The sequence below is a fragment of the Streptomyces himalayensis subsp. himalayensis genome (assembly GCF_013778455.1).
Classification (GTDB): Bacteria; Actinomycetota; Actinomycetes; order Streptomycetales; family Streptomycetaceae; genus Streptomyces; species Streptomyces himalayensis.
The window spans coordinates 111522-168645 of the sequence record NZ_JACEHE010000011.1; the positions used below are offsets into that span (position 1 = coordinate 111522).

Annotated in this window: 52 protein-coding genes and 3 pseudogenes (2 of these 55 only partly in view); 23 read left to right on the plus strand and 32 right to left on the minus strand. The window is 68.3% G+C overall.

The window, feature by feature from the left end; genetic code table 11:
- Positions 1-586, plus strand: partial view of a metal-dependent hydrolase family protein gene (locus H1D24_RS19260; protein WP_181658851.1) — the 3' end only. 674 nt of this gene lie to the left of the window's left edge; the window shows 586 of its 1260 coding nt (coding positions 675-1260); its start codon lies beyond the left edge, outside the window; the stop codon is at positions 584-586.
- A gap of 100 nt (positions 587-686) precedes the next feature.
- Here the strand turns inward: H1D24_RS19260 and H1D24_RS19265 are convergent, their stop codons facing one another.
- The 10 genes from H1D24_RS19265 to H1D24_RS19310 all read right to left on the minus strand — a co-directional run bounded on the left by H1D24_RS19265 (position 687) and on the right by H1D24_RS19310 (position 12143).
- On the minus strand, positions 687-1658 hold the full coding sequence (locus tag H1D24_RS19265; protein ID WP_181658852.1) for an ABC transporter substrate-binding protein: 972 nt from the start codon (positions 1656-1658) through the stop codon (positions 687-689).
- 158 nt (positions 1659-1816) lie between these two features.
- The gene (locus H1D24_RS19270; RefSeq protein WP_508477695.1) at positions 1817-2707 is read right to left on the minus strand and encodes a formylglycine-generating enzyme family protein; all 891 of its coding nucleotides are present in this window, start codon (positions 2705-2707) and stop codon (positions 1817-1819) included.
- Complete coding sequence (locus tag H1D24_RS19275) at positions 2704-5064, minus strand: arylsulfatase (RefSeq protein WP_181658854.1); 2361 nt, start codon at positions 5062-5064, stop codon at positions 2704-2706. The genes H1D24_RS19270 and H1D24_RS19275 overlap by 4 nt, the downstream gene beginning before the upstream one ends.
- A 461-nt stretch (positions 5065-5525) precedes the next feature.
- Positions 5526-6440 (minus strand): LysR family transcriptional regulator, encoded by a 915-nt coding sequence (locus H1D24_RS19280; protein ID WP_309484388.1) that lies wholly within the window; start codon positions 6438-6440, stop codon positions 5526-5528.
- 191 nt (positions 6441-6631) lie between these two features.
- Positions 6632-7378, minus strand: a complete 747-nt coding sequence (locus H1D24_RS19285; RefSeq protein ID WP_181658855.1) for an SDR family NAD(P)-dependent oxidoreductase — start codon at positions 7376-7378, stop codon at positions 6632-6634.
- Positions 7379-7490: 112 nt separating this feature from the next.
- Positions 7491-8246 carry an SDR family NAD(P)-dependent oxidoreductase gene (locus H1D24_RS19290; RefSeq protein WP_181658856.1) on the minus strand — a complete coding sequence of 252 codons (756 nt, stop codon included), beginning with the start codon at positions 8244-8246 and terminating at the stop codon, positions 7491-7493.
- A gap of 101 nt (positions 8247-8347) precedes the next feature.
- Positions 8348-8722, minus strand: coding sequence for a hypothetical protein (locus tag H1D24_RS19295; protein ID WP_220136923.1), 375 nt, complete (start codon positions 8720-8722; stop codon positions 8348-8350).
- Positions 8719-10023, minus strand: a complete 1305-nt coding sequence (locus tag H1D24_RS19300; protein ID WP_181658857.1) for an aromatic ring-hydroxylating oxygenase subunit alpha — start codon at positions 10021-10023, stop codon at positions 8719-8721. Before H1D24_RS19300 ends, H1D24_RS19295 begins: the two co-directional genes overlap by 4 nt.
- Positions 10024-10089: 66 nt before the next feature.
- Positions 10090-11313, minus strand: coding sequence for a CaiB/BaiF CoA transferase family protein (locus H1D24_RS19305; RefSeq protein ID WP_220136924.1), 1224 nt, complete (start codon positions 11311-11313; stop codon positions 10090-10092).
- Positions 11286-12143 carry an enoyl-CoA hydratase/isomerase family protein gene (locus H1D24_RS19310; RefSeq protein ID WP_181658858.1) on the minus strand — a complete coding sequence of 286 codons (858 nt, stop codon included), beginning with the start codon at positions 12141-12143 and terminating at the stop codon, positions 11286-11288. Before H1D24_RS19310 ends, H1D24_RS19305 begins: the two co-directional genes overlap by 28 nt.
- A 115-nt stretch (positions 12144-12258) precedes the next feature.
- Between H1D24_RS19310 and H1D24_RS19315 the strand changes: the two genes are divergently transcribed.
- Complete coding sequence (locus H1D24_RS19315) at positions 12259-13233, plus strand: TIGR03621 family F420-dependent LLM class oxidoreductase (RefSeq protein ID WP_181658859.1); 975 nt, start codon at positions 12259-12261, stop codon at positions 13231-13233.
- Between the two features lie 50 nt (positions 13234-13283).
- On the opposite strand, the gene H1D24_RS19320 is transcribed toward H1D24_RS19315, so the two are convergent.
- The 4 genes and pseudogenes from H1D24_RS19320 to H1D24_RS19335 form a co-directional block, all read right to left on the minus strand.
- A complete protein-coding gene (locus H1D24_RS19320) occupies positions 13284-14153 on the minus strand; it encodes an SDR family NAD(P)-dependent oxidoreductase (protein ID WP_181658860.1) in 870 nt (289 codons plus the stop codon).
- Between the two features lie 23 nt (positions 14154-14176).
- Complete coding sequence (locus tag H1D24_RS19325) at positions 14177-15079, minus strand: LLM class F420-dependent oxidoreductase (protein WP_181658986.1); 903 nt, start codon at positions 15077-15079, stop codon at positions 14177-14179.
- Between the two features lie 145 nt (positions 15080-15224).
- Positions 15225-16003, minus strand: a pseudogene (locus H1D24_RS19330) (SDR family NAD(P)-dependent oxidoreductase).
- A 45-nt stretch (positions 16004-16048) separates the two neighbouring features.
- Positions 16049-16972: an HpcH/HpaI aldolase/citrate lyase family protein gene (locus H1D24_RS19335; RefSeq protein ID WP_181658861.1), complete on the minus strand. Its 924-nt coding sequence runs from the start codon at positions 16970-16972 to the stop codon at positions 16049-16051.
- Positions 16973-17465: 493 nt separating this feature from the next.
- On the opposite strand from H1D24_RS19335, the gene H1D24_RS19340 reads away from it, so the two are divergent.
- The 5 genes from H1D24_RS19340 (at position 17466) to H1D24_RS19360 (ending at position 23114) form a co-directional block, all read left to right on the plus strand.
- Complete coding sequence (locus tag H1D24_RS19340) at positions 17466-18419, plus strand: ABC transporter permease (RefSeq protein WP_181658862.1); 954 nt, start codon at positions 17466-17468, stop codon at positions 18417-18419.
- On the plus strand, positions 18416-19318 hold the full coding sequence (locus tag H1D24_RS19345) for an ABC transporter permease (protein WP_181658863.1): 903 nt from the start codon (positions 18416-18418) through the stop codon (positions 19316-19318). Before H1D24_RS19340 ends, H1D24_RS19345 begins: the two co-directional genes overlap by 4 nt.
- A 126-nt stretch (positions 19319-19444) precedes the next feature.
- On the plus strand, positions 19445-21025 hold the full coding sequence (locus H1D24_RS19350; RefSeq protein ID WP_181658864.1) for an ABC transporter substrate-binding protein: 1581 nt from the start codon (positions 19445-19447) through the stop codon (positions 21023-21025).
- An 87-nt stretch (positions 21026-21112) separates the two neighbouring features.
- Positions 21113-22135 carry an ABC transporter ATP-binding protein gene (locus H1D24_RS19355; RefSeq protein WP_181658865.1) on the plus strand — a complete coding sequence of 341 codons (1023 nt, stop codon included), beginning with the start codon at positions 21113-21115 and terminating at the stop codon, positions 22133-22135.
- The gene (locus H1D24_RS19360; protein ID WP_181658866.1) at positions 22125-23114 is read left to right on the plus strand and encodes an ABC transporter ATP-binding protein; all 990 of its coding nucleotides are present in this window, start codon (positions 22125-22127) and stop codon (positions 23112-23114) included. Before H1D24_RS19355 ends, H1D24_RS19360 begins: the two co-directional genes overlap by 11 nt.
- Positions 23115-23411: 297 nt before the next feature.
- Here H1D24_RS19360 and ilvY read toward each other — a convergent pair whose 3' ends face one another.
- Positions 23412-24296, minus strand: a complete 885-nt coding sequence (gene ilvY / locus H1D24_RS19365) for an HTH-type transcriptional activator IlvY (RefSeq protein WP_181658867.1) — start codon at positions 24294-24296, stop codon at positions 23412-23414.
- 74 nt (positions 24297-24370) lie between these two features.
- Between ilvY and H1D24_RS19370 the strand changes: the two genes are divergently transcribed.
- Positions 24371-25087, plus strand: coding sequence for a class I SAM-dependent methyltransferase (locus H1D24_RS19370; protein ID WP_181658868.1), 717 nt, complete (start codon positions 24371-24373; stop codon positions 25085-25087).
- Positions 25088-25389: 302 nt separating this feature from the next.
- Here H1D24_RS19370 and H1D24_RS19375 read toward each other — a convergent pair whose 3' ends face one another.
- Positions 25390-26286 (minus strand): AraC family transcriptional regulator, encoded by an 897-nt coding sequence (locus H1D24_RS19375; protein WP_181658869.1) that lies wholly within the window; start codon positions 26284-26286, stop codon positions 25390-25392.
- 86 nt (positions 26287-26372) lie between these two features.
- On the opposite strand from H1D24_RS19375, the gene H1D24_RS19380 reads away from it, so the two are divergent.
- Positions 26373-27383 (plus strand): aldo/keto reductase, encoded by a 1011-nt coding sequence (locus tag H1D24_RS19380; RefSeq protein ID WP_181658870.1) that lies wholly within the window; start codon positions 26373-26375, stop codon positions 27381-27383.
- 23 nt (positions 27384-27406) lie between these two features.
- Here H1D24_RS19380 and H1D24_RS19385 read toward each other — a convergent pair.
- From H1D24_RS19385 to H1D24_RS19405, 5 genes and pseudogenes are all read right to left on the minus strand, one after another.
- A pseudogene (locus tag H1D24_RS19385) lies at positions 27407-27658 on the minus strand (response regulator transcription factor); the annotation flags it as partial.
- Between the two features lie 385 nt (positions 27659-28043).
- Positions 28044-29123, minus strand: coding sequence for a sensor histidine kinase (locus H1D24_RS19390; RefSeq protein ID WP_181658871.1), 1080 nt, complete (start codon positions 29121-29123; stop codon positions 28044-28046).
- Positions 29116-29811, minus strand: a complete 696-nt coding sequence (locus H1D24_RS19395) for a response regulator transcription factor (protein ID WP_181658872.1) — start codon at positions 29809-29811, stop codon at positions 29116-29118. Before H1D24_RS19395 ends, H1D24_RS19390 begins: the two co-directional genes overlap by 8 nt.
- A gap of 80 nt (positions 29812-29891) precedes the next feature.
- Positions 29892-30596 carry a VanZ family protein gene (locus H1D24_RS19400; protein ID WP_181658873.1) on the minus strand — a complete coding sequence of 235 codons (705 nt, stop codon included), beginning with the start codon at positions 30594-30596 and terminating at the stop codon, positions 29892-29894.
- Between the two features lie 530 nt (positions 30597-31126).
- Complete coding sequence (locus tag H1D24_RS19405) at positions 31127-31531, minus strand: VOC family protein (protein WP_309484390.1); 405 nt, start codon at positions 31529-31531, stop codon at positions 31127-31129.
- Positions 31532-31830: 299 nt separating this feature from the next.
- Between H1D24_RS19405 and H1D24_RS19410 the strand changes: the two genes are divergently transcribed.
- Positions 31831-32829, plus strand: a complete 999-nt coding sequence (locus H1D24_RS19410) for a TauD/TfdA dioxygenase family protein (RefSeq protein WP_181658875.1) — start codon at positions 31831-31833, stop codon at positions 32827-32829.
- Between the two features lie 318 nt (positions 32830-33147).
- Here the strand turns inward: H1D24_RS19410 and H1D24_RS44085 are convergent, their stop codons facing one another.
- The 3 genes from H1D24_RS44085 to H1D24_RS19425 form a co-directional block, all read right to left on the minus strand.
- Positions 33148-33822: a lamin tail domain-containing protein gene (locus H1D24_RS44085; RefSeq protein WP_181658876.1), complete on the minus strand. Its 675-nt coding sequence runs from the start codon at positions 33820-33822 to the stop codon at positions 33148-33150.
- Between the two features lie 585 nt (positions 33823-34407).
- Positions 34408-36378, minus strand: a complete 1971-nt coding sequence (locus H1D24_RS19420; protein ID WP_181658877.1) for a tetratricopeptide repeat protein — start codon at positions 36376-36378, stop codon at positions 34408-34410.
- A 293-nt stretch (positions 36379-36671) separates the two neighbouring features.
- On the minus strand, positions 36672-37283 hold the full coding sequence (locus tag H1D24_RS19425; protein WP_181658878.1) for a GOLPH3/VPS74 family protein: 612 nt from the start codon (positions 37281-37283) through the stop codon (positions 36672-36674).
- 330 nt (positions 37284-37613) lie between these two features.
- Between H1D24_RS19425 and H1D24_RS19430 the strand changes: the two genes are divergently transcribed.
- Entirely contained in the window at positions 37614-38639 is a 1026-nt protein-coding gene (locus tag H1D24_RS19430; protein WP_181658879.1) for an alcohol dehydrogenase, read from the plus strand.
- Positions 38640-38690: 51 nt separating this feature from the next.
- Here the strand turns inward: H1D24_RS19430 and H1D24_RS19435 are convergent, their stop codons facing one another.
- Both H1D24_RS19435 and H1D24_RS19440 read right to left on the minus strand, forming a co-directional pair.
- The gene (locus tag H1D24_RS19435; protein WP_181658880.1) at positions 38691-39305 is read right to left on the minus strand and encodes a flavin reductase family protein; all 615 of its coding nucleotides are present in this window, start codon (positions 39303-39305) and stop codon (positions 38691-38693) included.
- 434 nt (positions 39306-39739) lie between these two features.
- Complete coding sequence (locus H1D24_RS19440; RefSeq protein WP_181658881.1) at positions 39740-40711, minus strand: LysR family transcriptional regulator; 972 nt, start codon at positions 40709-40711, stop codon at positions 39740-39742.
- A gap of 84 nt (positions 40712-40795) precedes the next feature.
- Between H1D24_RS19440 and H1D24_RS19445 the strand changes: the two genes are divergently transcribed.
- Positions 40796-41689, plus strand: coding sequence for a PhzF family phenazine biosynthesis isomerase (locus H1D24_RS19445; protein WP_181658882.1), 894 nt, complete (start codon positions 40796-40798; stop codon positions 41687-41689).
- Positions 41690-42013: 324 nt separating this feature from the next.
- Here the strand turns inward: H1D24_RS19445 and H1D24_RS19450 are convergent, their stop codons facing one another.
- On the minus strand, positions 42014-42598 hold the full coding sequence (locus tag H1D24_RS19450) for a TerD family protein (protein WP_181658883.1): 585 nt from the start codon (positions 42596-42598) through the stop codon (positions 42014-42016).
- A gap of 513 nt (positions 42599-43111) precedes the next feature.
- Here H1D24_RS19450 and H1D24_RS19455 point away from each other — a divergent pair.
- The 4 genes from H1D24_RS19455 to H1D24_RS19470 all read left to right on the plus strand — a co-directional run bounded on the left by H1D24_RS19455 (position 43112) and on the right by H1D24_RS19470 (position 46073).
- Positions 43112-43426: a helix-turn-helix domain-containing protein gene (locus tag H1D24_RS19455; RefSeq protein WP_181658884.1), complete on the plus strand. Its 315-nt coding sequence runs from the start codon at positions 43112-43114 to the stop codon at positions 43424-43426.
- Positions 43423-44904 carry a helix-turn-helix domain-containing protein gene (locus tag H1D24_RS19460; RefSeq protein ID WP_181658885.1) on the plus strand — a complete coding sequence of 494 codons (1482 nt, stop codon included), beginning with the start codon at positions 43423-43425 and terminating at the stop codon, positions 44902-44904. The genes H1D24_RS19455 and H1D24_RS19460 overlap by 4 nt, the downstream gene beginning before the upstream one ends.
- A gap of 59 nt (positions 44905-44963) precedes the next feature.
- The gene (locus H1D24_RS19465) at positions 44964-45536 is read left to right on the plus strand and encodes a transcriptional regulator (RefSeq protein ID WP_181658886.1); all 573 of its coding nucleotides are present in this window, start codon (positions 44964-44966) and stop codon (positions 45534-45536) included.
- Between the two features lie 207 nt (positions 45537-45743).
- Positions 45744-46073, plus strand: a complete 330-nt coding sequence (locus tag H1D24_RS19470; protein WP_181658887.1) for an antibiotic biosynthesis monooxygenase family protein — start codon at positions 45744-45746, stop codon at positions 46071-46073.
- A 419-nt stretch (positions 46074-46492) separates the two neighbouring features.
- Here H1D24_RS19470 and H1D24_RS19475 read toward each other — a convergent pair whose 3' ends face one another.
- Both H1D24_RS19475 and H1D24_RS19480 read right to left on the minus strand, forming a co-directional pair.
- Positions 46493-46945 carry a hypothetical protein gene (locus H1D24_RS19475; protein ID WP_181658888.1) on the minus strand — a complete coding sequence of 151 codons (453 nt, stop codon included), beginning with the start codon at positions 46943-46945 and terminating at the stop codon, positions 46493-46495.
- 75 nt (positions 46946-47020) lie between these two features.
- Entirely contained in the window at positions 47021-47950 is a 930-nt protein-coding gene (locus tag H1D24_RS19480) for a hypothetical protein (protein WP_181658889.1), read from the minus strand.
- 386 nt (positions 47951-48336) lie between these two features.
- On the opposite strand from H1D24_RS19480, the gene H1D24_RS19485 reads away from it, so the two are divergent.
- From H1D24_RS19485 to H1D24_RS19495, 3 genes are read left to right on the plus strand one after another with little or no spacing between them, the layout of a single operon-like run.
- The gene (locus H1D24_RS19485; RefSeq protein WP_181658890.1) at positions 48337-49485 is read left to right on the plus strand and encodes a sensor histidine kinase; all 1149 of its coding nucleotides are present in this window, start codon (positions 48337-48339) and stop codon (positions 49483-49485) included.
- Positions 49482-50603, plus strand: a complete 1122-nt coding sequence (locus H1D24_RS19490; RefSeq protein WP_181658891.1) for a hypothetical protein — start codon at positions 49482-49484, stop codon at positions 50601-50603. The genes H1D24_RS19485 and H1D24_RS19490 overlap by 4 nt, the downstream gene beginning before the upstream one ends.
- Entirely contained in the window at positions 50564-51253 is a 690-nt protein-coding gene (locus tag H1D24_RS19495; protein ID WP_220136929.1) for a response regulator transcription factor, read from the plus strand. Before H1D24_RS19490 ends, H1D24_RS19495 begins: the two co-directional genes overlap by 40 nt.
- 419 nt (positions 51254-51672) lie before the next feature.
- On the opposite strand, the gene H1D24_RS19500 is transcribed toward H1D24_RS19495, so the two are convergent.
- The 3 genes from H1D24_RS19500 to H1D24_RS19510 form a co-directional block, all read right to left on the minus strand.
- The gene (locus H1D24_RS19500; RefSeq protein ID WP_181658892.1) at positions 51673-52569 is read right to left on the minus strand and encodes an RNA polymerase sigma-70 factor; all 897 of its coding nucleotides are present in this window, start codon (positions 52567-52569) and stop codon (positions 51673-51675) included.
- A 282-nt stretch (positions 52570-52851) separates the two neighbouring features.
- Positions 52852-53580 (minus strand): SDR family oxidoreductase, encoded by a 729-nt coding sequence (locus tag H1D24_RS19505; RefSeq protein WP_181658893.1) that lies wholly within the window; start codon positions 53578-53580, stop codon positions 52852-52854.
- 327 nt (positions 53581-53907) lie between these two features.
- Positions 53908-54381, minus strand: a complete 474-nt coding sequence (locus H1D24_RS19510; protein ID WP_181658894.1) for a carboxymuconolactone decarboxylase family protein — start codon at positions 54379-54381, stop codon at positions 53908-53910.
- A gap of 140 nt (positions 54382-54521) precedes the next feature.
- Here H1D24_RS19510 and H1D24_RS19515 point away from each other — a divergent pair, with 140 nt between their 5' ends.
- The 4 genes and pseudogenes from H1D24_RS19515 to H1D24_RS19530 form a co-directional block, all read left to right on the plus strand.
- Positions 54522-54680 carry a hypothetical protein gene (locus H1D24_RS19515; RefSeq protein WP_181658895.1) on the plus strand — a complete coding sequence of 53 codons (159 nt, stop codon included), beginning with the start codon at positions 54522-54524 and terminating at the stop codon, positions 54678-54680.
- Between the two features lie 175 nt (positions 54681-54855).
- Positions 54856-55224: pseudogene (locus H1D24_RS19520) on the plus strand (cupin domain-containing protein).
- A gap of 207 nt (positions 55225-55431) precedes the next feature.
- Positions 55432-56085: a maleylpyruvate isomerase N-terminal domain-containing protein gene (locus H1D24_RS19525; RefSeq protein WP_181658896.1), complete on the plus strand. Its 654-nt coding sequence runs from the start codon at positions 55432-55434 to the stop codon at positions 56083-56085.
- A gap of 447 nt (positions 56086-56532) precedes the next feature.
- On the plus strand, positions 56533-57124 hold the 5' portion of the coding sequence (locus tag H1D24_RS19530) for an alpha/beta hydrolase (RefSeq protein WP_181658897.1). The gene runs 362 nt beyond the window's last position; only the first 592 of its 954 coding nucleotides appear in the window; it begins with the start codon at positions 56533-56535; the stop codon falls past the right edge of the window.

Genomic DNA, 57124 nt, shown 5'->3' on the forward strand with positions numbered 1-57124 from the left:
GCTGCGGGCGATCGTCGACGAGGCCCACCGCGCCGGACGCAAGGTGGCCGCCCACTGCATGGGCGACACGGCGATCCGTGCCGCGCTCGACGCGGGCATCGACTGCATCGAGCATGGTTCCCTCGCGAGCGACGAGACGCTCGACCTGATGGTCGAGCGAGGAACCTTCCTCGTCGCGACCACCTACCTGACCGAGGGAATGGACGTCTCACACGCGGCACCCGAGCTGCAGGCCAAGGCCGCAGACGTCTTCCCGCGCTCGCGGGCCACCATCGGCAAGGCCATCGAGCGCGGGGTCCGCATCGCCTGCGGCACCGACGCGCCCGCGGTCCCGCACGGCCGCGGAGCCAAGGAGCTGATCGCCCTCGTCGACCGGGGCATGGCGCCCCTGCAGGCGATCCGGGCGGCCACGACCGTCGCCGCCGAGCTCATCGACGCCGACGACCGGGGCCGCCTCGAGGCCGGCCTGCTCGCCGACGTCATCGCCGTTCCCGGTGACCCGCTGAAGGACATCGGCGTGACCGAGAACGTCCGGTTCGTGATGAAGGGCGGCCAGGTGTACCGCCACGAGGAACCCACCGGCTGAGCCGCGGCGCAGGCGGTGGAGGTGGCGGTGCGGTGGCCGACCACCGTGACCGCGGGGCACGCCGATGGGGGGCGCGTCCCGCGGATGGGCCTGTCGCGCCCTACCCGAGCCAGGCCTCGACCTTGTCGGGGTTCGCTTCGACCCACTTCTTCGCCGCCGCCTCCGGCGACATCTTGTCCAACGCGATGTACCTCGCCACGGTGTTCTGGTCGTCATTGGTCCACTTGAAGTTCTTCACCAGGTCATAGGCCGGGCTGCCGGACTTCGCGAACCTGGTGCTGACGATCTTGTCGAGGTCGAACACGGGGTAATCGCAGGCGACCTTCGCGGGATCGGCGTCACAGCCCGCCGTGTGCTTCGGCAGTTCGACTTTGACCAGCGGTACCTCCGCGAGGAACCACTGCGGCTCGTAGAAGTAACCGATCACCCATTTCTTGTTCTGCTCGGCGTCCCGGAAGGCCTGGATGAGCGCGGTCTCGCTGCCCGCGTACACCACCTTGAAGTTCAGCTTCAGGTTCTTCACCAGCGCCTCGTCGTTGGTCTGGTACGACGGATCGCCGTCCAGCAGCTGGCCCTTGCCACCCGACTCGGAGGTCTTGAACCGGGACGCGTACTTGTTGAGATTCTTCCAGCTCGTGGTGTCCGGATACTTCTTCGCGATCCACGGTGGGATGTACCACCCGATGATGCCCTTGTTGCCGGTCTGGCCAAGGCTGACGGCGGTCTTCTGCCGGGTGATGTACTTCTTCTTCAGATCCTCGTGCCCCCAGTTCTCCAGGATGGCGTCGATCTCGCCCGTCGCGAACCCCTGCCAGCCGATTTCCGCCTTCAGGTCCTTCTTGGTGACCTTGCACCCGAGTTCGTGTTCCGCGACATAGCCGATGACCGCCGCATCCGCCTCATAACCCACCCAGGGGTTGACCGCGAGGTTGAAGGTGCCGCACTTGCCCGAGCTGCTGTCGGCCCCGGCGGAGCTGTCACCGACCTTCGCGCCGCCGCAGGCGGTGAGGGCGAGGCCGAGGACCGCTATGCCCGCCGAGCCGACGCGCCACTGTCTTGCTTGCTTTGCCATGGTCCTGCTCCTTATGCGCCGGCGCGCCGCGCCGTTGCCGAGTGGTCGAGTCGAACATGACTCCGAGCCGTACGATGAAGAGCCCCGCCACCGGACTGGCGGCGACGTGCGGGTGGGCCCCAGGGACAAAGCCATATGGGGATCAAGCGATATGGGGATCAAGCCATGTCCAGGGCGCACCGGAACCCCACGTTGCCGGTTGCCGAGTCCGGGGGCAGGCCCTGTCTCGCGGCGACCCTGTAGCGGCGGCAGTAGGACGCGTGGCACAGGTAGGAGCCGCCTTTGGCGACGCGCTGCTTGTCGTCACGGGAGGGGGAGAACGGGTCCTCGCACCATTCCCAGACGTTGCCGGTGGCGTTGTACAGGCCGAAGCCGTTGGGCTCGAAGGCGTTGACCGGACAGGTGCCGTACCAGCCGTCGGCGGTCGGGTGCCGGTTCGGGAAGTCGCCCTGCCACACGTTCATCCGGGGGCGACCGCCCGGTTCGAGTTCGTCGCCCCAGGGGAACACCTTTCCGTGCAGCCCTCCTCGGGCGGCGCGCTCCCATTCCGCCTCGGTGGGCAGGCGTTTGCCGGCCCAGGAGCAGTAGGCGCGTGCGTCGTGCCAGTCGACGTGGACGACCGGGTGATCCGCCCGGTTCTCCCAGGTGGAATGCGGTCCGTCGGGATGGCGCCAGTCGGCGCCCTCGACCTGGCGCCACCAGGGTGCGCCCACCACTCCCCGGGTCGGTGGGAAGTCGTCCGGGAGCAGACCGGCGAAGACGAACGACCAGCCGATCCGCTCGGCGGAGGAGCGGTACCCGGTTTCGGCGGCGAAGCGCGCGAACTGCGCGTTCGACACCGTGCAGGCGTCCATCCAGAAAGCGTCGACGTGCACCGTCCGCACCGGGCCTTCCCCGTCGGCAGGGTAGGCGAGTGCGTCCTCGCTGCCCATGAGGAATTCGCTGGCGGGAACGGCCACCATGTCCTCGGTCGTCGCCCGGCGGACGGTGGCCTGTCGGGACGACGGCCGGTCCGCCGCCCGGCCGCCGGACGGCGCACAGCAGTTCACTGGGCCCCCATGACGCGCCGGTGCAGTCCACCGTCGAACTCGGACGATTCGGCGGTCTGGACGGCCAGGTCGATGCGAACCGTGTGAATGGTCCCGGTGAACTCGTTGTCGAGGGCGGGATAGTCGTCGGTCACCGGCGTACTCAGGTCCACCCCGACATTGAGCGTCTCGTCGAACGAGAAGTAGTACGGGATGGTCCGCTCGATCCGTCCGGTGGCGTGCTTTTCGCCGTCCACCATGAGCACGGCGGTTCCGCCCTTTCCGAGTCCTCCGCCGTCGTAGTCGAACTCGAGCCGGACCTCGTGCCGTCCCGGCGTCACGGGGTCGCCACCGCGCACGGTGTACAGGCTCATCCCGAAGTAGTTGTAGACGTACGCCGGCTTTCCACCCGTGAAGTACAGGGACCAGCCGCCGAATCGGCCACCCTGCGCGATGAGCACGCCCTCGGCCGCTGTCTCCGGCACGTCGACGTCCGCGGTGATGCTGTGCGAGCGGTTCTTGATGTTGGGTGTCGTCTCCTCGGCGAACCGCCGCATTCGCCCGCGGTAGGTCACGGACGTCCGGTCGCCGAGCAGATCGATGCGTCCGGCCACGGCGGGGTTCTCCCGCTCGGTGACCCGGTCGTCCAGAGGGAAGACCTGGTACTTCGCCGCTTCGATCAGGAACAGGTCCTGCAGCCGGCGCAACTTCTCGGGATACTCGGCGGCCAGGTCGTGCGCCTGACTCGAGTCGTGGTTCAGGTCGTAGAGCTCCCAGACGTCGTCGGCGAACCTCCGGCCCTGTTCCGGCACCATCTCCCACGGGATGCCGTGCCGGGTGACCGCCATCCAACCCTCGTGGTAGATACCCCGGTTGCCGCACATCTCGAAGTACTGCGTGCGGTGGAACTCGGGCGCGTCAGCATCGGCGAGCGTCTGCCACATGCTTGCCCCCTCGATGGGCTGCTGCGTCACCCCGTCGACGCTGAACGGCGCCGGGATCCCCGCACAGTCCAGGATCGTCGGCAGCACATCGATCACATGCGAGAACTGGTGGCGGAGCCCGCCCCGCTCGGGGACCCCCCTGGGCCAGTGCAGGATCATGCCGTCCCGGGTGCCGCCGAAGTGTGAGGCCACCTGCTTGGTCCACTGGTAGGGAGTGTTCAAGGCCAACGCCCACCCCGCCGGGGCGATCGGATAGCTGTACGGCCCGCCGATCTCGTCGAGGTGCTCGATCATCTCGTCCGGGTCGTCCACCACACCGTGGCCGAGCCGGTGCTCGACGATCGTCCCCTCGATGCCGCCTTCGCCCGAAGCGCCGTTGTCACCGAGGATGTAGAGGATGAGTGTGTTGTCCAGCTCGCCGAGTTCGTCCAGCGCGTCGATGAACCTGCCGACCTGTACGTCGGCATGTTCGGTGAACCCGGCGAACGTCTCCATGAACCTGGCCGCCAGCCGGCGCTGGTTGTCGGTGAGTTCGTCCCAGTGCGGAACGCCTTCCGCCCAGTTCGCGAGCTCCGCGTCCGGGGGCACGACCCCGAGTTCCTTCTGCCGCCGAAGGGTCAGTTCGCGCTGGTGGTCCCAGCCGCGGTCGAAGCGTCCGCGGTACTTCTCCTGCCATTCCCGGCCGACGTGCAGAGGAGCGTGTGCGGCGCCGAGCGCGAGGTAGGTGAAGAACGGCCGGCCCGGAGTCAGCGTGCGCTGGGTGGTAACCCAGTCGATGGCGTGGTCGACGAGATCCTCGGAAAGGTGGTAGCCGTCTTCGAGCCGGCGATCCGGCTCGACCGGGGTGGTGCCCTGGTAAAGCAACGGATACCAGTGGTTCATCTCGGCACCCATGAACCCGTAGAAGGTGTCGAACCCCTCGCCGGTCGGCCAGCGGTCGAACGGCCCGACCGCGCTGATCTCCCTCGGCGGGGTCTGGTGCCATTTGCCGAACGCCGCCGTGCTGTAGCCGTTGCCCTGCAGGATCTGGGCCATGGTCGCCGCGCTGCGCGGCCGGAATCCGTTGTACCCGGGAGCGGCGGTGGTCATCTCGGTGGTGCCGCCCATGCCGACCGAGTGATGGTTGCGTCCGGTCAGCAGGGCCTGCCGGGTCGGCGAGCACAGGGCCGTCACATGAAAGCGGGTGTACCGCAGCCCGTTCTCGGCGAGTCGCTCCGCGGCCGGCATCTCGCACGGCCCGCCGAATGCGCTGGAGGTGCCGAACCCGAGGTCGTCGACGAGCACGATCACCACGTTCGGTGCGCCCTCCGGCGGAGGGACCGGACCGATGGGAGTGAAGGCGGTCTCCTGGTCGTGAACGTCCATAGCGGTCGTCAGCGGCCGGCGCGTGTCCGGCCGCGGGAGTATGTGCCGTCCGGCATCGAACTCAGTCATGCATTTCTCCGTTGTGGTCCCCGGCGAACGGTTGAACCGAAACCCTGTAAGCCAAAACCCTGTAAATCCGGGTGAATAGTCGACAACGCACATCGACGCGCACCGGGGGAGATGTCACCTGCTTTTCTCCTGGCCGATTTGCCGGCGTAACACAGCTGGACTTCCGCGGCTTTGGAGCCGTCGCTCCAAAGGACAGGGCGCAGGCGGAAGATGACGACCCAGTGGGCTTTGCCGGCCGGGCCTGCCTGCGGTTCAGAAGAAGATGTCATTGGCCACCGACACCGGTCAACAAGACACCTTGAGTCGCCCTGAACCGGTTTTGAATGAAGGCAATAGAAGACTTCTATACCGGCAGGGACTGAGGGACTGAGGGACTGAGGGACTGAGGGACTGAGGGACTGAGGGACTGACGTGCTTCGGCGTCAGTGCTGGGCGTGGATCCCTGGGCGGCAGCCCTGGCGTCATTCCTCGGCAGGCGAGGCCGCCAGGTCCACGAACGCCTGGGCAGCGGGCGACAGCGGGCCTGACCGCCAGACCAGCCGGCCATGGCGCAGCAACCGCGGACGGTTGGACAGCATTCGGGCCCCGCGGAGCGCGGCGTCCTGGGCCATGGAGGTGGGCAGCAGTGAGGCGCCGACGCCGGAGAGGACCAGCGGCACGATCATCGCGCGATGTGCGGTCTCCACCACGATCCGCGGTGGGACGCCGAGCGCGGTGCACACGTCGTCCACGGCTACCCGGGTTTCGGTGCCCGGTGGTGTCACGATCAGGTCCAGCGCGGCCAATTCACGTGAGGTGATCGTGCTGCCTGCCGGATGCGGGTGGTCCGGAGGCAGCACGACGTGCATCTCCTGCTCGGGCAGGTCGATTCCGCGGAGGTCCGCCGTGGGCACCGAGGCGTCCACCAGCCCGAGTTCGCACTGACCGGCCGCGACCATGTGCGCCACGTCAGATCCCCGCTCCGGGTCGACCACGCGCACGGAGATCTTCGGATGCGCGCGATGAAAGCGCCCCAGCATGCCGGCGAGGGGATCGACCGAAAGGGTCGTCTGCGCAACGATGTCGAGTCGGCCACCGCTGAGCCCGAGGACTTCACGGACCAGGGAACTGGCCGTGGACAGGTCCCGCAGGACCTGCTGCGCCGGCTGAACGAGCGCCTCACCGGCCGCGGTGAGTGCGACGCCGTGCGGGAGGCGGTGAAACAGGCTTCCGCCGAATTCGCGCTCCAGGGCCCGGATCGCATGGGACAGCGAGGGTTGTGCGACATGGAGGGCAGTGGCCGCAGCCGTGAATCCGCCGTGCTCGACCACGGCTATGAAATATTCCAGCTGGCGTCGTTCCATCGGTTCTCCGTAAATTCCGGGCAACGCTATCACCGGTCAGTCGGAGTCTCGGGATCGCGGGTTCCACCGCGCGCGCATTGACGTCCAGGTAGCGGCCGCTCATCAGCCGGGCGGTCCTGCCGCCGCAGTCGAGCAGGGCGATCAGGACCTGGCTCTCGGTTGGCACCCGGCTCTTCACACGACCCTCGGCCAGCACAAACGCCGGCCTGTCCAGGGTGATCGCACTACTCGGCGATGACGTCCGTTCGAGCCGAGAGGATCGCCTTGAGCCGCTCGTCGACGGCGCCGGCGGCGTGGTCATCGGTGAAGACGTACGGACGTCGGCGCGCGATCGCGTCGAGGACATTGTTCGCCACGGCGTGCGGCTCGACGCTGCCGACCGGGTTCATGGCCGTTCGGATCCGGCCGGGGAAGACGACGCTGACGCCGATGGGCGCATCGACGGCTGCGAGGTCGGCACGCAGAACGTCCGAGAGGCCGAGGACGCCGTGCTTGGCGACGGTGTACGGCCCCAGGCGCTCTTGGGGATGAACGGCGGCCATCGATGCCACATTCACCACATGGCCGTCATCACCGGTCGCGAGGATCCGTGGCACGAAGGACCGCACGCCGTGGATGACGCCCCAGAGATTCACGTTCATCACGCGGTGCCAGTCGTCGAGGGAGAGTTCCCAGGCGGTGCCCCGGTTCACGATCCCGGCGTTGTTCACCGCGATGTGCAGCCCACCGAACCGATGCACGACGAGCTCGGCCACCCGCTCGACCGCGTCGGGGTCACGAACGTCGAGCGGCACCGCCTCAACCTCGCAGCCGCGGTTGCGAGCCGCTGCGGCGGCGTCTTCCACTGCCTGGCCGTCGAGGTCGGTCATCATCAGACGAACGCCTGCGACGGCAAGTCGTTCAGAGATGGCGAGGCCGATGCCGCTCGCCGCCCCGGTCACGACGGCGACGCGCTCCTTGAGCACCCTCATGGTTTCAAGGCCCCCGTATCGCGTCGGCGATCACCGGCTCGGCGATCTCTGGCTGGCCGGTGAGCATCGCTGCTGGATGTCAATTGGCACCTCTTCGCTTCTTGAAGCCTCGTCAGGTGTTGCGCCCGCCGTTGACGCCGATGACCTGCCCGGTGACGTAACCCGCCTCCTCGGAGACCAGGAAGGCGCAGGCGGCCGCGATGTCCTCGGGCCGGCCCGGGCGCCGTACCGGTGTGAGTCCGGCGTGGTGGTCGACCGACCCGCCGATCAGGCCCTTCCGCTCCGATTCGCGCAGCATGGGGGTGTCGATGAAGCCGGGCGGGATCGTGTTGACTGTGATGCCCTTCGGGCCGAATTCGAGGGCCAGGCATTTGGTGAGGCCGACGAGACCGGACTTGGCGGACACGTAGTGCGCCATGTACGGCTGCCCCGAATGGAAGCTGGAGGAGGATATGTTCACGATCCGCCCCCAGCCGGCCTCGATCATGCCGGGGAGCACCGCCTGGCACAGGTAGAACGGGCCACTGAGGTTCACGGCGAGCTGCTGGTCCCACTGGTCGTCGGTGATCTTCAGGAACGCCGTCGTCCCGGTCACTCCGGCGTTGTTGACGAGAGCGAGCACGGGGCCCAGCGTGTCACGCACCCGCTGGACCGCGGAGTCCACCTGGGCGCGGTCGGACACGTCCACCCCGCCGAAGGCGACAGCCTCGTGTCCCTTCTCGCGGCACTCGGCAGCCACTTTCTCGGCTCCCTGCGCGTCGAGGTCGAGGACGGCGGTGGCGAAACCGTCCTCGGCGAGGCGCAGCACGATGGCCCGCCCGATGCCGGACGCGCCACCGGTGACGAGCGCGGTACGTTGCCGGCTCATGCGACCGCCTCCCCGTCCCACTGCGGTGTGCGGTCCATGCGCCGGTGCGGCTGCTCGGTGCGGGGCGCGCCCGTGCTGTCCATCGCTCCTCCTGTTTCTGGTCAGACGGTCGGACGGCCAGATATCAGGCGCGTCAGACGGCCGGCTCGGCGACGGTGTCGAAGAACGCCGAGCCGGAGTCGGGGATGCGGGGCTGTTTGAAGACGTTCACGGCGTACGAGACCAGGACCAGCGAGTAGAGCAGGCGCAGCAGCCGTGTGGCGGTCCTCGGGCATGGCGTTGAGGTCGAGTGTGTCGAGGTAGGCGATCGCCTCCTCGGCCCGCGGGGCGATGGCGTCGTAGAACTCCACCAGCTCCTCGAAGGGCTTCGACAGGCGCATGTCGTACCGCTCCTGCCGGGTCGGCAGCGCCCAGTCGGCGACGTACGGTTCAAGGTCGCGGAAGGCTTCGGGCAGGGTTGCCGCGGCGGTGGTCACCGGTGGTCCTCCTCCTTCGCGGCCGACTGGTGGGCATCCACCGCGTCGCGGATGACCTTGTGGAAGTTGCGGATGAGCAGCTCCTGGTCGGACAGGTGGAACTGCTGGTTGGCGCGGGTCGCCAGGGCCGAGTGGGTCGCCTCGACGGTGTTGGAGTCCTGCATGGCGAACTCGATGGTGCTGTCGGCGACCAGTTCCTGGGCGAGCCGCTGCTGGGCGTTCTCGGGCGGCGGGAAGTAGATGTCGAGCTCGTAGGTGTGCGAGTCGACCGCGTCGGGCCAGTACTGGTAGGTGATGTAGAAGTTCCGCGCCCAGATCTGGACCGAGAAGTTCGGGAACAGCCAGAAGGAGTCGTTGCCCCAGGACCGGATGTCGCCCTTGTTCAGCGCCTCGGGCAGCGGGCCGACGTCAGGGACGTCGTCGGGCCCGAACAGGCCGGCGCGGAAGAGGCGGTAGATCCACTTCTGATTGCGCTGCACCGGCCCCAGCTCGCCGGGCCTGCGCGGCGGCAGCGGGGGCGGCCCCGGCACGGAGGTGAGCATGTGCGGGTCGAAGATGTCGTAGTGGTAGGCATCGACCGGCGGGACGAGCTTTTCGGCCTTGCTCACGTCGGGGTCGATGAACCGGGCGTGCACGTACGGCGGGTGGTACCACTCGAGGACGGCGTCGATGGACAGCTTCCAGTTGCCCTTGATCCGGGTCCGGTAGCCGAATCGCTGGGTCATCTCGCCGAACGGGTAGCTCTCCAGCTCCAGCAGACGCTCACCGAGGAAGCTCCGCAGGGGCTCGGCGTCCTTGCCGAAGTTGACGAAGATGAATCCCGCGAACACCTCGCAGTGCAGCGGCGGCATGCGCAGCCTGCTCTTGTCGAGGTCGAAGAACTGGTCCTCGTTGGTGATGTGGGCGATCTTGCCGTCGAGCCCGTAGCGCCAGCCGTGGTACTTGCAGGTGAACGCGCGGCACGTGCCCTGGCTCTCCTCCTGCGGATGCTCCTGCCAGACGAGCTTGTTGCCGCGGTGGGCGCATACGTTGTGGAGGGCCCGCACGGTGTCGTTGGTGGAGCGGACGACGACGATCGAGCCGAGGCCGGGGAGGTCCCGGGTGAAGTAGCTGCCGCGCTTGGGCAGTTGCTCGATCCGCCCGACCTTGAGCCAGGACCGCCGGAAGACGGCCTCCCGCTCGGCTTCGAAGAACTCCTGGGAGATCGAGTCCTCGTAGTCCACCGGGGCGGTGCCGAGCTCGGGGAAGTGGGGAGTGAACTTCCCCTTCCCGGTGGCCAGCCGTTCCTGAATACCGGTCATGCCTGAAGCCCTTCCCTCTTACCCATGAACATGGCTCTCGTCTGGGGAGAATGGCGTTTCCGAACATCAGATTACCCCGTCGTCCCGCAGCCGCGCTATCTCCGCGGGCGTGCGGTGCAGAATCCCGCCGAGCACCGCGTCGGTGTGGGCGCCGAGCGCCGGGCCCAGCCAGTCGATCTCGCCCGGTGTCTCGGAGAGCGCGGGCAGCACCCCGGGTACGGCCAGGGGGCCTATACGTGAGTCCTGGAGCTGGATCGTGCCGCGGTGCGCGTACTGGGGATCCTCGAAGATGTCGGCGATCGAGTTGAGCGGCCCCGCCGGGACCTGCGTGGCCCGGCACCGGTCGAGGACCTCCTGCCGGGTGAACGATCCGACCCACTCGCCTACCAGCGCGTTGACTTCGTCCCGCGCCGCGAGCCTGGCCTCCTTGGGGCCGAACCGGTCGTCCGCCGCCAGCTCAGGGCGGTCCATGGCCCGCGCGAGCCGGGCGAACATCTCGTCGTTGGAGCAGGCGATGGCGATCCAGCGGCCGTCCTTGGTGCGGTAGTGGCTGTGCGGGACGACGTTCACCGTGTCGGCGCCCATCCGCTCCCGTACGTAGCCGTACTGCTGGTAGGCGGGCGCCAGTTCGTCGAGCAGGCGGAAGATCGTCTCGTACAGCGCGAGGTCCACGCACTGCCCCCTGCCGGTGGACTCGCGGGCCCGCAGGGCCAACAGGACGCCGATGACGCCGTACAGGCCGGTGGTGTAGTCGGCCAGCGATGTGGAGCCGGGGGTCACGGGCGGCCCGTCGGGTTCTCCGGCGAGATAGGCCAGGCCGGAGAAGGCGTGGGCGATGCGGGCGAAGCCGGGCAGGTCGCGGTAGGGCCCGGACTGACCGTAGGCCGACACCCGCAGCAGGATCGCGCGCGGGTTCAGTGCCTGGATCTGCTCCCAGCCGAGCCCCCACCGCTCCATCACCCCGGGCCGGAAGTTCTCGATCACCACGTCCGCGCCGGCGATCAGTTCCCGCAGAAGCTGCCTGCCGCGCTCGTCGCCGAGGTCGAGCGTGACGGACCGCTTGTTGCGGCCCTCGCTGAGCCAGACCAGGGTGTCCCCGCAGTCCGTGTCGGTGCCGAAGCGGCGCAGATGATCCCCGGCGCCGGGGCGTTCCACCTTGATCACCTCGGCGCCGAACTCGCCGAGCACGGTGCCGCAGAACGGCCCGGCGATGAACGTGCCCAGGTCCAGGACCCTGATGCCTTCGAGCGCCTGCACGGGCGTCAGCCCGACCAGGGCCGGTCGTCCCATGCGCGGTCCAGCGGCTCCATGTCCCCACCGAAGGGGAAGAAGGCGCGCTGGGCGTAGGTCTCCCGCGCGAGTCCGTGGCCCAGCTCGTTGAGGAAGGCGCGCTTGAGTTCCTGGGTGAACAGCTGGCGGGTGTAGCGCAGCACCAGTGGGGGCCGCTTCGCCAGTTCGCGCGCCAGCTCCCAGGCGCGGTCGAGGAGTTGCTCCTTGGGCAACACCTCGGCGACGGCACCCCACTCCAGTGCCTCCTGTGCGCTGAGCTTCTTGCCGGTCAGCAGCAGGTAGCGGCCGCGGTTGTGGCCGACGAGGAAGTTCCAGATGACGTGCTGGCCGTCGCCGGGCACCTGGCCGCGAGGGAAGTGCGAGACGTCCTGGAACCAGGCGTCGTCGGAGGCGAGGACGATGTCACCCATCAGCGGGACCTCGGAGTGGATGTTGCACGGGCCGTTGACCGCGCTGATCATCGGCACGTCCACGTCGAGGACGTTGAAGATGAGGTTGCGGCTGTACCAGGCCTTCTCGTCCAGTTTGTTGAGGCCGCGCTCGTCCGGCATGAGCTGGTACACCGGCCGCTCCGGAGGGTTGCCGTCGGGCAGCCGTCCCCAGTCGGCGTTGTAGTTCTCGCCGGTGCCGGTGTGGATCAGGACCTTGATCTCGCGGTCGCCCGCGATGTCCGCGAAGACGTCGGTCATGTCGTCGTGCGCCTTCCAGTCCCACACGAGGCTCTTGCCGTTGGTGTGGCACTGCATGAACAGGATGCCCTCCTCGCTCAGCTCGAAGCGGTAGTTGGCATACCGGTTCTCGTACTCGGCGAACCTCGTCCTCTTGGCCACCCTCGTGCCCCTTCGGCGTACGGCGTGAGTAGAACGGATCCTCTCCATTAGAAGAACGGCATATCCATCAGTCAATACCTCTGTTATCGATACATGCATGTGTTATTTTCGGCGGATGCAGACGACGACCGTGCGTCCGTTCCGCTTCGCCGTGCAGGCGACCAAGGCCAAGTCGGCTGCCGAGTGGCGCGACCTGGCACGGAAGGTCGAGGATCTGGGGTTCTCCACCCTCTTCACGGCCGACCACTATCTGGGCCCGGGCCCCGCGGCCCGTGAGGCGAGCCAGGTCCCGCAGCACCTCGCGCCGATCGCGGCGATGGCGACCGCCGCGGCGGTCACGCAGACACTGCGTATCGGCTGCCGGGTCTTCTGCGTCGACTACCACGTCCCGGCCGTGCTCGCGAAGGAGGCGGCCACCATCGACCTGCTCTCCGAGGGGCGGCTCGAGTTCGGCATCGGCGCCGGCTGGAGCGCCCCCGAATACCGGGCGATGGGGCTCGACTTCGCGGCGGCGCCGCAGCGCGTCACGAAACTGGAGGAGGTGGTCGCCCTCGTCAAAGCCCACTGGTCCGGGCAGGAGCTCGACGCCAAGGGCGAGTACGTCAACGTGACGGGCTACGCGGGCCTGCCGCTCCCGGCGCAGCGCCCACACCCACCCATCATGATCGGTGGCGGCCGCAGGCGCGTACTGTCCCTGGCCGCCCGCGAGGCGGACATCGTGAGCATCAATAACGTGCCGTTCCAGCCGGTGAACTCCGATGGTCTGTCGCCCCGGGAGGAGGCCGCCCGCCGACTGGGCTACGTAAGGGACGCGGCGGGTGATCGGTTCGGCGGCTTCGACATCGAGAGCTCTCCGTACTTCACCGAGGTCACCGATGACCCGGGGACCGCCGTCGCCCGCATCGCGAAGCTGATGCGGGTCCCCTCTGTGGGGCTGCTCGACCACCCCAACGTGCTGGTCGGCACCGCCGACGAGATCGCCGAACGCCTCCAGGAGCGCCGCGAGGAGCTCGGCATCAACTACGTCACCGTCCAGCAGTCGCAGATCGACAGCTTCGCTCCTGTCGCTGCGCGTCTGAGCGGCCGGTGAGGATGCCGGCGCGCCGACAAGGGCTTGGCGTCCTACGGCCGGTCGAGCGGTTACGTTTCCCCGCCGGATGCGATGTGCTTCAGCAAGCTCGTCGGGGCGTAGTTGGCCCAGCCCGAGTCCGGCCAGTTGAACCATCCCGCTGAGGCGAACGTGCCGCCGTCGGGATGGAGAGTAGTCCCGGTGACGTAGGCCGACAGCCCCGACGCGAGGAACACCACGCAGTTCGATACGTCCGTGACGCTCCCCACCCGCCCCATGGGGATGGCGACGCGCACGCCGGCAGGGGTCGCGAGCGACTCGTCGCCGCTTGAGAACTTCAGGATGTTGGGCGTGGGGGTGTAGTCCGGGGCGACGTTGTTGACCCGGATGCCGTCGGGGGCGAGTTCGACGGCGAGTGTCCGCGCGAACTGCTCCACCGCCGCCTTGGCGGCCGCGTAGACGGCGAAACCCGGCGCTGCCCGGTGCGCCTCGACCGTCGTGAGGTTGATGATGCTGCCCCCGCGTCCACCGGCCCGCATCCGTGGGGCGGCGAGGGAGCAGGCGTGCAGTACGTGGAGCAGGTTGGTACGCAAGAGCGCGTCCCAGCCCCGCGGAGTGGTCTCGGTGAACGGCGCTCGAAAGGTGCCCCCGACGACATTGACGAGCGTGTCGAGCCGGCCCCAGCGTTCGTCGACGGCGGCGAACAGTGCCGACAACGCGTCGGCGTCGCGAACGTCGCCCTGGTGCACGATCGCGTCACAACCCCGCTCGGCGAGCGACCGGCGAAGGACGTCCACCGCCTCGCCGTCGATGTCGATCACTGCCGCGAGGACGCCGCCCGCGGCCAGATCGGACACGATGGCCTCCCCGAGACCGCCCGCCCCACCGGTGACCACGGCGACTGTGCCTGCGAGCCCTCCGCGTTCCTCGAACCATCCCACGCGCGCTGCCTTCCTCCCCGCCGTCACGACAAATAGGTCGAGCCGAAGGCCTCGAGGAACTCCAGCGTGGCCGAGGGCGAGTGGGTGCCGCTCGACACCACCACCCATGTGACACCGGCCTTCTCGAGCTCCGCGAACGCTTCCCGATGGCGGTCGGGCTCGACGGTCGGTGAGTGAATTCCGGCGCCCTGGTAGGAGTACAGCACGTCGATCCGCTCGGAACGCCCGGCCGCGGCCGCCGCCTCCCGCAACTCGGCTATGGCGACAGCCAGTTCCTGCACCGAACCGAGGCTGGGCGTACGAGCGGTGGCGCTGAGCTGGGCTCCGCCGGACATCGGCATCCACCCCTGCGCCCGCTCGGCGACGCGGCGACGGCTGAGCTTCGAGTTGCCGCCCACCCAGATCGGGATGGGGTCCTGGACCGGCCGGGGCCTCGCTATCACGTCACGCGCACTGAAGTGCCGTCCCTGATAGCTGAACGGCTCCCCGCTCCAGTGCAAGGGCAGCACGTCGAGGGCCTCGTCGAACAGGGCGTTGCGTTCCTCCATGTCGACACCCAGGGCGTGGAACTCGCTCTTCTGGTATCCCGTGCCGAGGCCGAGGAACAGGCGTCCTCCCGAGAGCTTGTCCAGCGTCGCTGCGGCTTTGGCGAGGAGGAACGGGTTCCGGTAGGGCGAGACCGCCAGATAGGTGAGCAGCCGCAGACGTTCCGTCGCTGCGGCCGCATAGGCGAGCGCGACGAACGGGTCGAGCGTCTGATGGCCGCCCGAGGCCAGCCACCGGGCACCCGGCACTGGATGCTCGCTGAGCGACAACCCGTCGAACCCGGCCCGCTCCGCCGCCACAGCAACCTCACGCAGTGGCCCGGCATCGAGAACGTCGCCGTCGGGCCCGTTCGTCTCCGGATAGTGGAAGATGAAGCGCATCGTCACCTCGGAATCCAGGGGTTCACATCGGTTCGGCGCGCCGGTGGGCATCGAGTCCGCCGGAGCGGGGGAGGGCGGTCTGGCGAGTTTGGGCCTGCGCCTCCTCATATCGGTTGGCGTATCAGCACCTCAGGACGCCGGCACGTCAGCGGGCGACGTACCCGCCGTCGACAGGGATCGCCGTCCCGGTGACGAATGACGACTCGTCGCTGGCGAGGAAGAGCACAGCGGCTGCCAGCTCTGCGGCATGCCCCACCGGCCCATCGGCTGAGGCGGGCGTGACTCGTGCGGTGGCGTCGAGCTGCCGTCCGCGGCAGCACTGGCCAACCCCGTCCAGGTCATGCCCGGACAGATGGCGTTGACCCGCACTCCCTGTGTGGCGAAGTCGAGTGCGGCCGACTTGGTGAGCTGTACGACCCCGCCCTTGGCCGCCGCATACACGGCCTTGCCCTTCCAGCCCACGAGGCCCGCTGTCGACGCCGTGTTGATGACCGAGCCCCCGCCGCCGCGGAGCATGGCGGGGATCCCGTACTTCATGCCGAGGAAGACACCCTTGAGGTTCACCGCGATCAGGTTGTCGAAGGTCGCCTCGTCGAACTCGGTGAGCGGGTGGGGCGGGCCACCGAAGCCGGCGTTGTTGAAGAGCACGTCGAGCCGCCCGAACTCCTGCACGGCCGTGTCTATCATGGCGGCCACCTCGTCGGACCGGGCGACATCGACGTGCACGGGGACCGCGCCGTCGCCGATCGCGGTTGCCGCTTCCTTCTCTCGGCCGCTGATGTCGGCGCAGACGACTTTCGCACCCTCCTCAGCGAAGAGCACGGCGGCTGCTCGGCCGATGCCGGAGCCGGCGCCGGTGACGACCGCGACCTTGCCCTCGAGCCGCCGGCGTATGCGATCGGTCGCCAAGGGAGAATCAGCCATGCTGGCAGTGTACTCAGCGCGGGAGTGTTGGATAGAGTATGACTCTCATTTTTGAAATGCTGATTCTCGAGCCAGCGACGCCTTGTACAGCACGTTGGTGGCGAGGCGCATATGGGCGGCGTCGACCAGCCTGCCGTCGCGACCGATCGCGCCCACGCCCTCCGCCTCGGACTCGCGGTAGATCTCCATGGCCTCACGGGCCTCTTCGATCTCCTGGGCGGTCGGGGTGAAGACCTCGTTGGCGATGGGCACTTGGTCGGGGTGGATCGCCCACTTGCCGTCGTAGCCCATCAGGCTCGCGTGCACGGCGGACCTGCGATAGCCCTCGGCATCGCGGTAGTCCGGGTACGGTGCGTCGATCGCGTCGACCCCCGCGGCCCGCGCCGCAGCGAGCACCGTGGCGCGCGCGAAGTGCCAGAAGTCGCCCGGGTACTCGCCGACCGGATCGAAGTTGCCGTTCACGCGCGCCCGTAGCGACGCCGAAAGATCGCCCGCACCGAAGATGACCGCCTCGAGGCGTGAGCTAGCACGTGCTATCTCGGCCGCGTTGGCCAGCCCCTCGGCCTCTTCGATGAGCACCTCCAGGCCGATGGGCCGGGTCAGCCGGAGCTTCGTCTCCAGCTGGGTGAGCAGGACGTCGACCCACCAGACGTCCCGTGCCGATCGCGCCTTGGGCACGATGAGGACATCCAGAGCGTCGCGCGCGCCGGTGACGACCTCGATGATGTCGCCGTGGCACCAGGGTGTGTCGATGGCGTTCACGCGGACGGCCCGGACGGTCCGTCCCCAGTCCAGGTCCGTCAGCGCCGCGACGGCGATGCCGCGCGCCGCATCCTTGGCGGACGGCGCGCACGCGTCTTCGAGATCGAGGAAGACGAAGTCGGCGCCGGAGCTCGCCGCCTTCTCGCACATGCGCTCGCTGCTGGCCGGTGTGGCCAACTCCGAGCGCCGGGCGCGTGGTTCTCGCACAGTGGCCTCCACAAGGTCGGGTGGGATGGCACCCGCCGCCCGCAGGGCGGCCGCCACCTGCACACGTCACTGGTCCGGGATCCGGAATGTCCCGTGCGGTTCCCAGTGCGGATATCGGCATTCTCACGAATCGTAAATAGCATATCCGTCGACTGTGTGCTGCAATCCAGACCTTTGACAGCTCACACTCGCAGCGCGTTGAACACAAGCCTCGTGATCTGCTCGACACTCGTGTCGAAGTCGCACTGCGGATGGCCTGGACGAGCCACTGGTGGGGGTGACGGGCCAGGACGGGCCCGGATCCCGGCGACCGCCGTGATCACCGGTGACCCCATGAGACGGCTATGGACATAGCCATACGTGTCGCCACCGCCCCGGGAGAGCGATGCCCAGGACCAATGCCCTGAGACCAGAACCAATGCCCCAAGAAGCGTGCACGGGTGCGCGGGCACCCAGCTGCTCAGCTCGCATCGCCTCAGGAAAGCGAGTCGCAATGGTGCTCCCCGTTGTGAGACGTGTGGGTCGAAGTCTCCTCGTCGTACTGCTGGTCACGATGGGGGTGACGCTGCTGCTGAGCCTCGCTCCGGGCTCCGTCGCCGAGGTCGTTCTCGGGCCTGACGCGACACCCGAGACTGTCGGGGCGATGGAAACCCAACTGGGGCTCGACCAGCCGCTGTGGGGGCAGTACTGGGACTGGCTCACCGCGGCAGCCCAAGGCGACCTGGGGAACTCGCCGGTGACGGGGCAGTCCGTCAGTACGGCGATCGTGGAAAGGCTGCCGGTCACCCTGCAGTTGGCGGCGATGGCCCTGGTGCTCGCCCTCGCCGTCGCGGTGCTGCTGGCCGTCGCCTCGGCCGTGCGCCCCGGAAGCCCGGTGGACCGGCTGATCAACGCGGTGTCGTCGGTGTTCCTCTCAGTGCCGGCGTTCATCGCCGGCCCGGTGCTGATCTACTTCTTCGCCCTCCAGCTCGGCTGGTTCCCCGTGACGGGATGGTCGCCGGCCAGTGAGGGCATCGGGGCCAACCTGCGAGGCGCCGTGCTGCCGACGGTGGCCATCGCCCTGACGGAGATCGCGGCGTTCCACCGGCTGCTGCGCACGGACCTCATCGGGACGCTGGGGGAGGACTTCGTCGGAGCTGCCCGGGCCAAAGGCGTGAGCGGCACGTACGTGATGTTCCGTCATGCCCTGCGCCCGTCCTCGTTCTCCCTGATCACGCTCGCCGGCATCAACCTGGGACGGCTGATCGGCGGGACGGTGATCGTCGAGACGCTGTTCACCCTGCCCGGTCTCGGGCAGCTGCTGGCGTCCGCGATCACCTCCCGGGACGTGGTGACGGTGCAGGGAATCGTGGTGTTCATCGCGGTGGTCTACGTCATGGTCAACATGCTGGTCGACCTGAGCTACGGGCTCATCGATCCGCGCGTCAGGAAGGCGGCCAAGGCATGACGCAGTCGGATGTGAAGGCCGTGCCCGAGGCCGCCGCTTCCTGGGGCGATGGCGCACGAGAGCCGGTGGTACCGCGGGTCAGCGAGCCGCGCTCGGTGCTGGTGTACCTGTCGTACGGCTGGCTGTTCGCCGTGGTCGCGGTGGCGCTGCTGGCCGGCGTGCTGCCCCTGGCGTCCTTTGCGGTCCCGGTCGGCCCACCGCGGCAGGCCCCGCAGCTCGGCTCGTTGGACTTGCTGCTGGGCACCGACAGCCAGGGCCGGTCCATCCTGTCCCGGTGTGCGTACGGAGCGCAGGTGTCCCTCGTGGTGGGCGCCGCCGCCGGACTGGTCGGAGCAGCCATCGGAACCGCCCTGGGCATGCCTGCCGGCTATTTCGGCAAGCGCGCCGACTCCTTGGTGCGGCTGGTGGCCGACGCGATGCTCGCCTTCCCGCCGCTGATCCTCCTGCTGGCGCTCTCGTCGATTCTGACCCCGAGCGTGCGTACCCTGCTGGTGGGCCTGACGCTGCTGATCGTCCCCTCGTACATCCGCCTGGCCAGGGCCAACACCCTTGCATGGGCGGCCAGGGACTTCGTTTTGGCCGCGCGCAACATGGGCGCGGGACACCGGCGCGTGCTGACCCGGGAGATCATGCCGAACTTCCTGCCCACGCTGGGCGCGTACCTCCCGGTCGTGATGGCCGCGCTGATCGTGGCCGAGGGCTCCCTGAGCTTCCTCGGCCTGGGGATCCCACCGCCGCGCCCCAGCTGGGGCGGGATGATCGCCGAAGGCAAGGACTCCATCGCGGAATCGCCGCACATGGTGTTTGTCCCCTCCTTCGTCATCTTCCTGACCGTCTTCGCGTTGAACCAGGCCGGCGACCACCTGCGCCACCGGTTCGACCGCACGCTGCGCGGATGACCGGCGGCCCGCCCTCCGGGGCCGCAGCCCAGCACGCGCTCCACGACAAACCCGCCCCTCCCTCTCCGTGATGCGGGAGAGCGAGAAACGTCAGGTCCCCATCCCACCGCTCAGGAAGGGTCGACGATGATCCGACGACATGGACGCTTCGCTCACCTCGCCGCGGCCTGCGGCACCGCCCTGCTCCTCCTGTCGACGGCGTGCGGCGGGGCCGGCTCTGGCACGTCGTCAGGCTCCACTGCCACCGCCGGCAAGCCCGTCTCCGGCGGCACCGCGCGCGTTCTGCAACTCAGCGAGCCGCGGAGCCTGGACCCCGCCCTCACCGGCAACTCATGGGTGACCGGCGGCTTCGTGGGCAATGCACTGTACGGCACGCTGATGACCAACGACACGCGCACGGGCAAGGTGCAGTTCAAGATGGCCGAGTCCTTCACCACCGAGGACGGCGGGAGGACCTTCGAGCTGAAGCTGCGTGACGGGCTGAAGTTCACCGACGGGACTCCGCTGGACGCCGCGGCCGTGAAGTTCAACTGGGACCGCACCAAGGACCCGGCCACAGGGTCCTACACCATCCAGGAGGCCTCGCTGATGGCCTCGACCGAGGTGGTGGACGCCACCACGCTCAAGGTCACCATGGTCCAGCCGGTCGCGAACTACGCGCAGGCAGTGCTCTCCACCACGCTGAACTGGATCGCCTCGCCGAAGGCGCTTAAGGCGGGCCGGCAGGCGTTCGACGCCAAGCCGGTCGGCGCAGGCCCCTACACCCTCAAGAAGTGGACCCGCCAGGCCTCCATCGAACTGGCCAAGAACCCCGACTACTACGACGCCCCCAAGCCCTACCTGGACAGTCTCACCATACGGCCGGCCCTGGACACCAAGCAGCGGATCGACACCATGACGAGCGGTGGCGCCGACGTGGCGATCGAGACGAACTGGAAGAACATCGCCCAGGCCACCGACACGGGGTACCCCACCGTCACCGCACCGCTCAGCGGCGGCATGTATATGGCCATGAACGCCCGCAGGGCGCCGTTCGACGACGTACGGGCACGGAAGGCCGTCGCCGCGGCATTCGACTTCGAGACGATGAAGCAGTCCGTCTACAACGGCGAGGGGAAGGCGGCGGACACGCTCTTCGAGAAGACCTCGCCGTTCTACTCGGACATCAAGCTGACGCAGACGAACCGGGATGCCGCGCAGAAGCTCTTCGACGAACTCGCGGCCGACGGAAAGCCGGTGTCCTTCACCTTCAAGACCTTCCCCTCCACGGAGAACAGGGCCATGGCGGAGAGCCTGCAGACCCAGCTGAGCCGGTTCAAGAACGTCGACGTCAAGGTCAAGGTGGTCGACTACGCGGACAACCTCGCACTGCACGCCACGCACGACTTCGACATGCTGGTCAGCTCCGCCAACTTCATCGACCCCGAGAGCCGGTTGTACAGCGCCTTCCACGGCGAGTCCCGCGCCAACATGTCCGGCGTCGACGACGAGGCACTGAACGCCGCCCTGCTGAAGGGACGTACCGCCACCTCCACCGAGGAGCGGAACGCCGCGTACAAGACGGTGCAGGAGCGACTGGCCGAGCTCGTCCCGGGCATCTTCATCGGCCGTTCCGCGCCCAGTGCCGTGACGGGAAAGAACGTCCACGGCATCGTCCTGTACGGCGAGGGCTCGCTGCTGCCCGAGCAGCTGTGGATCCAGAAGTAGGCACCGCCCGCCCGGTGACCACCGGACCCGTTCCACCATCCGCTCGGTCGAGGGAGCAGCATGTCGGACGAGAGGCCGCCTGAGGCCGTGAGTACCCAGCCCCTGCTACGGGTGCGCCATCTGCGTACCCACATCGGCACCCCGCGGGGGACCGTGCGCGCGGTGGACGGCGTGTCCCTGGAGGTCGAACGGGACCAGGCCCTGGGGGTCGTGGGGGAGTCCGGGTCCGGCAAGTCGGTGATGGCCCGGGCCCTCATGGGCCTGCTGCCGCCGCGGTCCGCGAGCTCGGGGGAGGTGTTCTTCCAGGGGCGTGACCTGCTGTCCCTCTCCCGCAAGGAGCAGTCGGAGGTGTGGGGCAAGCAGATCGCCATGGTCTTCCAGGACCCCGGCCGCCCCCTCAACCCGGTCGTGCGGGTCGAACGCCAGCTGACCGAGGGGATGCGCCGGCAGCTGGGCGTCGGCAGGTCCGAGGCCCGCGGCCGGGCGGTCGGTCTCCTGCGGGAGGTCGGTGTGCCCGACCCCGAGCGGCGGCTGCGGAACTACCCCCACGAACTGTCCGGCGGCATGCGCCAGCGGGTGGTGATCGCCATCGCCCTGGCCTGCGAACCCGATCTGCTGATCGCCGACGAGCCGACCACCGCACTGGATGTGACGGTCCAACGGCAGATCCTGGACCTGTTGCGCCGCGTGCAGCGGGAGCGGAGCATGTCCCTGATCCTGATCAGCCATGACCTCGCGGTGGTCGCCGGCCGCACCGACCGGGTAGCCGTCATGTATGCAGGCCGGCTTGCCGAGACCGGCTCCACCCGCGAGGTCTTCGACGCACCCCGGCACCGGTACACCCGGGCGCTGCTGGCGGCCACCCCCGCCCTCGACCACAAACGGCACACCCCCCTCCGTCTGATCCCCGGCTCGCTGCCGGATCCGACGGAGCTGCCGGAAGGCTGCCGCTTCGCCGCGCGCTGTGCGCACGCCGCCGAGGAATGCCTCGACCTCGACCCGTACCTGGCACCCGTCGGCGCCGACCACCATGTCGCCTGCGCCAATCCGGCGGCAGCACCCACGGCACCCACGACGCTCGCTTCAGGAGGCGATCCCCTTGGCCGGTAGCGGCACCGCACACCTGCGCGGCGACAAGGCGCTGCTCAGCGTGGAGGACCTGGTCGTCGACTACCCCGGCAAGGCGGGGACCGTGCAGGCGGTCTCCAAGGTCAGCTTCGACGTCCTGCCCGGGGAGACGCTCGGGATCGTCGGCGAGTCCGGGTGCGGCAAGACCACGACCGGGCGGGCCGTATTGCGGCTGGACCGCGTGACCGCCGGGCGGATCAGGTTCGCGGGAGAGTGGATCGAGCAGGCCGACGAGCGCCGTATGCGCGCGCTCCGCCGCCAGATGCAGATGATCTTCCAGGACCCGGTGGCCTCGCTGAACCCCCGTCGCCCGGTCAAGGACATCGTCGCCGAAGGCCTGGCGATCGCAGGCAGTCCGGCGGACGAGCGGGCCGCGGCCTCGGCCACAGTCATGTCCCAAGTCGGCCTCGACGGCGAACGATTCGCCGACATGCTGCCCCGCCAGCTCTCCGGCGGCCAGGCCCAACGCGTCGCGATCGCCCGCGCCCTGGCCGTTGGCCCCCGTCTCCTGATCTGCGACGAACCGGTGTCCGCCCTGGACGTGTCGGTCCAAGCGCAGATCCTCAACCTCATCGAGGACCTCAAAGCCCAGTACGACCTGACCGTCGTGTTCATCGCCCACGACCTCGGGGTCGTGCGCACCATCAGCGACAACGTCATGGTCATGTACCTGGGCAAGGTCTGTGAGTTCGGCGACTCCGCCGAGGTCTACGCCAACCCCGCTCACCCCTACACCCGGGCCCTGCTCGACTCCGTTCCGCTGACCGACCCCGACAAGGGCTTCGCCGGCCCCGCCCTCGAAGGCGATGTGCCCTCACCCCTGTCGCCTCCGCACGGCTGCCGGTTCCGAACCCGCTGCCCACTGGCCCAGGACCGCTGCGCCACCGAAGAACCACAGATGAACGAGGTACGCCCCGGCCAGCACGCCGCATGCCACTTCCCGCTCCCGCCTACGACCTGAAACGGTGCGCGGTCGGGTCGGCGGTCCCCATGGTTGAGTCGGCGGCAGTCGGTCAGCATCCAGGTCGGGTCGCGCTCGATGATCCGTCTGCGGAGGCCAGTTCAGACGGCGGCCAGAGCCGGGTGGGCGATCGGCGGCGGGCTCGACGGAGGGGCCGGGTTCACATACCGGATCTCGATCCGGTCGGGCTAAGACCTGCTGAACTGCTGGACGGGCATCCGCACCACTTGCCACCAGCTCCTTCCCCCGGATCAGACGCCAAGCAGCAAGATCCGTAACGACCTGACGGAGTCTCTGTCAGTGCTGTGGCCGTAAAGGTTGACCAGGTCCTGTGGCTGCCCAGGCGGCGGCGACCAAGGGACGGTGGAGATCGGTGCGCCGGATGCACGCGCCGATGGTGAGTTCGCCGGGGCTGGACGGGGCGGGGGCGACGTGGAGCCGGTGCCGGATGCTGCAGTGCCGCAGGACGAGGTCAGGGATGATGCCGGTGCCGTAGTCGAGAGCGACCAGGGTGAGCAGGGCTTCGTGTCCGTCGGCTTCCGCGGCTGTGCGTGGTGTGATGCCGAGGCGGCGGAACCACCGGTTGGCGATGTCTCGGACCAGGCCCTGTCTGGGGAGTACGAACGGCTCGTCGGGAGCAGGAAGCTGCGCGCTTGATCGTGGTGGGTCGGCTCGGACGAGCACGAGGGGGGTGCGGGCGACGGTGCGGGCGAGGAGGGTAGCCGGAATCCGGGAGGGCAAGGCCGCGACGGCGAGGTCGGCCTCGCCGTCGTCGAGGAGCGCGAGGGCGGCTGCGGCGTCACCGGTCCGCACCGAGATCTGCACCCGGGGATGGGCGTCTCGGAGAGGTGCGAGCAGGTCGGGCAGCAGGCTCTGACAGGCCGTGACCGAGGCGAACACCCGTAACTCTCCGCCGAGTTGGTCCCTTGTGAGGTCGTTGTCGCAGTAGCGGTCCCACAGCTCCAGGGCTTCGGCCGCGTAGCAGCGGAAGTGGTGGCCGTGCTCGGTCAGCGCGACGCCGTGCGGGCCGCGGTCCAGTAGCCGGTGCCCGGTAGCCGCCTCCAGCCGCTGCACGGTCCGGGACAACGTAGCAGGGCTGACGTGGCAGTCGGCCGCGGTGCGGGTGAAGTTCAGTGTGGAGGCGAGATGAAGGAAGAGCCGGTATTGGTCATGGTTCTGCATCTTTCACCTTCCGGAACGCCATGCTGCGAATGTTGCTGTTGCCGCTGGATCTGCCCGGACCCTACAAACGGGTCATGCCACGAAGCGACAGCACCCGTCCACGCCCCGTATGGTTCTTCCGCGAGTACGAGCCCGTCGGCATCGACCTGGGCAGCCCGGCTGCGGTCGCCGCCTACGACCGCAACCAGGGCACCGACCCGGACGCCGACGACGCGTTGCTCGACCGCCTCGGCGTCGTCACGGGCACCCGCCTGGTCGATCTGGCATGCGGCACCGGCTCGCTGGTCATCCGGGCGGCACGACGCGGGGCCGAGGCGCACGGCGTCGACGTCTCGGAGGAGATGCTCGCCTTTGCCCAGGCCAGGGCGAAACGGGTCGGTGCCGGCGCGCACTGGCACCGGGCCGGGTTTTTGGACTACGCCCACCGCGCGGGGCCTGCGGACGTGGTGACCACCAAGTCGGCCCTGCACCAGCTACCGGACTTCTGGAAACAGCAGGCGCTCCTCAACGCGGCCGGCATGCTTCGGCCGGGCGGCACCTTCTACCTGTGGGATGTCATTTTCAGTTTCGAGCCCGCCGAGGCCGCAGAGCATCTGCAGCGGTGGATCGAAACCTCAGGACGCCCCGAGGGCCAGGGCTTCACCCGGGCGGACTTCGAGGCGCACGTTCGGGAGGAGTTCTCCACATACGCCTGGGTCCTGGAGGGCATGCTGGAGCGGGCCGGCTTCGACATCGTCTCGCGTGCGTCCCGCACGCCGACGCACGATGAGTTCCTCTGCCGCCGCCGATAGCTGCTCCGCTTCTGGCACGGCCGAGGATCCTGGCTGGTCAATCAGGTTCTGGCACGACCGAGGATCCTGGCTGGTCAATCAGGTTCCGTCCGTTGGACGGAGGCGAGTGTCTCGCCGAGGGGCGCCTTTCGGCCCTCGCGTCAGATCGGCCAGTTTCCAGGTCGTGGTGATGGCCGCAGCGGAACGGACCCTGCAGACCGCCGACGGATGTCCCTGCTCCGGCGGGTCCGCCGCCGTGAAGACCGCGGGTGGGCAGTAGGACGTTGCTGCCGACCGACATCCGACCGTCTGACTTCCTGCGCCTATGCCTGCCGTGTTGTGGCAGTGCGGCTGTGGGTGAGTCGGGTGCGTAGCAGGGCCGCGTCCTGGCCCGGCGGGAGGCCGTAGGTGCTGCGGTACTCGCGGTTGAACTGGGTGGCGCTCACGTATCCGACTGCCTGAGCGATCTGGGCCGCGGTTGCGTCGCCTGCTACCAGGCGCCGCCGTGCCTCTTGCAGCCGCAGGTTTTTCTGGTACTTGAGCGGGCTCATGCCGGTGGCCGCTTTGAAGTGCCGGTGCAGACTGGCGGGGCTCATGTGTGCCGCGGCGGCGATCGCGTCGATGCTGAGCGGCTCGGTGTAGTGCGCGCAGATCCATCGGGCCACCTCGCGTATCCGGGTCGTGGCCGAGTCTGCCGGCGACCACTGGCGCAGGACGGGGCCGAGGGAGCTGCGCAGCAGCCGGTAGAGGATCTCGCTCTCGATCCGGGGGGCGAGGGGGCGGATGTCTTCGGGGGTGTCGAGGAGCTGGACCCAGCGGGTGACCGCGTCGACGAGTTCCGGTGTCATCGGCGCGCAAACCTGCCCCTCAGCGGGCACCGGGGCGCTCTGACCGGTCTCGTCCAGCTCGACGAGCAGCTCGGTGAGCGCCTGGCCGTCGATGTGCATGACGGCGGACCGGTAGGGCACCTGCTCCAGCTCGATGGTGACGGGCAGGTCGATCGTGGTGAGGAGCATCTCGCCGGGGCGCGCCACCTGTCTGAGTTCTCCCGCGGTGGTGCGTTTCGTGCCGCTGGCGACGAAGCAGATCATCGGCTCGTACAGCAGGTCGGTGGGTTCGATGGGCTCTTCGACCGCGACCAGGAAGAGTCGGGGGACAGCGGTGTCCGAGCCCAGTCCCACGCAGTGCCGGTCGATTGCCGCGGTGAGTCGGTCCAGCACGACGCACTCCTACGCTGAGAGGATCAGGCAATCCTGTGCGATCCATGCCCCATGACCGCCGGGTGCCGAGTCCCTAGCGTTGAGGCATGTCACAGCACACCACGAACCTCCCTCAGCGTACCCTCGGCGGCCAGGGCCTCAAGGCCGGGACGATCGGTCTGGGCACGATGGGCATGACGATGGCCTACGGGGCTTCGGACGACCAGAGCAGCATCGCCACCATCAGCCGGGCCCACGAACTCGGGGTCACTCTCTTCGACACGGCAGAGCTGTACGGCTTGGGCACCGGCAGCAACGAGCAACTCCTCGGGCGCGCCGTGAAGTGCTTCCGCGACGAGATTCTGATCGCGACCAAGTTCGGTTTCGACCTCTCCGATCCGACCAGGATCGGAGCCGCCCTGGACAGCCGCCCCGAGCGCATCCGCGAGGTCACCGAGAACAGCTTGCGCCACCTGGACACCGACCACATCGACGTGCTGTACCAGCACCGCGTCGACCCGGACGTCGCCATCGAGGACGTGGCGGGTACGGTCGGGGAGCTGATCGCCGAAGGCAAGGTCCGCTACTTCGGCCTGAGCGAGGCCGGCCCCGACACGATCCGCCGCGCCCACGCCGTCCAGCCGGTCTCGGTGCTTCAGACCGAGTACTCGGTGTTCGAGCGGGCCGTGGAGGCCGACGTCCTGCCCGTCGTACGGGAGCTGGGCATCGGCTTCGTGCCCTATTCCCCGCTGGGCCGCGGCTTCCTCACCGGCGCCGTCAAGCCGGCCGACGAATACTCCGCCTACGACATGCGCAGCAAGGACGACCGCTGGCAGCCCGGCAACTACGAGAAGAACCTCGCCGCGGTCCGCGAGCTGACCGCACTGGCACAGAGTAAGGGCATCGCGGTCACCCAGCTGGCGCTGGCCTGGTTGCTCGCACAGGGCGACGACATCGTTCCCATCCCGGGCACCCGCAGCCCGCGGCGTCTGGAAGAGAACGTGGCCGCCGCGCAGGTCACGCTCACATCCGAGGATCTCGCCCGCATCCAGGAGATCCTGCCGCACGGATCGGCCGGCTCCCGCTACCCCGCGGCAGCCATGCCGACCTGGCAGTAACAAAATGCTCGGTGCCGTTCTGGTCAGGTGGTGAGGCCTGCGTCGCGGGCCACGAGGGCGGCTTGGACGCGGTTGGTGACCTCCAGCGCGGTCAGGATGCGGCTCACGTGGGCCTTGACGGGGCTCTCGCGCATGGCGAGACAAGTGGCGATGTCGGCGTTGGAGTCGCCCTGCGCGAGCAGGGCGAGTATGTCGCGTTCACGGGGGGTGAGCCCCTCCAACCGGGCCTGGGCCGCGGTGACTTGGGGCTGGTTGGTGGCGTGGTAGCGGTCGAGGGATGTGCCGGGCGCACTCATGGCGCCGATGCCGATGGCGGCCAGGACGGCGACCCACAGCATCACGACGATGCGTCGTCTGCACGCGGTGCGGCGGCGGGGGTCGGCCGCCGCCGTCCCCCGCCGCCGCACCCCCCTTGAGCGCCGCCAGGCCGGTGGGCTCGGCCAGCGGCTCCAGCTTCGGCACCGTGATCCACGGCTCCCCCTTGCGGGTGGTGACCTTCGCCCGCCCGCCGATCCGTCCGCGAGCGCGGCCGACAGCTGGTCCAGGCCGGCGGCCATGTGCTTCTTCAGATCCGTGATGAACGCCCTCGGGTTCAGCGGCTGGCGCTCCAACGGAACCCGCGCGTACTCCACTAGACATGCCTACGGCGTGTAGACATGCCTACGGCGTGCCGGGAAGACGAACCGTGACGAGGAGACCGCCGGCGGGGCGGGGGACGAGGTCGAGGGTCCCGTCGTGGGCGCGGACGATGCTGTGCACGATGGCAAGGCCGAGCCCGACGCCGGCGTGCTCGTCGGTGCGTACGCGTTCTGTTCCGCGCTGGAATGGTTCGGTGAGGGTCGGTACCAGTTCCGGTGGGAGCGGATGGCCCGTGTTCTCGACCCGCAGCACGCTCGCGTCGTGCTGCGCTTCGGTGTGCACCGTTACGGTGCCGTCGGCGGGGAGGTTGTGGACGATGGCGTTCTGGACGAGGTTCGTCACCATCCGCAGCAGGAGCTCCGCGGAGCCACTGGTCTGGGCCGCCCCGCCGGTGACGTCGAGCGTGATCCGGCGCTGTTCGGCGAGGGGAAGCAGGGTTTCGGCGGCCTCTTCGGCGACGAGGGAGAGGTCGACGCTCTCGCGGGTGAAGTTCCCGCGGTCGCTGCGGCTGAGCAGCAGGAGGGCCTCGGTGAGGCCGATCGCGCGCGTATTGACAGCCTGAAGGCGTTCGAAGAGTTCGTCGTGGTCCCGCGTGGGGTCCCTGCGGGCGACGTCGAGCAGCGTCTGCGAGATGGCCAGCGGGGTGCGCAGTTCGTGGGAGGCGTTCGCGGCGAACCTCTGCTGCTCGGCGACGTGCGACTCGAGTTGTTCGAGCATGGTGTCGAATGCGTCGGCGAGTTCACGGAATTCGTCCCGGCGGCCGTCCATGCGGATCCGGTGGGACAGCGATCCGTTCCCGGCCATCCGTGCCGCGGCCGTGATCTGTGTGAGCGGTGCGAGCATCCGGCCGGCGAGGATCCATCCCCCGACGAGGCCGAACACGAGCAGGAAGACCATCGCCACGGCCGCGGCGGGGGCGAAAGTGCGCACGAGGAGGTAGCGGTTGGGCGCGATCCCGAGAAGGCCCTGGGGGTTGTCGGGTACGTAGCGCAGCAGGAACAGCCACACCACGGCCAGCAGGAGAGCTCCGGCGATGGCGAGGAACCCGGCGTAGCTGAGGGTGAGTTTCAGTCGGGCGCTGAGCCCTGGGCGTCTATGCATGTGTACTGCCGGGGCGGGTGGTGTCGGGGCCGGTGTCGATGCGGTAGCCGACGCCGGGCACCGTGGCGATGATCCATGGTTCGCCGAGCCGTTTGCGCAGTGCGGAGACGGTGATGCGCACGGCGTTGGTGAGGGGGTCGGTGTTCTCGTCCCAGGCCCGTTCCAGCAACTCTTCGGCGCTGACGACCCCGCCCTCGGCGGCGACGAGGACTTCCAGCACGGCGAACTGTTTGCGGGTGAGCGCGACGTAGCGTCCGTCGCGGAAGACCTCCCGGCGGAAGGGGTCGAGCCGCAGGCCCGCGATCTCGCGGACCGGGGGCCGGGCGTACGCGCGTCTGCGGTCGAGCGCCCTCAGCCGCAGGACGAGCTCCCGCAGCTCGAACGGTTTGGTGAGGTAGTCGTCGGCGCCGAGCTCGAACCCGGAGGCCTTGTCGTCGATCCGGTCGGCAGCGGTGAGCATGAGGATCGGGATGCCGCTGCCGGAGGCGACGATGCGCCGGGCGACCTCGTCGCCGGAGGGGCCGGGGATGTCGCGGTCGAGGACCGCGAGGTCGTAGGAGTTGACGCTGAGCAGTTCCAGGGCGGAGTCACCGTCGCCGGCGATGTCGGCGGCGATCGCCTCCAGCCGCAGACCGTCACGGACGGCTTCGGCGAGGTAGGGCTCGTCCTCCACGATCAGTACGCGCATGTCGGAAGCCTAAGCAGCACCACATATCGCCGACGTATGCGAAGACGTATGCGAAGACGTGTGCACACCGGACGCGCGATTCAGCCTGCCGGTGCCAGTGCGGGGCGAGGCTGGTCCGACGGCGCCTTTGGCGTAGTGCGCCACCAGCGGCGCGACGCCAGCGCGGCCAGCACGGCGCCGGCGGCGTTGACCAGTACGTCGTCCACGGAGGACACCCGGTCAAGCCGCAGGACGTACTGTGCGGTTTCGACCAGGACCGAGCAGCCCGCCCCGAGGGCCAGGATTCGCGGCACGGACGCCAGCGCCGCGAACCGCATCGGGGCGAAGAACCCCAGCGCCGCGAAGATCAGCAGGTTGCCGACGATCCCGAGGGGCCCCATCGTGACCAGGTCCCGCAGCGGTACCAGGCTCACCCGGGCGGGGACGGTGCCGGCCCCGGCGCCCGGCATCATGGTCAGCCATACGAGCGGCACCGTCCCGTGGACCATGCCTACCTCGGACAGCGACATCCGCCACGCCGCTGTGACGCCGGCGGCACGCCGACGGCGCGCCAGAGCCCACACCACCAGCGCGGCCAACGGCAGCGCGACCAACGTCATGAGCACCACACCGTTGAACGTGTCGTAGCAGCCGTGCCACCGCCCGGCCATGCACCTCGGAGCGGACATCATGAGCGGCCGCCGCACGACGAACACGGCGCTCGCCATGCCGAGGATCGCCAGGCTGAGGAGCACGATCCTGCGTGTGTGGCGGGGCGATGCTGACAGGGATGCGTCATGGTTCATGGCCCCATTGGAGACGGAGGGCTGTTGCGGTGGCGTATGCGATTTTCGATACGCCCGCGATACACGGAGTCCCCGGCATCAAGGAACTGGCGCAAGTATCGTGAAGGTGTTCCACGACGCTGGTGAGCTCACTGCCAAGCTCGCCACGCCGGGGTGGTCAGCCGATGTGCGGACAGTGGGCGGCAGCTTCATCGTCGGCACCGCGGAACCGCCGGCCAATCCTGACGGGGGAGCCGCGCCAGACCCCGACGAGCGTCGTGTACAGGGGCCGGGGCCGGTGCTGTCCACGCACGGGCAAATCGTGCTGCAGCAGGTCCTCGGCGTCGACTTGGCGTCGGAGGGCTCGGCCTGGTACCGGCCCTTCAGCCCCCTTGCGTGCCTCGAGCATCGCGCTGCGCGGGGCCGCAGGGTATGGAGAGCCGTGTCATCAGGCCTCGTGACGGATGGTCCTCTTGGCCGAGGAACCATCTACCGGAGACCTCGCCTGTTGCCGATCAACGACACGTCGCCAACCCTACTGGGCGAGATAGTCAGTGCAGGCAGAACTCGTTGCCTTCCGGATCACGCATGACGTACGTCAGCGGTCCGCGGTCGCTGTGCGTCTCGACCAGTTGCGCGCCAAGCCCGACCAGCCGTTCCACCTCAGCTCCCTTCTCCTCGGCATCCACATGGATGTCAAGGTGCACCCGGTTCTTGGCGACCTTGCCTTCGGGGACACGCTGGAAGTACAGCCGGGGCTCCACTCCGGTTGGGTCGCTGCACGCTGCCACATCCCGAAACGCGGAGCGGCCGTTGACCACGATCCTGTCGTCCGCGGGCATGCGACCGTCAGCGACCAGTTGGTCGACCAGCGCCGAATGGTCTTCCACCGCGGAGCCGAACACCTTCGCCCAGAACGCGGCCTGAGCATGCGGGTCGGCACAGTCGAACGTCACCTGTGTTCTCATTGACGACCATCATGCCAAAACGCCCCGTTAGGTCACCACCGGCTTCATAAAACACGGCCTGGCGGCTGGCACCCGCCCGCCCCTGGTGGCCGCGATCTCCCAGCAGTGTCGGCCGCTGCGACGATGACGGATACGACCAGGAACTGGACGAAGCTGAGGCAGCCGAACGCGAACGCGGCCCTGCCCCAGCACCCGACGCGGCTCCGCTGCGAGGCCCTGTCGCGGTGAACGGCGGAGGCTGTCACGATCACAGAACCAGTGGGCACGCAAGGACGATCGGAGCGCGTATGACGACGGACAGCGGTAAGGGGAGCGAGGCGTTACCGGCCGTCGCGGTGGAGACGGTGCGGGTGCCCGGGGTGGAGGTGAAGCCGGTCGCCGGCCATATCGGAGCCGAGATCACAGGAGTCGACCTGGGGGATCCCCTGGAGGACGCGGTGGTGGCGGTGATCCGGGCTGCAGTGCTGCGGTGGAAGGTGGTGTTCTTCCGCGGACAGCGCCTGGATCACACCGGACATGTGGCGTTCGCACGCCGGTTCGGTGAACCCGTCGTCCTCAGGCGGCGCGGCAGTGCCTCTCCGCAGGACGTCCCGGAGATCGAGACGACGGCTGACCGGCTGGAGCTGGGCGGGCGTTACGGCATGGAGCACGCCGAGTGGCTGCAGCGGCGCCGCCACTCCCCGCTGCGGGGCTGGCACTGCGATCATGGTGCGCGTATCGACCCGCCGGCGGCGACGATCCTGCGCGCTGAAACCGTCCCGCCGTACGGCGGTGACACGACCTGGTCCAATCTCGCGGCCGCGTACGCAGGGCTGTCCAAGCCGGTACGCGACTTCGTGGACGGACTGCGCGCCGAACACCGGCTCGGCGTCGGATATCAGGCGCGGCCGGGTGACGACGCGTACGTGCGCCACCTGCTCGAACATCAGGTCGCGTCGGTGCATCCCCTCGTGCGGGTACACCCGGAGACGGGGGAGCGGGTGCTGTTCGTCAACGGCTACTACCTCGAGCAGATCCAGGACGTCTCGCGTGCCGAGAGCCGGCTGCTGCTCGACATGCTGCTGGAGCAGGCGACCCGGCCCGAATACACTGTCCGCTTCCGTTGGGAGCCGGGCAGTGTGGCGTTCTGGGACAACCGGTCCACCATCCATCTGGCCCCCGCCGATACCGCCCATCTCGATCACCCGCGGATCATGCACCGGGTGATGCTGGCCGGTGACGTACCGGTCGGGGTGGACGGCAAGCCTTCGGAGCCGATCGTCGGCAGCGAGCCGCGGCGTTGGTGACGGGCGTGCCTGCCGGCGCCGAGAACGTGGCGTCCGTGTCGGTTCCGCCGGCGGTGACGCGCCCGGGGGCAGGCCGCGTCGTGCTCCGCTTCGAGCTGGGCCGTCTGGGCCTGCAGCCAGGACGTCAGCCCACGGACGCGTACGTCCTGCGCGGAGGACCGGCGGCTGATACGGGCCAGGCATGACGCCGGCCTCCAGGACCAAGCCATGGTCCTGGAGGCCGGCGTCGTGTCGGCGACGTCATGCCTGGCCCGTATGTGCCAAGGGTTTCCCGGCGGTTGCGGGCCTCATCGGGACTGCTTCGTGCCCCGTCGTGGGTCAGCGGTGGCGGCCCCACGAGGTGATGTCGACGAGACGGCCCGCGTCGTCGTACAGGGCCGCGGTGTCGGAGCGGTTGTCCCACACGTAGTGGCGACGGTCCTGGTAGACGTCGTAGCGGGTGTCACGGCCGACGCCGGTGTGGACTCGGATGGTGGAGCGGGCCTCCAGACGCAGGTAGCCGAAGCGGTAGCGGGTGCCGTCCTCGTTGCGCAGTGTCCAGCCGTTCAGGTTGACGCTTCGGCGCGAGGTGTTGGCGATCTCGACCCACTCGCCGTTCAGGGACCAGTTCGAGCCGTCGTCGAATCCCGGGCTGTCGGCACGGACGTTGCTGATCACGACCGAGGAGTAGTTCGGCGTGTGGTGACGGCCGGGGCGGTCGTCGGAGGGGAACGGTCCCCAGTGGTGACGGCCGGGGCGGTCGTCGGAGGGGAACGGCGTGCGGTGGTCCCGGCCGCGGTCGTCCGAGGAGAACGGCGGGCGGTGGTCACGCCCTCGGTCGTCCGACGGGAACGGCGAGCGGTGGTCGCGGCCGCGGTCGTCGGAGGAGTGCGGCGCCCGGTGGTGACGGCCCGGGTCGTCGTCGGCGGCAGCCGAGACCGTGGCCGCGCCGAGCAGGCAACCGGCGGCGAGCGCGGCGGCCGTGAATCGGCGGGCGATGACAGAAGCAGACATCTGATGCTCCCTCAAGCTGTTGCAGGCCGGACGTGTTCTCGAGTCGGCCGTGCGGTTCGGTGTCTCGACCCCGGTGGGGCCGAGGACCATCACTGTGAAGCAACGGCACAGCTGAACAACGGAATGGCGTTTCATGTTTCTAAAAGCGGACATTTCCGTAACCGTCTGTTGTGTAGCGCATGAAGTCCCCGCTGCGTGGCCCTGACAATCGCTGATTGCTACACCGACCCTTGCGGGACCAAGAGCAGCCCTTGCCGGCTCTGGCATGCACGCACCGACCACTCCCATGGACACCGCTCTGCTCAAGCCACGGACCTGTAACAACAACGCGAGGCCGGCATTCGTACGCACGCACAAGAAGGCGGCAGGCGCTCGATTATGGGCGGCTTTGTCGTGGGCTCCCCGCTGTAGGCACAGTCCGCTCGTCGCACGGAGCGGTCCCGCCGCCCTTCGGCCGGGGGTTGAAGGCGGCAATAATGGGGTGACCAGCTCCTACAGACGGTCAGGAACCAGCCGCTGCGACAATCGGCACCCACAACCGGCAATGATGCCGCAGCTCATGCCATCACCACGTGAGACATCCTGTCATTGGACAGTGGGACTGTGAGGACCAGGCTGCTCTCGCCAGTGGGCCAGGGCGCGCTCGCTCTTGAGGGTGTCGGGGTGTTCCGGCCCCAGCACTCGCCGTCGGTCGACTACTAGTTCGGCGAATGCGGCGGCGGCGCCCGTGGAGTCCCCCGCTTCGCCCGTCCACAGCGCCAGGTTGTGCCGCGACATGAGCGTATGCGGGTGGTCGGGCCCCTGGATGCGGATGCGGTCCGGGACTATTTCGGCGAACTCGGCGGCGGCACCCGCGGCGTCCCCCGCCCTCCCTCGCCATCGGGCCAGCTCATGACGGACATCAAGGGTGTTGGGAGTGTCGGGACCCAGCACCCGCATGGCATCGCCGAGAAGTTCGGTGAACACGTCGACGGCACCCTGGTGATCCCCTGCTTCACCCAGGCAGAATCCGAGGTTGTGCCGGTAGAGAAAGGTGTGCCGGTGATCCGGTCCCACCGTCCGACGCTGGTCGGCGACGATATCGGCAGCAACCGTGGCGGCGGCGGCCATGTCGCCCGCCTCCATCAGAAACTGGAAGACTTCGATGCGCGTGGCACAAGTGTCGGGGTGCTCGCGCCCCAGTGCCCGTGACTGGTCGTCCAGGAGTGTCCCAAGCGCAGCCGCAGCGCCCGCGGCGTCACGGCTACCCCGGCGATTGGCCAGGTCGCGCCGGACGTTGAAGGAGTCCCGATCGTCCGGACTCCGGAGCCGGAGGAACTCGTCCAGCAGCTCGGCTGCTGAGGCCCCGTTCGGCATCGTGCCAAGGCCGATGTGGGCAAGCCACGAGTTCCGGCGGTCCTCCTCTGCCAGCAACTGACCGAGGAACCAGAAGGTCCCCTCGTCACGGGCACGGATACGGCTCCGCAGTTCCTCAAATGCCGATGCTCGTGCCGCGGATTCGCTGTGGCGATCCAGGATCTCCGCCATCAGCTTGGCCGGCTGCTTCGTGCCCGCCGGTTCACCGACGCGCTCGACCTCCGCGGTCGTCGGCACCCGGAATTCCGCGTACAGCGCCGGAAGTTGAGCGAGGGTGGCCTCGGCCAGCGGGAGCGACGCCGTCAGAACCTCGTCGGCGACTGCCGCGCCGACAGTGATCTCGACGAGTTGGCGATACATCCGCTCGAAGCTCTGGAGATGGCCCGTGATTGCTCGTCGCGGGTCCCAGAACGCCTCCGTAACCTCATAGATTCCTTGTGCGCCGGAGGAGAGGATGTCCGCGTTCCCGTCCACCGATACGAGGCCGTCCGGTAGGTCAGCGCGGCGTCGGGGCGGTGCTGATTCCCAGTCAGGGACGGGGAGTCCGCGTTCGGTCATCTCTCTGTCGATCGCTTCGCGGACCTCCCTCGTGTCCTCCAGGAAGTGGCTGATCACGGTCCGGATCTCGTCAGCCGAGTACACGAAACCATGCTGCGGGAACGCGACGGCCACCCTCGGCGAGGTCATCATGCGATCGTTCCCGTCGTAGATGATCTCCAGGTCCAGCTCGTATACGTACGTGTCGAACGTGGGTTGCATGCCGAGGCGGACCTCGAACCGATCCGCCTCTCCCTGCGCAACCACCTGAGAGAGGTCGATGACGGCCCGGGAACCGCCGGCATCTTCGGGCGGCGGTATCGCGGCGTCGTACGTGGCGGACACCGGCAAGAGGGCGCCGACCCACATCGCGCGGTAGGGCGTGAGCCGCATGCCGGAGAACATGCTCCCGCACCGGACAGCCCGGTGCACGCGCACCACGAGTCGCTTGAGTACGGCCGACTGGCCTCCTGTGTTGCGTACCTTCACATCGAGCACAGGAGACATGTCCCGCGGACCCGAGGCCGAACCCGACGGCGTCGCAATGGTCACGTCGACCAGTTCGACCTGCGATTTCGGCGGGCGCCGAGCGCGAAGCGCCGCCCACGCACCGATGATTGCGGCCGCGAGGCCGCCGGTCAGCCCGAGAACTGTAGCCAGCACGAGATCGACGTTACAGTCTGATCGTTCAACTCACCCCCGTTTCAAGGGCAGATCGCGACCGAGCACGGAGCGGACTGCCGGGCGATCAGCGTGGTGGGGGAACTACCGGCGCGTGCTGGAGCGGGCTGCGCTGCAAGCCGGCCACTGCTGAGGGGCCGGCCGGCGGCCGGCTGCAGGTCGGCGGCGCAGCGTTGTGGTGTGCCGGGGCGTGGGGCGGCTTCCGGGGCAGCGGGCCGGTTCCGGGAATGGTCAGTGTGGCTGCCGCCTCGGTGGCCGGCGAGCGCGTGCCCTCGTCACTCGCCTCGCCAGATGTTGTCGAAGGCCGAGGCTTCGATGGCTCGCTGTTGTCGTGTGGCTCCCAGTTCGATCACCGCGCCGTTGACTGCGGCCAGGATCGTCGCCACCGCGTCGTCGACCTCGGTCATGCTCGGGGAGTCTGCCGTTCGGCTGTCCTGAATCCCGACGGCCGCCGCGAGCGCGGCGAGGACGGGCTCGTGTGAGCTCCAGCGGTTGGCCGCCTGGTCGTGAGCGGACGAATCGGCCGGCACCGGCTTACGGCTCCGGAAGAGCATCCGCCGAGCGCGTTGCCCGGTCAGTTGCCCTTCGGCGACCAGAGCGTCCCGATAGACCGAGGACAGGCCGCGACCTCTGCGCCACAGCCAGTCATCGACCGACTCGTAGGGCTCTTGACGGACGAGGGAGGACACGGCCTCATCCAGGAGGCGATCGCCTGTCGCCGACGGGTGGCTGGGCACGATGCGGTCATCGACCAGTCTGATGGCTCGGTGATCGAGGAGGTCGATCGCCTCGGCTCCCGCGAGTGCGAGCGACAGGTCGCCTTGTTCTACAGGGCGGCTGGCTTCCATGCCCATGGCGACGAGCAACAGGTCCCGTGGTGTGGTCATGATTGCCTCCACGTCTCAGACATCAGCAACGATACGTCGCTGAGCTGCCGGGCCACCTTTCGGCGGGGGCACGCCAGAAGCGCCCGGGGCATGAGCGAGCCCTGGAACCAGCGCGATGTTGGCGCCGATGTTCTCGTCGCTCAGATGACGCGTAATGGTAGTTGGTGATACTGGGGTGGTAGGTGGGTGACACCGGACATGGTCCGAGAGACAGGACCTGATCCCAGCCCCTGATCCCAGCCCCTGATCCCAGCCCACGCGCGCGACAGGGCCGGACATGGTCTGATGGTTCCAGGTGACCGTTCCAAGGAGTTCCCGGGAGAGGTCCAGATGAGCGCGTATCGAGCTGCTCAGGTGGCCGCCGCAGGCGGGCCGTTCGAGATCATCGAGCGTGAGGTACCGAAGCCGGGCCCCGGCCACGTTCGGATCGCCGTGGACGCCTGCGGGATCTGCCACAGCGACGCCGGATTCGTCGACGCCGTGTTCCCGGGTGTCCGGTTTCCGGTGGTCCCCGGCCATGAGATCGCCGGTCGCATCGAAGAGCTAGGCGAGGGAACGCAGAGCCGCGGCTGGCAGGTGGGCGACCGGGTGGCGGTGGGATGGTTCGGCGGCAGCTGCGGCTACTGCACGCCCTGCAGACAGGGCGACTTCGTCGTGTGCGAGAACCTGAAGGTCCCCGGATGGGCCTACGACGGGGGTTTCGCCGATGTGGTGATCGCGCCAGCCGACGCCCTGGCGCGGATCCCCGACGGGCTGGCGGCGAGCGACGCCGGACCCTTGGCCTGTGCGGGGGTGACCACGTACAACGGGCTTCGGCGCAGCTCCGCACGACCGGGCGATCTGGTCGCCGTACTCGGCATCGGCGGCCTCGGTCACCTGGGGGTGAAGTACGCGGCCGCCATGGGCTTCGAGACGGTCGCCATCGCCCGCGGATCCGACAAGGCCGACTTCGCCAAGCAGCTCGGCGCGCACCACTACATCGACAGTACGGGGGACACCACCGTCGCAGACGCGCTGCAGTCCCTTGGCGGCGCCAAGGTGGTCCTCGCCACCGCCGCCAACTCCGCTGCCATCACGGCGACCGCTGACGGGCTGTCCCACCGCGGTGAGTTGGTGGTCATCGGTGCGGACGCCGAGCCGCTGGGAATCAGCCCGATCCAACTGCTCATGGCAGGCAAGATCGTGCGCGGACACCCGTCCGGAACGGCGCTGGACGTGCAGGACACCATGGCATTCAGCGCCCTGCACGGAATCCGCCCGATGACCGAGATCATGCCGCTGGACCAAGCCGACGAGGCATACCGGAAGATGCTCTCCGGCACCGCACGCTTCCGCATGGTGCTCACCACCCACTGACCTTGGACAGATGCGGTGCGGGCCACCGGCCCGGCGTTGCCTGGCGCCGGGTCAGCTTCCGTTCTGTTGCCACACGGCATACGGGATGCGCGCGATCTCCTTGATCTCGCCCATGGTGCCCCACTCGTTCCTGCCCAGGCGTGAGAGCGGACGCAGCAGTTCGATGTCGGGGTGGCCGTCCACGACGACGTCCTCGCTCAGCACGGCGTGGACAACGCGTCCGAACACCACGGTCGAGTCGCCCAGGCGCAGCGTGCTGTGCAGGCGGCACTCCAGCGCCACCGGCGACGCCGCCACCCGCGGCGGCTTTACCCGCAGGCTGGGCTCCTGCTCGATGCCGACCGCCTCGAACTCCCCGACATCGGAGGGGAAGTCCGTGCCCGTGGCGTTGACCTGCTCGAACAGCGGCTCGGAGCAGAAGTTGACGACAAACTCCCCGGTCTCCTCCGCGTTCCGCAGCGAGTCCTTGCGCCCCACTGACGTGAACTGCACGATCGGCGGCTGGGTGCTGGCGACGGTGAAGAAGGAGTGCGGCGCGAGATTCGGTACGGAGTGGTCCTTCGAGATCGTGGACACCCACGCGATGGGCCGCGGTACCACCACCGCGGTGAGCAGCCGGTAGAAGTCGTTGGGGCCTACGGCCTCGGGATCGAAGTCGACGCGCATGATCCCCAGTATCCAGGACCGGGGTTCGTGCAGCGGCGCGGTTCGGGGTGCGAATTGACGGTGCGTGAGGTGCTGGAGCACGTCACCGCGGCGGCGAGCCTCCCCTGCCTGCGATCGCCATGCTCGGCTTTAGGGCGGGATGCCGCCGCGTAGGAGTGCCGGCGACAGGCCCCCGGCCTCATTCCCGGCAGCGTCCTGCCGTGTCGAGATCCGTAGCAACTAATGGGCAACGCGTGACTGAAGGAGGTTTGAATACGGGATTTCAGGCACGGTGCCGACCGAGGTCCCGAGGTCCCGAGGTCCCGAGGTCCCGAGGTCCAAGGTGTCGACGTTCGCGTGAATCGCTCAACGCAGTACGCGGATACGTGCACAGCCGCCGTACACCGCAGTTCTGGCACTGACGACGATGGGCGATGATGTCACCGCGTAGCTCATCAACACGGCGCAGGAGGTCCGCCGTCGAGGTGGTGAAGCAGGGGCGGCGGATCAGCAGCAGGCCGCGACGTCTCCTCGGCTGCTCCGTCGGACAGGTGCTGTACCAGCTCCTGCGCGAACGCCTGCGCGGCCGGTGCCGCCCACCGCCTGCGATGCCGGGCCAGCCGCACCGTTACCTCGGCGAACCGCGGGCCGTGGATCCGTGCCAGCTGCCCCTGTCGCAGCTGCTCATCCACGGTCGTAAGCGGCAGCAGGGTCAGTCCCAGGCCTGCGGCGACGCAGGAACGTGCCGCGTCCACATTCCCGAAGCGGGTCAGTCGTGGCCGGGCGCCAGGCACAGCGAGCAGCCGTCGCTCGAGCTCGTCACTGTAGGAACAGCCCTGTTCCAGAAGGAAGAAGCTCTCCGCTGCGAGTTCCGCCCAGGTCACTGCGTGCGCACGTGCGGCGAGCGGGTGGCTGGGAGAGCAGACGAGGGCGAGCGGCTCACGGGCGATCGTCTCGGCCGTCACATCGGGGAAGTCAGCCTCGTCCTCCAACAGCAGCGCGAGGTCAAGGCGCCCGGACCGCAACCCATCGACGCACTGCGCGGTACCGGCCGCGTACAGGTGGACGTCCACCTTGGGATGGCTTGTGCGCAGGGCAGCGATGACGCCTGGCAGCCAGGTTGAACACAGCGACTCGGGGGTGCCTACCACCACCCGTCCCCCCACCGCACCCTCGCCGTCGCAGGCGGCCTGCAACCGAGCCACGGCGTCGAGTACGTCCTCGGCCCGTTCCAGCATCCGTCGTCCGGACTCGGTGAGCAGCGCGCCTTTGGGCAGGCGGTCGAAGAGCCGGGTGCCGAGCTCCCGTTCCAGAGCGCGGATGTGCACAGTGACCGTGGACTGGGCAAGGTGCAGCTCGGCGGCAGCAGCGGTGAAGCTGCCCGTTCGGGCGAGGGTGGTGAAGGTGCACAGCAGGCGGGTTTCCACAGCACCGAGCCTATGCGGTACATCGATGAGCTGGATCGAAAACCATCGTTGGACTCGATCGGTGTGGGGTGGCAGCGTGGAGCCATGACGATCGACGTGACCGGGGAGAGCCCCATGAACCACACCAAGCCGCTGGCGGAGACCCTGCGCTACTCGGCCTTCACCCACGTTCCTGCGGGAGGCAACCCGGCCGGTGTCGTGCTCGACGCATCCGGGCTCGACGACGCGGCGATGCTCAGGATCGCCGCCGAGGTGGGCTACTCCGAGACGGCCTTCGTCACCGGCCGCGATGACGCATCGCGCCGGTTCCGGGTTCGCTACTTCAGCCCGCTCGCCGAGGTGGCCTTCTGCGGGCACGCGACCGTCGCCCTGGCCGTCGCCCTCGCCGAACGGCTGGGCCCCGGCGAGATCTTCCTCGACACCCTCGCGGGCGAGATCCCCGTGGCCACCACGGTGGACGACGCGGGCACGGTGCTGGCCACACTCACCAGCGTTCCGACCCGTTCTCGCCCCGCCGTGGGCACCGAGCTTGACGCCGCCCTGAAGGCCCTGGGCTGGGCTCCCGGCGACCTCGACCCGGCACTGCCCCCGCACGTGGCATTCGGCGGCAATGACCACCTGGTGCTGGCCGCCGCCTCCCGGGCGCGCCTGGCGGACCTGGAGTACGACTTCGACGGCCTCGCCGAGGTGATGCGGCGTCACGGGTGGACGACCGTCCACCTGGTGTGGCGTGAGTCGCCGGAGCGCTTCCATGCCCGGGACCCGTTCCCTGTCGGTGGTGTCGTGGAGGATCCGGCCACGGGAGCGGCGGCTGCGGCGTTCGGCGGATACCTCCGCACACTGGGTCTGGTCACCGGACCGGCCACGATCGCGATCCGCCAAGGAGAGGACATGGGCCGCCCCAGTGACCTGCTGATCGACGTGGCCCCGCAAGACACCCGCACGAGGGTCACGGGGCAAGCGGTGCCAATCGCCTAGGACTGCGCCACGCGGCGGTCTCGCCCGGGGACGAACGGCATGCTGCACCAGGCGTCCGCGCCCCAGTTGAAGCAGGTTGTGCCCAGCGCACTGACCGGCCGTACAGGCTGTCCAGTGCGCGCTGCAGTTGCTGGATACCGTGGACTCCGGCGACTGGCGCGAGGTCATCAGGAGTCCGCTTCCTCCCCCGTCTGAAGGCGCGGGTATCCACGGAGGATCCTGATGAACGCGATCATCCTCAACGGATCTGGCTGGCATCAGCCTGGACGAGCCCACTGACGCCAGGGTGCGTGACTCCGACGTGCACGTCAGCCTCGGCTTTCCCTACTTGCTCACCGCGAAGCGCATCAGGGCCTGCTCATCGCCCTGCTTGATCTTCCCTGTCTCGTTGATCACCTCGAGCTTCCAGCTCCCGCCGGCCCGGATCGCCTTGGCCACGGCGCAGCCGTTGTCGCTGCTGAGGAGGCTGGGCCAGATGTCAGCGACTTGCTGGGTGCTGCCCCCGGTCGCGTCGTACACCTTGAAACTGATGTTCCGTGCCTTCTGGAAGGAGCTGTTCTTCTTGTATGCGGCGGCGACGAACACTATCGACGTGATGTTGGACGGGACCCGGGCGAACTCGACGGTGACTGTCTCGTCGTCTCCGTCCCCGCGTCCGGTCTGGTTGTCGCCGCTGTGCACCAACGCGCCATTACCCAGCGGGTCCAGGGAGTCAAGGCCCGCCAGCCGTACGGGCTCCGCCCCCTGCACCGCGATGGCGATCAGGTCGAGGTCGGTGCCAACGTTCCGGCGGAGTTTACCGATCAGCCCGCCACTGCTCCCGGCGGTGGGGTCCCAGGACACCCCGATGGACAGATGGGTCACCCCGTCCAGATCGGCCGGGCCGTCTTCCTTCTTGAGCGTGATCATGCGAGATCCTCTTCCTGGTGGGACAGCAACGCTTGAAGTGTGCCTGGAACCCTAGGCGTTTGACACACCAAGTCCAGAAATGGCCTTTTGGTGCCCTAGCCCGCGACCATGCCTATACGACGTCACCCCGCCACATCCACCTGACTCGTCCCCATCTTCAGAGGGCCGCCGCCTGGGCCGCGGTCATCGCTGCGCGCGAGCAGCAGGCCGGCGAACCGGGGCGGCCGACGCCACCCCGCACACTGCGGGAGAGGGGCGCGCCGTTCCAGTCGACCAGACGGTGGAAGTCTTCGCCGAGGCGGCCGAGACGGTATTGCGTGAGGGCACGGCTCCGGGCCTCTCGTGGCCCTTCGGGCATGCGTGGCGTCTCAACGTCGCCGCAGTCGTACTCGGTTCCGCGAGGTCCCCGACGTGAAACGGGAGGTGGCCGCCGGGGGAGCGACCCGTCTCCACACCTCGCGGACTATACGTATGGCGCATATCCCGTGAGTTTCAAGTGGTAGATTCGGCGCTATGCGGATGACTCTCGACGAGCGAGTGAGGTCAGCGGTGGCCGCACTCCTGCATGCGACGGGTGAGTCGCAGACGGATCTTGCAGCCGCGTTGGGGGTGAGCCAGGCGCAGGTGAGCCGTCGTCAGTCGGGCAGCGCCGCGTGGAGTCTGGCCGACTGTGAGGCCGTGGCCGCGCACTACCGCATCGACGTGCTCGACCTGCTGAGCGGGCCGACCCGGGCGTCTGAATCCTTGCCCGTCGAGAGCCGCCGCACATCCGTCCGTCGCGGAGCCGAGCGCCCTGTGGCTGTCCAGGAGCAGGGGGCGCCCCGGTGACGGACTTCGAAGCGATCGACACGCTGCTCGCCGGCGCCAAGCAGCAGATCGCACTGCCTCCTGCCCAGGAACGTCGTGCGCTGCGCGAGAAGTTGAACCTCTCGCGCACGCAAGTCGCGCAGGCCCTGGGTGTCAGCCCGTCGACAGTCGGGGGCTGGGAGTCCGGGCGGGATCCGAGCGGGGAGGTGCGCGAGAAGTACGCGTATTTCCTGCAAGGAGCTCAGGCCAAGCTGGAGGCCCGGGCTGAGGACGTGAGCGACGTGCTCTCCGACGGGGCAGCGGCGGAGGACGGTACGACCGGTACCGTCGCGGCCGACAGCGGGTCCGACGAGGTCCAATCCCTCACGACTCCCCAGCCGTGCGTGTTGTGCGGCGGTCCCGCCCATCACCAGGTCGCCGGTTTCCCTCAGCACCTGGATGCCGCCGAGTGCGGCACGGCAGCGGCGTCGCCTGCCCGAGCGGCAAAGCCTGTTCAGGTCCGCCCAGTGGGGCGTCGTATGCAGACCGCTTCTGAGACCTCGGACCCCATCGGAGCCGCGGTGGCGTCCGCTCTCGCCACGCACGAGGGTGACGTCGAAGCCGCGATCGCGGCGCTGGTCAAGCGCGCCATTCCGGACGCGATGGCGCTGCTGGACGCCACCCGCACCGGCGGCCGCTACGACATCGTGGCTCACCCCTGGATGCCCGACATCCTGCGCAAGCAGAGCGCGCGCGGCTCCGACCAGATCTGGGAGGCCCGCCCCAAATGGGCCCGCCCCGAACTGCCGCCCGGCGCACACGAGGTGACCGCACTCGACATCAACGGCGCCTACCTGAGCGCGCTCAAGACCCACCTGCCGATCGGCCAGCTGGAGCACTCCACCGGCTTCGACCACGACCGCCGCCGCGCCGGCGTTCACCTGATCACCCCGCCCGCCTGGGAGCACGACGACGTCCTGCCCAACCCCGTCGGTGCCCGCGACGAACCAGGCCCTCTGTGGGTCACCGAGCCGACGCTGCGCCTCCTGCTGCGCCTGTCCGGCCCGAAGTACGGGCTGTGCGACCCGCCTGAGATCCACGAGTCGTTCACCTCAGGCGCCACCGAGAACCTGCTGGAGAAGTTCCGCATCGTCCTCAAGGACGCCCGGGACCGGGCCATTGCCCAGGACGACGAGGTGACGCTGGAGTACGTCAAGGCCATGTACGCGAAGTTCGTCTCGACCCTGGGGGAGTCGAACTACAACCGGGAGATCTACCGCACGGACTGGATGCACCTCATCCGCTCCCAGGCCTTCGCCAACCTCTGGATGAAGGCGTACAAGGCATACGATGAGGGCCTCATGGTCGTGCGTGCGATGGGCACTGACGAGCTGCACGTCATCGGCGACTGGCGCGCGGTGTTCCCCGAGGGCCGCGGCGTTTCCGAAGTGAAGGTCAAGGACACCTACAGCGTCGGCACGGACCCCGAGACGGCGGCCGCGGGCGAAGCGGGCGACTGAGTGGCCGGCTGGAACGGCGCGCTGGACCCCGGTGAATCGACGGAGAGGCAGAAGACGACGTGCCCGAGCGGAACATCGAGTTCGGCAAGTACGGCGCCCGCGGCATCAAAGGCCACGAAGCGGTTGCGCGCCGCCTCGACGACCTGGCTGGATATATCGCCACACCCATCACCGCGAAGCGCGGTCTGATGGCCCGCCTGAACTACCTCACGCGCAGTGACCACGCCCGCGCCGCCGCCCGTGCGGCCGGCCTGACGGTCACCGACCGCACGATCAAGGCGTGGCTGGAGGGCAAACGCCTCCCCTCCAAGAAGAACCTGGACCGCATCGAGTCGGCCTATCGCACGGTGCGCCGGCACAACATCGCTCGTTACCTCGTCGGCCGACTCAACGCACGCGGCCGCGGCACCCGCGTGGAGATCCATCCCGTCAACCAGTCCCAAGTTCCCCGGCCACGCCAGCGCGTCGTCGAGTACCGCACTCTGAATGTCCGCCGCTGGGACCGCATCGTCGAGGCCTGGGCCGCCGCCGACGACCAAGCGCTCGACGATGCGTGGGCGGACCAGATCATCGACCTCGGTTCCCAGTGGGGTCAGTACGAATACGTGACCAACATCGGCTTCGCCGCTTGAGCACAGCGGTCACCCGTGGCAGTTGACCGGTCAGGCCGGCCCCGCGCCGACGCCCACGCAGACCGCACCTGGGAGAAACGGATCCGTGAACTGGTACGGCCGGACCTGCTCCATCTTCGCCGACTTCGCGATGCGCCAGCGCAGATGCTCCGATCCGGCACGACGCCGGTGCACCGTTGGCGCCCACCCCTGCGGCAGGATGGAGCCATGAGCGTAGTCAAGATCAACGTACTGACCGTCCCGGCCGAACAGCGGGAAACCCTCGAGAAGCGCTTCGCCTCCCGGGCGCACGCCGTCGAGAACTCCGACGGCTTCGAATGGTTCGAACTCCTCCGCCCGGCCGAAGGCACCGACAATTACCTCGTCTACACGCGGTGGCGCGACGAGGAGTCCTTCCAGGCTTGGCTGGAGGGGCCGATGAAGGCAGCACACCAGGGCGGCAGCGGGGAGGGCGGAGAGCGCCCCAAGCCGGCCGCCAGCGGCTCCACACTGTGGTCCTTCGAGGTGATTCAGCAGGCTGGGCCAAAGAACGCTTGACCACCGGGCCCGGCCACCAGTGCTCCGGGCCACCCGTGCGCCCGGTGGCCGACCGCGCCCCGACAGCGCGCCGTCGGCCCTGCCGAGGCCAGCCACCTGACCAACGGCGCCGCCTCTCCCACCCACGAGGAACCCGGAGCACCCGACCCGAGCGCCGGGCCCCAGGCATGCCCACCCGCCGACAGCCACGGCCCCACCACAGTCAGCCCAGCTCAGCTCAGCCGACCCAACTGAAACGGGCAGGCTGGCTCGTTGACATCCCGCACGTCACGTCAACGGCACACCAGCCCGCTCCGTCCACCGCCGAATGTGAGGCACGGCCGTTAAGTTGACACACCCCGACGTCTTGCGGGGATGCCATGAGAGAGGCATCCCCGCAAGGTACAGGCCCGTCAGCCTCGGCTACGGGGAAGCGGAGGTCAGGTCGCCCACCGGTCGCAGGTGCTGGCGCTCACCCAACGGTGCGAGCTGATGGAGTTGTTGGCCGAGTAGCCACTGGTGAAGTAGTTGTTGGTGAGGTCGGAGGCGTAGCCCTCGTTGCGGGACAGGCAGGTGTGGCCGCCGGTCCAGCCCGTGCCGGTTCCGTTGAAGAACTGGACCTCGTAGGTGTTGCCCTTGTTGAGAATGGACGACGCCTTGTTGGTGTCGGTGCCCTGGAAGCTCTGCGAGCTGTTGCCCCAGTTTTCGTCGTCAAGGTAGGACAGGCCGAGCTGCCCGACGCAGTCGACACTGTCATAGGCGTACATGTAGCCGGCCCTCGCGGCTGAGTAGTTGTCGGAGCAGGTCTCGGCGGCGTGCGCGGCGGAGACGGGGATGACGGTTCCAAGAGCAGCCATGGCCAGGACGGTCAGGGCGGCGGGCAGTTTCCTCACGGGTACAACTCCTCGATCATCTGATGGGTGGGACTCCCCGCGGCCATGACGCCACGGAAATCTTCGGTGCGGCACCTACCGGCTTTCGAAGTTCCTGGCCCGGGGAAGGGCGGTCATCCTCATCTGCTGATAGGTTGCGAATTCTTCGGAGTAATCACGCAGCGTCTTTTCTCTGTATTCGCCTTCCAGAGAACGTGCGGTCTCCCCGAGGGATGTTTTGCGGGCACACTCGGCCTCGGCCACAGCCAATTTCACTTCGGCGCTCTGGGCTTGGGATGCGTTCATTCCCTTGACCAGAGAGTCCCGTTTCTGGCGTATCTCGTCCGGGCTACTGAAGGGGTTTCCCGACTCGTCCATGCATCGGGACCATGCCTTGACCGCGGTGACCAGGCGTTCGTCCCGGAGAATCCGTGGGACATACAGCGGAGTCAGCCCGGTTACGGTCTTCTTGACCCGGAACCAGGTCGGATAGTCGCCGTAGAGCCGCTCCCGAGCTTCGGCGTAACAGCCGTCGCGTGGTGTCCGGGTGGTGCCGCCGGACGGCAGCTCGACGGATATGACGTCGTCGAAATCGCCGTCGAGCGCGCGGGAGTAGCGGATGTGCTCCTGCTCGGGAAGTGCGTTGGGGTAGGTGACGCTGGGATGACTGCGGCGTGCCTCCTCGGCCGCGATGTCGAAGGGCCGACCGTAGCCGTACCGGCGGGCCCAGTCGACGTCGTCCACCACGTACGCCCCGGCCTTGCGTTCCGCGATGCTCGCCACCGGCGCCGGCCAGTAGCGGTGGCCCTGGCGCTCCATGCACTTCTCGACGAGTTTTTCCTCCGCGCGGTCGACCTCGACCTCCTCCGCGACGGTCAGGTCTCTGACCTGTTTACCCGCCATGCCGACCGCTTCGCCTTTCTGTGGCCGTTCCATCTCCTTCGGGTTTCCGCTCCCGACCCCGCAGCCGGCCACCAAGCAGGCGATGAGAGCCGCGGAAAGAAGGACGGTAGATTTTTCCTTCACTCGGCACGTCCTCCCTTGGTGTTTTCTTTTCCATCAGCTCTGGCTGACTGGCAGCCTCGAACTTCGAATAGCACCCGAGACTTTCCCCTCGGCGGCCTGATATCGAAGATTACGTGGCGGACTAGAGAAAGGCATGTCACGCGAACGCGTGACAACGCTGTTGCTCCTGCGCTCATGTGTCGATCTGCATCTTTTGTCCGGAAGCAGGTTCATTGGCCGCGTGACAGTAGCGGCGAGATGTCGCGCGCGCCCTCTGTCCGTCGCGCTCGCGTTCACCTAAGTTGGGAAGCGGGTCTCATCGGCGTACGGGGGAATACAGTGAGAAGTGCGGTCGAACTTTCCTTACGCTTCTTAGCGGAGGCGGGAACTCCTTTAGTGCAGACCGCGTGCTGACGCAGGGGCCCGCCCAACTCCAGCTTCAGCGAAAGTCCGCACGCCTGGCCGGTGTCCTGAGGGCAACCTGTGCCGTCGGAGCGAGCCTGGTCGCCGTGGTCGGGCTCGCACCGCCCGCCCGTTCCATCTGGGTGGCCGTCGCGGTCGTCGGACTGCTTCTGTGGACCGGCCTGATCACCGTTCTTATGCTCAGGTCGGACCCTCATCCCTGGCTCTGCGCCGGTGACACCGCCGTCGTTGTGGTGCTCTGCCTGGCGCACGGCAACCTCGTCCCGGCCGAGGTCCTGGAAGCGAGCGCGGGCTCTGGATGGGTCGACATGGTCGCCAGCACCGGCATCTTCACCGCACAGTTCGTTCTGCGGCAGCCCTGGGCGATGGCGGCGGCGATCGCCATCACGATGGCTTACACGGTGGGCGGCCCCGGTGTACGGGAGGCCTCCGTCGTCCTGGTGCTCCAGGCGCTGCTCGCCGCCGCTGTCATGGCCCTGCTGCAACGTGGAGCGCGTAGGGCGGATCTCGCGCTGTCCGAGCAGGCGTCGGCGCGCGCGGCGGCGCGGGCCCGGTCCGCCGCCCGCACCGACGAACTGGACCAGCAGCGGCTGTTGCACGACACCGTGCTCGCCACGCTCACCATCGTGGGCACCGGCAGCATCGCCCGTGACTCTGCCGCGCTGCCTGAACGGGCCGCGGCCGACCTGGCCGTCATGGAAGACCTGCGGGCGCACCCCGGCGTGGCACGCGATGTGGCGCACGACCCCGCACCGCTGGATGTCGCACTACGCACCGTCGTACTGACGCGCCGCGTCGGCCTCCCTCCACTGGACATCGAGTTCGACGTACCGCCGCTGGACCTGCCCCACGAGGTCGTGCTAGCCCTCTCGCAAGGGGTCGCCGAGGCCCTGACCAACGCGGCCCAGCACGCGGACACCCGCGCTGCCCGGGTCACGGCCCGCCGTGCCGGGGAGGGCGTCACCGTCGAAGTCTGCGACAGCGGACGAGGGTTCGACCCCGTGGCCGTTGCCTCCCACCGACGCGGCCTGCGGGAATCGGTCTACGGCCGGATGCGTGCCGTGGGCGGCAGCGCCCGGGCGGCCTCGTCCCCCGGCGCCGGCACCCGGGTCGAGCTGAGGTGGGAACCATGACCGCCGATGTCGTCAAGGGTATGGTCGCCACCCGTTTTGCCACAGCCGTCAATATCGGGCTGGTGGTGATCGTGGGCGTCTGGCACCTGGGTATGGACACCCTGCATGTGCTCAGAGGCTGGCCGGTGTACGAGCCGCAGGCCGCCGCCGCGGGCTCCTGGCTGGCCCTCACGGTCATCCAGACGATTGGGTCGGTCCTGCTGCTGCGTTCCGTGCTCAGCGCCCGCACCGCGCGGAGTCTTGCGGCGGCGGCGCTGGTCACCGGCGTCGTCGCCACCGCCACGTACCCGGTGGGCGAGACGATCGGCGACGTGAGCTGGGCGGGGAACATCGTGGGCTGGTTCGGCGTCCTGCTCCTGATACAGCGTCCGCTGTGGGAGCTGATCACCCTGCTCGGCGCCAACATGGCTGTCACAGTGGGCTTCCTGGCCGCCGACGGCGCGCTCGACCAGGCCACCGTTTCCCATCTGCTCGCCATGGCATACACCACCGCCGGTATCCAGTTGACCTTCGCATATCTGGCACGGCAGCTCAACGCCGCTGCCAGGGAAGCCACCGAGATCGCTGCGGGACAGGCGGAATACCTGGCCCGTGCGACCGCCGACGAGACCGTGCACGCCGAGCGCCGGCGCCGTTACGAATACCTGCGCATCAGAGTGGAACCACTGCTGAGTGGTCTGGCGGAACGTCAACTGGACCCGGCGGACCCCGTCGTACGCCAGCGTGCCGCCGTGGAGGCGGCACGCCTGCGGAGGCTGTTCGCGGAAACGGATGACACCCCGCACCCGCTCCTGCACGAACTGCGGGCCTGTGCCGATGTCGCCGAGCGGCGCGGCGTACGCGTCACTCTGCTGAGCTACGGCGACCTGCCCGATCTGCCGGCATCCGTCCGCCGAGAACTGGGGGAAGGGGCCCTGCTGGTCCTCTCCACCGCCGTCACCCGAGCCCGGGTCACCGTGGTGGCGACGCCCGAGGAAGTCGTAGTGAGTGTGGTGGCCGACGCCCCGCCGGAAACGCTGGTCAAATCGCCGGGCCCGCTCACCGTATCCGCCCTATACGACCAGGAGGAGAACCAGTTGTGGTGGGAAAACCGATGGCCTGTACGTCCGGCTCCCTGACCGTTGCCATCATCGACGATCACCCTGTCGTCATCGAAGGCATTCAGACCTGGCTGTCCGAGGAGCCGCGGATCTCGGTGGTGCACACCGGCGAAGCCGTGGATGTGGAGCCCGGTGTCGCGGATGTCCTCATTCTCGATCTGAATCTGCATGGCAAACTCGTCATCGGCGATATCGCCACGCTGGCTGCGGCGGGTCAACGGGTCATCGCCTTCTCGCAGTTCACCGAGCAGCGGGTGGTGCTCGAATCGCTGGAGGCCGGAGCATGCGAGTTCGTCGCGAAGAACGAAGGGCGGGCGCACCTCGTGAACACGGTGTTGGCGGCGGCGGGAGACAGGCCGTACGTCACGCCGACGGCCGCGGGGGTCCTTGTAGGTGATCGCGGCGCGAGCAGGCCCAAGCTGTCCTCGCAGGAACGTACCGCGCTGCTGTGGTGGTTCCAGTCCATGTCGAAGGCTTCGGTCGCCCGGCGCATGGGTGTGTCTGTTCACACTGTGGACGTGTACATCCGTCGGGCGAGAGTCAAGTACGCGCAGGTCGGCAGGACCGCACCGACAAAGGCGGACATGCTGGCTCGGGCGATCGAGGACGGCTTGGTGAAGCCCGACGACATCACGGGCTATGAGTCAGCGGTGGTCGGCGTGGGTTGACCATGTTGGCGCCGTCACGGGCCCCGCCGGCCTCCGCATGACAGTGCAGCTCGCCGTTCCGTCCCGCTTGTCCCGTTTCTTGATGGTTCGGGGGTGGTCGGACATGCCGGGGGGTCGGGCATGCGGGGGCTCGGTTGCCGGCGGACCTTGCTGATGCCACCGGGCTGACCGCCGCGTGCTCTGCTGTTCTCAGGCCGCTCCGGCCGATACCCGCGGCCCGGGCCGCGGGACGCAAGCCCACCGGCATGGCACCGCCCCGGACGGCGGTGTCGCGGCTTCAGGCGCCACCGCCGTCCAGCTCGAACCACACCGACATCCTCGTCCGCACCGACGGTGCCGGATCCGCGAGGGCCTTCCGGTCGGGCATGGCACGGATGGCGCGTCGGACCGGCATGGGGCGCTGCAGGGCGCGGACGTTCTCAATTGCTCAGTGAAGCCACGTAAGGAGCAAGTTTGGCCGGACTGATTACCCACATGATGCGTTCGATGCCTTGTGCCGACACATCGACGGACAGCAGAGCCACCGGGTTTTCATCGGCCGAGACAAGGACGGCCGGCCGGCCGTTGGCCTCGACCCAGCGTACGTCTGCCTGATGCCAGAAACGCGGGGCGAAGGCGGCAAGGTACTTGGAGACGTGCGGACGCCCGACGACCGGAATCCTGGATGCCCCGCGCATCCCTCCACCGTCGGAGTAGCTGACCACGTCCGCAGTGAGAACATCCTCGAGCACGGACAGATTTCCGGTCTGCGCCGCAGTGAGGAACACCTCCATCAGGCGCCGGTGAGCGGTAGAGCTGACCGGCTCCTTGCGTTCCCCTGACAGATGCTTCCGGGCGCGGCTCACCAACTGGCGCGTATTGGCTTCGCTCGTCTCCAGGATTTCCGCGATCTGCTTGTACGGGTAGTCAAAGGCTTCCCTCAGAACGTAAGCAGCCCGTTCCACGGGGTTCAGCTTCTCCAAGAGGAAGAGAACCGCCAGGTCAAGTGCCTCTGCCCGTTCCGCTCCCAATTGCGGATCCACGCTTGTATCGACTGGCTCCGGAAGCCAGGGCCCGGCGTACGACTCACGCCGCACCCTGGCGGACTGGGCGAAGTTGATGGCCAGACGGGTGGTGACCGTAGCCAGGAACGCCGCCGGCTCGTTGATGGCGGCGCGGTCGGTGTTCTGCCACCGCAACCACGCCTCCTGAACGATGTCCTCGGCTTCCACAACACTGCCGAGCACGCGGTACGCGATGCCGAAGAGTTGGGGACGCGCTGTGATGAAATCCCTCGTCGCCTGGTCAAGGGGGTCGGCGTCATCCCCGGCGCGCATAGATATCCTCCAGCTCTGGGTCCCCATGCTATAAGCCGTCACAGCAGGACGCGCGCCGCATTGCCGCTGTCTCCCGCCGCCCTTCCCTCCCGCGATCTCGATGCACTCGGTGCGCACATGTACCGGCCTTGGGTCTCGACCCATTGCACCGTGGCGAATGATCTCCACGGAACGCGACCGACAAGCTGTGAGCACTGGCCGCCGTGCCGAGTTGTTGTGATCAGCCACGAAGTCCAGGGCTTGGCTCTCTGCGGTCTGCGCGCCTGAGAGGGCGCGAGCGAGTCAGGAGAGCCAGTCGGTGTAGCGGGTGGGGGCGAGGTGAGCGTCCTTGTCGGTGAGGACGTCACCCTTGACGACGGCGAACATGCCGGCAGTGGGGTCGGTAACGACGGTGCGGTTGTCGCCCTTGCGGGACAGGGTGATCCGGCCCAGCTCGTCGAGGGAGAAGATCTCGGGGCCGGCGATGCTGCGAATGCCGTTCAGCGGGGCGCCTGCGGCGACGTCCGCCACCGCGCTGGCCACGTCCTTGGAGGCGATCGGCTGGATCGGCGTGGCGGGCAACCGGACGGTGTCGCCGTCGGCGGTCCAGGACAGGACGGCGTCCATGAACTCCATGAACTGCGTCGCCCGGACGATCGAGTAGGGGATCGGCCCGGCCGCGAGGATGTTCTCCTGGAGCACCTTGGCCCGGTAGTAGTCCAGCTCCGGCACCTGGTCCACGCCGACGATCGAGAGGATGACGAAATGGCCGACGCCGCCCCTCTGGGCCGCGGCCAGCAGGTTGTCCATCGAGGTCTGGAAGAAGGCCAGGGAGGCCTCGTCGAAGGTCGGGGAGTTCGTCAGGTTGACGACGACGTCGGCTCCTGCCACCGCCTCGTCCAGTCCCTGGCCGCTGATGACGTCGACTCCGGTGGACTGCGAGTGCGGTACCGCCTCGTGCCCGGCGGCGTTCAGATTCTTGACGACCTGCGACCCGATCAGACCGGTACCGCCGATGACTGCGATCTTCATGACATGCCTTTCGTCGGTCGTATGTGCGAAATATCCCATATGGGTCACTGTGTGGGCGCGGCAAGAAACGGCGCCCTAACCGGCTGGGGCGGGTGGCGTTAGCAACCATCGGCGAACGTGACCGTCTCGTCGAGCGGTGCCCGGCCCGTACGGGTGGTAACGCACCGTGACGTCCTCGAACCCGATCGACATGCCACAGAAGAGGATGAGCTCGTCCGGGGGTGCCAGGACCGGCTCAGCGGGATCGGTTGCCGCCGGTAGCCCATCTCCCCGCCGTAGGTCGCGGCGGGGAGGTGGACCGTGTGTGGCTGGCCGGGCGGGTGCCGGCTAGCCGAACTGGCCAGGCTGGTAATCCCCGGCAGGCTGCTGATTGATGACGTTGATGCGGTTGTACGCGTTGATGACGGCGATGAGGGACATCAGAGCGACGAGCTGGTCCTCGTCGAAGTGCTTGGCGGCGTTCGCCCAGGCCTCATCGGTGACACCACCGGCTGCGTCAGCGATGCGGGTGCCCTGCTCCGACAGTTCCAGTGCCGCTCGCTCGGCGTCGGTGAAGACCGTGGCCTCGCGCCAGGCCGCGACCAGGTGGAGGCGCTGCGGAGTCTCTCCCGCCGCGGTGGCGTCCTTGGTGTGCATGTCGGTGCAGAACCCGCAGCCGTTGATCTGGCTTGCGCGAATCTTCACCAGCTCCTGGATCACGGCCGGCAGTGTTGAGTCCGACAGCACCTTGTTGGCCGAGTTGATGTGCTTCAGCACCTTTCCTGCGAGGGGGTGGCCGAAGTAGTTGAGACGCGATTCCACGGTGATCTCCTTGCCGTGTTGCTGATACTCACTACTGACCGGGGGGCCAGGTGATGTGTGACAGAAAGTGGAGTGTGACGTGCGTCTCCCATTCGCTATGGGCGGCCCCGGTGGAAGCCCCGGTGGAAGGCGAATCCAGGATGGGCGAGGACGAAGAAGCAGTTCGTAAGGAACCGAACGAAGCCTTGCGCCACGACAGCCTCGAGACCCGCTCTCCCGGACTGTTGCCGGCCCGGCTGTCAGCAGCCGTTGCCGACGGCGTCGGCACACACGTGGTGGAGAGCAACGCGCAGGAGTGACCGGGGCGTTTCCCCGTCCGCCGGGCGCAGTGTGCGAGTCGTCCGCCCCGGCAAGCACCGCCCCGGTCTCCGTCGTTCAGGCGTGCGGTGCCTGAAGCCGCATGCTCGCACCGGCAGACATGCACGACCAGGAAACCAGGGGCAGCGATCCGAGGCATGGAAGACCGCAGTCACCGTGATCCAGGAGGCGAAACCACCCTCCGTTCCAGAAGGAGCACACGTCATGACTGTGCTCGTCGAATTCCCCCCTGGAGACCCTGGCACCCCTCCCCACCGTCACTTCGGCCCGGCCTTCGGATACGTGCTGGAAGGCGAGATGCGGTTCGAGCTGGAGGGAGAGCCCGAGCGGGTGATCCGGGCCGGGGAGGCGTTCTGGGAGCCGGGAGGGGATGTGATCCATTACCAGGATGGCAACAACCGTACGGAACGTGCGGAGTCGGTTCATCGTCACGATGACGTGCCAGCCGGGCAAGCCCATGCTGGTTCTCGTGGCGAGGACGAGCTGGTGCAACGCAAGGACAAGCGAGCCCCACGCCCCTCCTGAAGTGTGCTGCGGACGGCGGCGAGCAGGGCATCTCCCGACTATGGGTGGAGTGTTGCCGGGCTGAACCGGTGTGGGACGCCACTGGGCTGAGTTCCGCACCGTTGACGCGGCTCTGCTGTGCAACTGGTCTGCCGTCGACCAAGTTGTTCGTGACGCCGTGCGTGCTCGGTCGCAGCGGGCGGGCCCGGGCACTGCTAGCTTGCGGCCGTGGATCTCTTCTCACGCTCCTGGACAGCGTTGCGCACAGCGGTCGCCGAACTGCCGGACGAGGACTTCGCGCGGCCGTCCGGCTGCACCGGCTGGCTCGTGCGGGACCTGGTGTGCCACCTGATCATCGACGCTCAGGACGTCCTGATCACGCTCGTCACCCCCGCCGTTACGGAACCGACCCGGGACGCGGTGACCTACTGGGACATCGTCGAAGCCCCGACCGGCGACGACCCGCTCGATGCGCTGATCGTCCGCCTGGCCGCCGCGTACGAAGAGCCGTGGCTGCTCAAGTTCCACTTCGACGACGTCGGTTCCGCCGCCGGTCGCGCCGCCGAACTCGCGGATCCCTTGGCTCGGGTCGGCACCCGCGACGAGGTGCTCACCGCGGGGGACTACCTCTCCGCGTACGTCCTGGAATGGACGCTTCACCACCTCGACCTGATCGCGCACCTCCCGGACGCGGCAGAACCGCCCGCCGAAGGGCTCGCCCGGTCACGCGAGCTGCTGGAGGAGATCGCCGGTGCGGAGTTTCCCCCGGCGTTCTCCGACAAGGACGCGTTGCTGATCGGCACTGGACGGCGTGCCCCGTCCGAAGCGGAGGAGGCGGAACTGGGTGAGTTGGCCGCGAAACTCCCGCTCATCCTCGGCTGATCGTTTCCGTTGGACGATCGTCTGGCTGAACGGGACCTTAGGCGCGATTAGGCGCGGGCAAGATGTCGGCGGCGCGGGAACCCGACTCCCCGAATCCCCGACTCCCCGACTCGCGGATCTACGGCGCCGTTGCTGACTGGTCCGCGTCGGGTGGCGGCGCCGTTGGGCGCGTCCTGACGAATTTCTGTGCACACTCCCACGCTCGGCTGTGATGTCCCCAGTTGTGACTGTCCTGTGCCATTGAAGGCCGAGCGTTGTCGCCGAAGATTGGTGACCAGCGGATTCGTGCCATCGATTCTTTGAGTGACGGTGCCACGCCCTCACAGGGGCGGCGACTGCGGTCGGCGCCAAGCGGGTGACACGGCCGCTGCACTTCCCGGCTCGGCAGAGTTTTCTCTGGTGAGATACCGACAGATCTCCGAATAACTCACCGAAAAGAGTCGACTCGTGGCTAAGTACATCCTTGAGCCGGAGGCGCAGGAGTTCGCGGACGCGACTGCCAACCCGCCCTTCCTGTACGAACTCGGTCCGGAGGGCGCCCGCAAGGTGCTCGACGACGTTCAGGCCGCGCCGGTCGCCAAGGTCGAGGTCGGCGAAGACAAGTGGCTCACGGTGCCGGCCGAGGTGGGCGACGTCCGAGTCCGCCTCATCAAGCCGCTGGGTGCCGCAGGCCCCCTGCCCGTCATCCTGTACATCCACGGAGGCGGGTGGGTCCTCGGCAACTCGGGCACCCACGACCGGCTCATCCGCGAACTGTGCGACGGAGCCAAGGCCGCGATCGCCTTCGTCGAGTACGACCGCTCGCCCGAGGCCCACTACCCCGTGGCGATCGAGCAGGCGTACGCGACCGCGCAGTGGATCACCAAGAACGGGGCAAGCGAAGGCCTCGACGCCAGCCGCATGTCGGTGGCCGGCGACTCGGTCGGAGGGAACATGACGGCCGCCGTGGCGATCATGGCCAAGCAGCGAGGTGACGTGAGCTTCGTGCACCAGTCGATGTACTACCCAGTCACGGACGCCGCCCAGGACACCGCAAGCT

Coding starts and splice junctions, on each gene's coding strand:
- H1D24_RS19265 (WP_181658852.1), bottom strand. CDS start 1,658: ATGGCAAAGCAAGCAAGACAGTGGCGCGTCGGCTCGGCGGGCATAGCG.
- H1D24_RS19275 (WP_181658854.1), bottom strand. CDS start 5,064: ATGACTGAGTTCGATGCCGGACGGCACATACTCCCGCGGCCGGACACG.
- H1D24_RS19285 (WP_181658855.1), bottom strand. CDS start 7,378: ATGAGGGTGCTCAAGGAGCGCGTCGCCGTCGTGACCGGGGCGGCGAGC.
- H1D24_RS19290 (WP_181658856.1), bottom strand. CDS start 8,246: ATGAGCCGGCAACGTACCGCGCTCGTCACCGGTGGCGCGTCCGGCATC.
- H1D24_RS19300 (WP_181658857.1), bottom strand. CDS start 10,023: ATGACCGGTATTCAGGAACGGCTGGCCACCGGGAAGGGGAAGTTCACT.
- H1D24_RS19305 (WP_220136924.1), bottom strand. CDS start 11,313: ATGGGACGACCGGCCCTGGTCGGGCTGACGCCCGTGCAGGCGCTCGAA.
- H1D24_RS19315 (WP_181658859.1), top strand. CDS start 12,259: ATGCAGACGACGACCGTGCGTCCGTTCCGCTTCGCCGTGCAGGCGACC.
- H1D24_RS19325 (WP_181658986.1), bottom strand. CDS start 15,079: ATGCGCTTCATCTTCCACTATCCGGAGACGAACGGGCCCGACGGCGAC.
- H1D24_RS19340 (WP_181658862.1), top strand. CDS start 17,466: ATGGTGCTCCCCGTTGTGAGACGTGTGGGTCGAAGTCTCCTCGTCGTA.
- H1D24_RS19345 (WP_181658863.1), top strand. CDS start 18,416: ATGACGCAGTCGGATGTGAAGGCCGTGCCCGAGGCCGCCGCTTCCTGG.
- H1D24_RS19350 (WP_181658864.1), top strand. CDS start 19,445: ATGATCCGACGACATGGACGCTTCGCTCACCTCGCCGCGGCCTGCGGC.
- ilvY (WP_181658867.1), bottom strand. CDS start 24,296: ATGCAGAACCATGACCAATACCGGCTCTTCCTTCATCTCGCCTCCACA.
- H1D24_RS19370 (WP_181658868.1), top strand. CDS start 24,371: ATGCCACGAAGCGACAGCACCCGTCCACGCCCCGTATGGTTCTTCCGC.
- H1D24_RS19380 (WP_181658870.1), top strand. CDS start 26,373: ATGTCACAGCACACCACGAACCTCCCTCAGCGTACCCTCGGCGGCCAG.
- H1D24_RS19390 (WP_181658871.1), bottom strand. CDS start 29,123: ATGCATAGACGCCCAGGGCTCAGCGCCCGACTGAAACTCACCCTCAGC.
- H1D24_RS19395 (WP_181658872.1), bottom strand. CDS start 29,811: ATGCGCGTACTGATCGTGGAGGACGAGCCCTACCTCGCCGAAGCCGTC.
- H1D24_RS19400 (WP_181658873.1), bottom strand. CDS start 30,596: ATGAACCATGACGCATCCCTGTCAGCATCGCCCCGCCACACACGCAGG.
- H1D24_RS19410 (WP_181658875.1), top strand. CDS start 31,831: ATGACGACGGACAGCGGTAAGGGGAGCGAGGCGTTACCGGCCGTCGCG.
- H1D24_RS44085 (WP_181658876.1), bottom strand. CDS start 33,822: ATGTCTGCTTCTGTCATCGCCCGCCGATTCACGGCCGCCGCGCTCGCC.
- H1D24_RS19425 (WP_181658878.1), bottom strand. CDS start 37,283: ATGACCACACCACGGGACCTGTTGCTCGTCGCCATGGGCATGGAAGCC.
- H1D24_RS19430 (WP_181658879.1), top strand. CDS start 37,614: ATGAGCGCGTATCGAGCTGCTCAGGTGGCCGCCGCAGGCGGGCCGTTC.
- H1D24_RS19435 (WP_181658880.1), bottom strand. CDS start 39,305: ATGCGCGTCGACTTCGATCCCGAGGCCGTAGGCCCCAACGACTTCTAC.
- H1D24_RS19445 (WP_181658882.1), top strand. CDS start 40,796: ATGACGATCGACGTGACCGGGGAGAGCCCCATGAACCACACCAAGCCG.
- H1D24_RS19450 (WP_181658883.1), bottom strand. CDS start 42,598: ATGATCACGCTCAAGAAGGAAGACGGCCCGGCCGATCTGGACGGGGTG.
- H1D24_RS19455 (WP_181658884.1), top strand. CDS start 43,112: ATGCGGATGACTCTCGACGAGCGAGTGAGGTCAGCGGTGGCCGCACTC.
- H1D24_RS19470 (WP_181658887.1), top strand. CDS start 45,744: ATGAGCGTAGTCAAGATCAACGTACTGACCGTCCCGGCCGAACAGCGG.
- H1D24_RS19490 (WP_181658891.1), top strand. CDS start 49,482: ATGACCGCCGATGTCGTCAAGGGTATGGTCGCCACCCGTTTTGCCACA.
- H1D24_RS19500 (WP_181658892.1), bottom strand. CDS start 52,569: ATGCGCGCCGGGGATGACGCCGACCCCCTTGACCAGGCGACGAGGGAT.
- H1D24_RS19505 (WP_181658893.1), bottom strand. CDS start 53,580: ATGAAGATCGCAGTCATCGGCGGTACCGGTCTGATCGGGTCGCAGGTC.
- H1D24_RS19515 (WP_181658895.1), top strand. CDS start 54,522: ATGGGCGAGGACGAAGAAGCAGTTCGTAAGGAACCGAACGAAGCCTTG.